At 61.9% G+C, this 52,754-nt stretch carries 65 protein-coding genes, 2 tRNA genes and 3 pseudogenes (1 of these 70 running past the window's edge); 43 read left to right on the forward strand and 27 right to left on the reverse strand.

All coding sequences use genetic code 11. The features are described 5' to 3' along the window. Positions 1-102 (forward strand): annotated as a pseudogene (locus BBX50_RS30840) (IS5/IS1182 family transposase); the annotation flags it as partial. A 6-nt stretch (positions 103-108) separates the two neighbouring features. Continuing rightward, positions 109-771: pseudogene (locus BBX50_RS19510) on the forward strand (DUF3095 family protein); the annotation flags it as partial. A 287-nt stretch (positions 772-1,058) separates the two neighbouring features. Here the strand turns inward: BBX50_RS19510 and BBX50_RS19515 are convergent. Next, positions 1,059-1,556, reverse strand: a complete 498-nt coding sequence (locus BBX50_RS19515) for a MarR family transcriptional regulator (RefSeq protein ID WP_065776987.1) — start codon at positions 1,554-1,556, stop codon at positions 1,059-1,061. A gap of 153 nt (positions 1,557-1,709) precedes the next feature. Here BBX50_RS19515 and BBX50_RS19520 point away from each other — a divergent pair, with 153 nt between their 5' ends. Together BBX50_RS19520 and BBX50_RS19525 are read left to right on the forward strand one after the other, a co-directional pair. Then, entirely contained in the window at positions 1,710-2,105 is a 396-nt protein-coding gene (locus tag BBX50_RS19520; RefSeq protein WP_065776988.1) for an Ohr family peroxiredoxin, read from the forward strand. 669 nt (positions 2,106-2,774) lie between these two features. Further along, positions 2,775-4,295 (forward strand): DUF1254 domain-containing protein, encoded by a 1,521-nt coding sequence (locus BBX50_RS19525; protein ID WP_201723499.1) that lies wholly within the window; start codon positions 2,775-2,777, stop codon positions 4,293-4,295. A gap of 184 nt (positions 4,296-4,479) precedes the next feature. Here the strand turns inward: BBX50_RS19525 and BBX50_RS19530 are convergent, their stop codons facing one another. Next, the gene (locus BBX50_RS19530) at positions 4,480-5,931 is read right to left on the reverse strand and encodes a CHAD domain-containing protein (RefSeq protein ID WP_065777071.1); all 1,452 of its coding nucleotides are present in this window, start codon (positions 5,929-5,931) and stop codon (positions 4,480-4,482) included. A 169-nt stretch (positions 5,932-6,100) separates the two neighbouring features. Then, positions 6,101-6,334, reverse strand: coding sequence for a hypothetical protein (locus tag BBX50_RS29985; RefSeq protein WP_139108843.1), 234 nt, complete (start codon positions 6,332-6,334; stop codon positions 6,101-6,103). A 142-nt stretch (positions 6,335-6,476) separates the two neighbouring features. On the opposite strand from BBX50_RS29985, the gene BBX50_RS19535 reads away from it, so the two are divergent. The 3 genes from BBX50_RS19535 to BBX50_RS19545 all read left to right on the forward strand — a co-directional run bounded on the left by BBX50_RS19535 (position 6,477) and on the right by BBX50_RS19545 (position 9,491). Further along, complete coding sequence (locus tag BBX50_RS19535; protein ID WP_065776989.1) at positions 6,477-7,583, forward strand: endonuclease/exonuclease/phosphatase family protein; 1,107 nt, start codon at positions 6,477-6,479, stop codon at positions 7,581-7,583. A 2-nt stretch (positions 7,584-7,585) separates the two neighbouring features. Then, positions 7,586-8,326: an NUDIX hydrolase gene (locus BBX50_RS19540; protein ID WP_083213742.1), complete on the forward strand. Its 741-nt coding sequence runs from the start codon at positions 7,586-7,588 to the stop codon at positions 8,324-8,326. A gap of 247 nt (positions 8,327-8,573) precedes the next feature. After that, the gene (locus BBX50_RS19545; RefSeq protein ID WP_065776991.1) at positions 8,574-9,491 is read left to right on the forward strand and encodes a PhzF family phenazine biosynthesis protein; all 918 of its coding nucleotides are present in this window, start codon (positions 8,574-8,576) and stop codon (positions 9,489-9,491) included. Between the two features lie 54 nt (positions 9,492-9,545). Here the strand turns inward: BBX50_RS19545 and BBX50_RS19550 are convergent. Next, a tRNA-Lys gene (locus BBX50_RS19550) sits at positions 9,546-9,621 on the reverse strand. 330 nt (positions 9,622-9,951) lie between these two features. Here BBX50_RS19550 and BBX50_RS19555 point away from each other — a divergent pair. Next, positions 9,952-10,027, forward strand: a tRNA-Lys gene (locus tag BBX50_RS19555). Positions 10,028-10,662: 635 nt separating this feature from the next. Here BBX50_RS19555 and BBX50_RS19565 read toward each other — a convergent pair. From BBX50_RS19565 to BBX50_RS19580, 4 genes are all read right to left on the reverse strand, one after another. Then, positions 10,663-11,067, reverse strand: coding sequence for a hypothetical protein (locus BBX50_RS19565; protein ID WP_065776993.1), 405 nt, complete (start codon positions 11,065-11,067; stop codon positions 10,663-10,665). 102 nt (positions 11,068-11,169) lie between these two features. Then, positions 11,170-11,382: a hypothetical protein gene (locus BBX50_RS19570; RefSeq protein ID WP_139108244.1), complete on the reverse strand. Its 213-nt coding sequence runs from the start codon at positions 11,380-11,382 to the stop codon at positions 11,170-11,172. Positions 11,383-11,393: 11 nt separating this feature from the next. Next, positions 11,394-11,729, reverse strand: a complete 336-nt coding sequence (locus tag BBX50_RS19575) for a hypothetical protein (RefSeq protein WP_139108243.1) — start codon at positions 11,727-11,729, stop codon at positions 11,394-11,396. A 230-nt stretch (positions 11,730-11,959) separates the two neighbouring features. Beyond that, the gene (locus BBX50_RS19580) at positions 11,960-12,550 is read right to left on the reverse strand and encodes a hypothetical protein (RefSeq protein ID WP_139108242.1); all 591 of its coding nucleotides are present in this window, start codon (positions 12,548-12,550) and stop codon (positions 11,960-11,962) included. A 692-nt stretch (positions 12,551-13,242) separates the two neighbouring features. On the opposite strand from BBX50_RS19580, the gene BBX50_RS19585 reads away from it, so the two are divergent. Continuing rightward, positions 13,243-13,503, forward strand: coding sequence for a DUF1127 domain-containing protein (locus tag BBX50_RS19585; RefSeq protein WP_065776997.1), 261 nt, complete (start codon positions 13,243-13,245; stop codon positions 13,501-13,503). Positions 13,504-13,697: 194 nt separating this feature from the next. Here the strand turns inward: BBX50_RS19585 and BBX50_RS19590 are convergent, their stop codons facing one another. Next, the gene (locus tag BBX50_RS19590; RefSeq protein WP_065776998.1) at positions 13,698-13,940 is read right to left on the reverse strand and encodes a hypothetical protein; all 243 of its coding nucleotides are present in this window, start codon (positions 13,938-13,940) and stop codon (positions 13,698-13,700) included. Between the two features lie 275 nt (positions 13,941-14,215). Here BBX50_RS19590 and BBX50_RS19595 point away from each other — a divergent pair, with 275 nt between their 5' ends. Continuing rightward, entirely contained in the window at positions 14,216-14,755 is a 540-nt protein-coding gene (locus BBX50_RS19595; RefSeq protein WP_065776999.1) for an acyltransferase, read from the forward strand. Positions 14,756-14,883: 128 nt separating this feature from the next. Here BBX50_RS19595 and BBX50_RS19600 read toward each other — a convergent pair whose 3' ends face one another. Continuing rightward, positions 14,884-15,897, reverse strand: coding sequence for a glycosyltransferase family 2 protein (locus tag BBX50_RS19600; RefSeq protein ID WP_065777072.1), 1,014 nt, complete (start codon positions 15,895-15,897; stop codon positions 14,884-14,886). 249 nt (positions 15,898-16,146) lie between these two features. Between BBX50_RS19600 and BBX50_RS19605 the strand changes: the two genes are divergently transcribed. Further along, positions 16,147-16,854 carry an FkbM family methyltransferase gene (locus tag BBX50_RS19605; RefSeq protein ID WP_065777000.1) on the forward strand — a complete coding sequence of 236 codons (708 nt, stop codon included), beginning with the start codon at positions 16,147-16,149 and terminating at the stop codon, positions 16,852-16,854. Positions 16,855-17,015: 161 nt separating this feature from the next. On the opposite strand, the gene BBX50_RS19610 is transcribed toward BBX50_RS19605, so the two are convergent. Beyond that, complete coding sequence (locus tag BBX50_RS19610; RefSeq protein ID WP_065777001.1) at positions 17,016-17,342, reverse strand: hypothetical protein; 327 nt, start codon at positions 17,340-17,342, stop codon at positions 17,016-17,018. A 433-nt stretch (positions 17,343-17,775) separates the two neighbouring features. On the opposite strand from BBX50_RS19610, the gene BBX50_RS19615 reads away from it, so the two are divergent. The 3 genes from BBX50_RS19615 to BBX50_RS19625 all read left to right on the forward strand — a co-directional run bounded on the left by BBX50_RS19615 (position 17,776) and on the right by BBX50_RS19625 (position 19,190). After that, positions 17,776-18,126, forward strand: a complete 351-nt coding sequence (locus tag BBX50_RS19615) for a hypothetical protein (RefSeq protein ID WP_065777002.1) — start codon at positions 17,776-17,778, stop codon at positions 18,124-18,126. Positions 18,127-18,306: 180 nt separating this feature from the next. Then, a complete protein-coding gene (locus BBX50_RS19620; protein ID WP_065777073.1) occupies positions 18,307-18,723 on the forward strand; it encodes a hypothetical protein in 417 nt (138 codons plus the stop codon). 314 nt (positions 18,724-19,037) lie between these two features. Continuing rightward, complete coding sequence (locus tag BBX50_RS19625) at positions 19,038-19,190, forward strand: entericidin (protein WP_065777074.1); 153 nt, start codon at positions 19,038-19,040, stop codon at positions 19,188-19,190. A 25-nt stretch (positions 19,191-19,215) separates the two neighbouring features. Here BBX50_RS19625 and BBX50_RS19630 read toward each other — a convergent pair whose 3' ends face one another. From BBX50_RS19630 to BBX50_RS19640, 3 genes are read right to left on the reverse strand one after another with little or no spacing between them, the layout of a single operon-like run. Then, positions 19,216-19,620, reverse strand: a complete 405-nt coding sequence (locus BBX50_RS19630) for a hypothetical protein (RefSeq protein WP_065777003.1) — start codon at positions 19,618-19,620, stop codon at positions 19,216-19,218. A 37-nt stretch (positions 19,621-19,657) separates the two neighbouring features. Next, positions 19,658-19,930 (reverse strand): hypothetical protein, encoded by a 273-nt coding sequence (locus BBX50_RS19635; RefSeq protein WP_065777004.1) that lies wholly within the window; start codon positions 19,928-19,930, stop codon positions 19,658-19,660. Then, on the reverse strand, positions 19,927-20,358 hold the full coding sequence (locus BBX50_RS19640; protein ID WP_065777005.1) for a hypothetical protein: 432 nt from the start codon (positions 20,356-20,358) through the stop codon (positions 19,927-19,929). Before BBX50_RS19640 ends, BBX50_RS19635 begins: the two co-directional genes overlap by 4 nt. Before the next feature lie 241 nt (positions 20,359-20,599). Between BBX50_RS19640 and BBX50_RS19645 the strand changes: the two genes are divergently transcribed. Next, the gene (locus BBX50_RS19645; protein ID WP_065777006.1) at positions 20,600-20,848 is read left to right on the forward strand and encodes a hypothetical protein; all 249 of its coding nucleotides are present in this window, start codon (positions 20,600-20,602) and stop codon (positions 20,846-20,848) included. Positions 20,849-21,215: 367 nt separating this feature from the next. Here the strand turns inward: BBX50_RS19645 and BBX50_RS19650 are convergent, their stop codons facing one another. Next, positions 21,216-21,710, reverse strand: coding sequence for an HIT family protein (locus BBX50_RS19650; protein ID WP_065777007.1), 495 nt, complete (start codon positions 21,708-21,710; stop codon positions 21,216-21,218). 303 nt (positions 21,711-22,013) lie between these two features. Continuing rightward, on the reverse strand, positions 22,014-22,664 hold the full coding sequence (locus BBX50_RS19655) for a S24 family peptidase (RefSeq protein ID WP_065777008.1): 651 nt from the start codon (positions 22,662-22,664) through the stop codon (positions 22,014-22,016). 933 nt (positions 22,665-23,597) lie between these two features. Between BBX50_RS19655 and BBX50_RS30540 the strand changes: the two genes are divergently transcribed. The 4 genes from BBX50_RS30540 to BBX50_RS19675 all read left to right on the forward strand — a co-directional run bounded on the left by BBX50_RS30540 (position 23,598) and on the right by BBX50_RS19675 (position 26,337). Further along, on the forward strand, positions 23,598-24,335 hold the full coding sequence (locus BBX50_RS30540; RefSeq protein ID WP_065777009.1) for a hypothetical protein: 738 nt from the start codon (positions 23,598-23,600) through the stop codon (positions 24,333-24,335). Beyond that, positions 24,307-24,831: a hypothetical protein gene (locus tag BBX50_RS19665; protein WP_065792100.1), complete on the forward strand. Its 525-nt coding sequence runs from the start codon at positions 24,307-24,309 to the stop codon at positions 24,829-24,831. The genes BBX50_RS30540 and BBX50_RS19665 overlap by 29 nt, the downstream gene beginning before the upstream one ends. Then, a complete protein-coding gene (locus tag BBX50_RS19670; RefSeq protein ID WP_065777011.1) occupies positions 24,821-25,615 on the forward strand; it encodes a helix-turn-helix domain-containing protein in 795 nt (264 codons plus the stop codon). The genes BBX50_RS19665 and BBX50_RS19670 overlap by 11 nt, the downstream gene beginning before the upstream one ends. Before the next feature lie 116 nt (positions 25,616-25,731). Further along, positions 25,732-26,337, forward strand: coding sequence for a hypothetical protein (locus BBX50_RS19675; RefSeq protein WP_065777012.1), 606 nt, complete (start codon positions 25,732-25,734; stop codon positions 26,335-26,337). A gap of 288 nt (positions 26,338-26,625) precedes the next feature. Here BBX50_RS19675 and BBX50_RS19680 read toward each other — a convergent pair whose 3' ends face one another. The 3 genes from BBX50_RS19680 to BBX50_RS19690 all read right to left on the reverse strand — a co-directional run bounded on the left by BBX50_RS19680 (position 26,626) and on the right by BBX50_RS19690 (position 28,445). Further along, on the reverse strand, positions 26,626-27,096 hold the full coding sequence (locus tag BBX50_RS19680) for a nucleoside deaminase (protein ID WP_065777013.1): 471 nt from the start codon (positions 27,094-27,096) through the stop codon (positions 26,626-26,628). A gap of 176 nt (positions 27,097-27,272) precedes the next feature. Further along, positions 27,273-27,923 carry a glutathione S-transferase family protein gene (locus tag BBX50_RS19685; protein ID WP_065777014.1) on the reverse strand — a complete coding sequence of 217 codons (651 nt, stop codon included), beginning with the start codon at positions 27,921-27,923 and terminating at the stop codon, positions 27,273-27,275. 129 nt (positions 27,924-28,052) lie between these two features. Then, positions 28,053-28,445 carry a DUF4440 domain-containing protein gene (locus tag BBX50_RS19690; protein ID WP_065777015.1) on the reverse strand — a complete coding sequence of 131 codons (393 nt, stop codon included), beginning with the start codon at positions 28,443-28,445 and terminating at the stop codon, positions 28,053-28,055. Between the two features lie 348 nt (positions 28,446-28,793). Here BBX50_RS19690 and BBX50_RS19695 point away from each other — a divergent pair, with 348 nt between their 5' ends. Genes BBX50_RS19695 through arsH form a run of 5 tightly spaced genes read left to right on the forward strand, consistent with a single transcriptional unit; the run spans position 28,794 to position 31,518 of the window. Then, entirely contained in the window at positions 28,794-29,153 is a 360-nt protein-coding gene (locus tag BBX50_RS19695; protein WP_065777016.1) for a metalloregulator ArsR/SmtB family transcription factor, read from the forward strand. Between the two features lie 19 nt (positions 29,154-29,172). Then, the gene (locus tag BBX50_RS19700) at positions 29,173-29,682 is read left to right on the forward strand and encodes an arsenate reductase ArsC (RefSeq protein WP_065777075.1); all 510 of its coding nucleotides are present in this window, start codon (positions 29,173-29,175) and stop codon (positions 29,680-29,682) included. 3 nt (positions 29,683-29,685) lie between these two features. Continuing rightward, complete coding sequence (locus tag BBX50_RS19705) at positions 29,686-30,384, forward strand: MIP/aquaporin family protein (RefSeq protein WP_065777017.1); 699 nt, start codon at positions 29,686-29,688, stop codon at positions 30,382-30,384. A 2-nt stretch (positions 30,385-30,386) separates the two neighbouring features. Then, the gene (arsC, locus tag BBX50_RS19710; protein ID WP_065777018.1) at positions 30,387-30,812 is read left to right on the forward strand and encodes an arsenate reductase (glutaredoxin); all 426 of its coding nucleotides are present in this window, start codon (positions 30,387-30,389) and stop codon (positions 30,810-30,812) included. Then, positions 30,787-31,518 carry an arsenical resistance protein ArsH gene (gene arsH, locus BBX50_RS19715; RefSeq protein WP_065777019.1) on the forward strand — a complete coding sequence of 244 codons (732 nt, stop codon included), beginning with the start codon at positions 30,787-30,789 and terminating at the stop codon, positions 31,516-31,518. Before arsC ends, arsH begins: the two co-directional genes overlap by 26 nt. Here arsH and arsK read toward each other — a convergent pair. Beyond that, positions 31,515-32,747 (reverse strand): arsenite efflux MFS transporter ArsK, encoded by a 1,233-nt coding sequence (gene arsK, locus BBX50_RS19720; RefSeq protein ID WP_065777020.1) that lies wholly within the window; start codon positions 32,745-32,747, stop codon positions 31,515-31,517. The two genes, arsH and arsK, sit on opposite strands and share 4 nt — an antisense overlap. Position 32,748: 1 nt before the next feature. Further along, positions 32,749-33,111: a metalloregulator ArsR/SmtB family transcription factor gene (locus BBX50_RS19725; RefSeq protein WP_065777021.1), complete on the reverse strand. Its 363-nt coding sequence runs from the start codon at positions 33,109-33,111 to the stop codon at positions 32,749-32,751. A 42-nt stretch (positions 33,112-33,153) separates the two neighbouring features. On the opposite strand from BBX50_RS19725, the gene BBX50_RS19730 reads away from it, so the two are divergent. Further along, positions 33,154-33,678, forward strand: coding sequence for a DUF6428 family protein (locus BBX50_RS19730; protein WP_065777022.1), 525 nt, complete (start codon positions 33,154-33,156; stop codon positions 33,676-33,678). A gap of 159 nt (positions 33,679-33,837) precedes the next feature. Here BBX50_RS19730 and BBX50_RS19735 read toward each other — a convergent pair whose 3' ends face one another. Beyond that, positions 33,838-34,788 (reverse strand): hypothetical protein, encoded by a 951-nt coding sequence (locus tag BBX50_RS19735; protein ID WP_065777023.1) that lies wholly within the window; start codon positions 34,786-34,788, stop codon positions 33,838-33,840. Positions 34,789-35,098: 310 nt separating this feature from the next. Between BBX50_RS19735 and BBX50_RS19740 the strand changes: the two genes are divergently transcribed. Together BBX50_RS19740 and BBX50_RS19745 are read left to right on the forward strand one after the other, a co-directional pair. After that, positions 35,099-36,037 (forward strand): hypothetical protein, encoded by a 939-nt coding sequence (locus BBX50_RS19740; RefSeq protein WP_065777024.1) that lies wholly within the window; start codon positions 35,099-35,101, stop codon positions 36,035-36,037. A 9-nt stretch (positions 36,038-36,046) separates the two neighbouring features. Then, positions 36,047-36,460 carry a hypothetical protein gene (locus BBX50_RS19745; RefSeq protein WP_065777025.1) on the forward strand — a complete coding sequence of 138 codons (414 nt, stop codon included), beginning with the start codon at positions 36,047-36,049 and terminating at the stop codon, positions 36,458-36,460. A 154-nt stretch (positions 36,461-36,614) separates the two neighbouring features. Here BBX50_RS19745 and BBX50_RS19750 read toward each other — a convergent pair whose 3' ends face one another. Then, positions 36,615-37,196, reverse strand: coding sequence for a dienelactone hydrolase family protein (locus tag BBX50_RS19750; RefSeq protein ID WP_065777026.1), 582 nt, complete (start codon positions 37,194-37,196; stop codon positions 36,615-36,617). Positions 37,197-37,392: 196 nt separating this feature from the next. On the opposite strand from BBX50_RS19750, the gene BBX50_RS19755 reads away from it, so the two are divergent. Together BBX50_RS19755 and BBX50_RS19760 are read left to right on the forward strand one after the other, a co-directional pair. After that, positions 37,393-38,463 carry a D-alanine--D-alanine ligase family protein gene (locus BBX50_RS19755; protein WP_065777027.1) on the forward strand — a complete coding sequence of 357 codons (1,071 nt, stop codon included), beginning with the start codon at positions 37,393-37,395 and terminating at the stop codon, positions 38,461-38,463. A gap of 160 nt (positions 38,464-38,623) precedes the next feature. Beyond that, complete coding sequence (locus BBX50_RS19760; protein WP_065777028.1) at positions 38,624-39,115, forward strand: BA14K family protein; 492 nt, start codon at positions 38,624-38,626, stop codon at positions 39,113-39,115. A gap of 318 nt (positions 39,116-39,433) precedes the next feature. Here BBX50_RS19760 and BBX50_RS30980 read toward each other — a convergent pair whose 3' ends face one another. From BBX50_RS30980 to BBX50_RS19770, 4 genes are all read right to left on the reverse strand, one after another. After that, entirely contained in the window at positions 39,434-39,565 is a 132-nt protein-coding gene (locus BBX50_RS30980) for a hypothetical protein (protein WP_274534032.1), read from the reverse strand. A gap of 147 nt (positions 39,566-39,712) precedes the next feature. Next, on the reverse strand, positions 39,713-39,886 hold the full coding sequence (locus tag BBX50_RS30300) for a hypothetical protein (protein WP_161490885.1): 174 nt from the start codon (positions 39,884-39,886) through the stop codon (positions 39,713-39,715). Between the two features lie 466 nt (positions 39,887-40,352). Beyond that, entirely contained in the window at positions 40,353-40,721 is a 369-nt protein-coding gene (locus BBX50_RS19765) for a tetratricopeptide repeat protein (RefSeq protein ID WP_065777029.1), read from the reverse strand. Between the two features lie 335 nt (positions 40,722-41,056). Further along, a complete protein-coding gene (locus tag BBX50_RS19770; protein WP_065777030.1) occupies positions 41,057-41,305 on the reverse strand; it encodes a hypothetical protein in 249 nt (82 codons plus the stop codon). A gap of 256 nt (positions 41,306-41,561) precedes the next feature. On the opposite strand from BBX50_RS19770, the gene BBX50_RS29435 reads away from it, so the two are divergent. The 14 genes and pseudogenes from BBX50_RS29435 to BBX50_RS19835 form a co-directional block, all read left to right on the forward strand. Then, positions 41,562-41,951 (forward strand): hypothetical protein, encoded by a 390-nt coding sequence (locus tag BBX50_RS29435; protein ID WP_139108529.1) that lies wholly within the window; start codon positions 41,562-41,564, stop codon positions 41,949-41,951. Further along, entirely contained in the window at positions 41,836-43,275 is a 1,440-nt protein-coding gene (locus BBX50_RS19775) for a terminase family protein (protein ID WP_065777031.1), read from the forward strand. The genes BBX50_RS29435 and BBX50_RS19775 overlap by 116 nt, the downstream gene beginning before the upstream one ends. A 127-nt stretch (positions 43,276-43,402) precedes the next feature. After that, on the forward strand, positions 43,403-44,575 hold the full coding sequence (locus tag BBX50_RS19780; RefSeq protein WP_139108530.1) for a hypothetical protein: 1,173 nt from the start codon (positions 43,403-43,405) through the stop codon (positions 44,573-44,575). Between the two features lie 123 nt (positions 44,576-44,698). Beyond that, on the forward strand, positions 44,699-46,756 hold the full coding sequence (locus tag BBX50_RS19785; protein ID WP_065777033.1) for a phage portal protein: 2,058 nt from the start codon (positions 44,699-44,701) through the stop codon (positions 46,754-46,756). Continuing rightward, a complete protein-coding gene (locus tag BBX50_RS19790) occupies positions 46,753-47,448 on the forward strand; it encodes a hypothetical protein (RefSeq protein ID WP_065777034.1) in 696 nt (231 codons plus the stop codon). Before BBX50_RS19785 ends, BBX50_RS19790 begins: the two co-directional genes overlap by 4 nt. Before the next feature lie 141 nt (positions 47,449-47,589). Then, complete coding sequence (locus tag BBX50_RS19795; protein WP_065777035.1) at positions 47,590-48,000, forward strand: hypothetical protein; 411 nt, start codon at positions 47,590-47,592, stop codon at positions 47,998-48,000. Positions 48,001-48,114: 114 nt separating this feature from the next. Further along, entirely contained in the window at positions 48,115-48,393 is a 279-nt protein-coding gene (locus tag BBX50_RS19800) for a hypothetical protein (RefSeq protein ID WP_065777036.1), read from the forward strand. Next, a complete protein-coding gene (locus BBX50_RS19805; RefSeq protein ID WP_065777037.1) occupies positions 48,390-49,046 on the forward strand; it encodes a hypothetical protein in 657 nt (218 codons plus the stop codon). Before BBX50_RS19800 ends, BBX50_RS19805 begins: the two co-directional genes overlap by 4 nt. A 1-nt stretch (position 49,047) precedes the next feature. Beyond that, the gene (locus tag BBX50_RS19810; RefSeq protein ID WP_065777038.1) at positions 49,048-49,446 is read left to right on the forward strand and encodes a DUF6258 family protein; all 399 of its coding nucleotides are present in this window, start codon (positions 49,048-49,050) and stop codon (positions 49,444-49,446) included. A gap of 399 nt (positions 49,447-49,845) precedes the next feature. Further along, complete coding sequence (locus BBX50_RS30845) at positions 49,846-49,935, forward strand: DUF6258 family protein (RefSeq protein WP_244513204.1); 90 nt, start codon at positions 49,846-49,848, stop codon at positions 49,933-49,935. 428 nt (positions 49,936-50,363) lie between these two features. Next, on the forward strand, positions 50,364-50,678 hold the full coding sequence (locus BBX50_RS29990; RefSeq protein WP_139108531.1) for a hypothetical protein: 315 nt from the start codon (positions 50,364-50,366) through the stop codon (positions 50,676-50,678). Positions 50,679-50,712: 34 nt separating this feature from the next. Beyond that, positions 50,713-51,082: pseudogene (locus tag BBX50_RS29995) on the forward strand (hypothetical protein); the annotation flags it as partial. Positions 51,083-51,359: 277 nt separating this feature from the next. Next, the gene (locus BBX50_RS19830) at positions 51,360-52,514 is read left to right on the forward strand and encodes an amidohydrolase (protein WP_065777042.1); all 1,155 of its coding nucleotides are present in this window, start codon (positions 51,360-51,362) and stop codon (positions 52,512-52,514) included. A 115-nt stretch (positions 52,515-52,629) separates the two neighbouring features. Continuing rightward, a protein-coding gene (locus BBX50_RS19835; protein ID WP_065777043.1) for a hypothetical protein crosses the window boundary here: on the forward strand, positions 52,630-52,754 show its start. It continues 157 nt past the right edge of the window; only the first 125 of its 282 coding nucleotides appear in the window; the start codon lies at positions 52,630-52,632; its stop codon lies beyond the right edge, outside the window.

Consider the following 52,754-nt stretch of genomic DNA (forward strand, 5'->3'; position numbering starts at 1 on the left):
CGAATGAAGCACTTCCGACGCTTCGCCACCCGATACGACCGCAGAACAATCCACTTCGAAGGCTTCGTCTATCTCCTCGCCGCAATGATCTGGCTGCGATGAATGTCGATTCGTCCTAGTGGACAGGATGTGAAAATCGCCCGCTATGCCGCCTCCAAGGACGCCACCTATGCGATGTTTGCCGGCGGCGGGCTCAAATGGGCGGAGCGGCAGATCAAGAACGGGCGCTACCTGGTCGCACCCGGAACGGACGAGGCGGCACCTGATCTCACGGGGCTTGCGTGCGAATGGCGGCCTTTTGCGAGCCGTCAGGGGCAGATCCTGTCGCTGCTGGTCGAGCCCACGGACGCGGTGAGCCCGGAACGCTTCGCCGCCCTTACGCGGGAGGTGATTGCCGTTTTCGACGCGGGGCCGCGCCAGTCGCATCCGCTGCCCAATGAAATGGGCGTGCCGAAGGATGCGCGCGTGCACATCGAGCCCGAGCGCTGGGCGGGCGTCGCCGCCAACTCGGATTTCCGCAAATACGACGACGGCCTGCGCCTGACGGTGGATTGCGCCGTCGAGCAGATCGATCGGGTCGAAGCGGTCCTCGCTCAGGCGAAGATGCTCGGCGAAGTCAACTTCGGCCTGCACCGGCAGTCGCATGCGCTGATGACCTGCCTTGTGCCATCGGCCAGCCCGGACGCGCACTTGCATTTTCTCGACGGCATGGACGGCGGCTATGCCAAGGCGGCCGAGATGATGGAGCCGGGCAAGCGCCTGGGCGGCTAAAGCGCGTCGTGTTTTCCCTCATCCCGGTGCTCGTCACAGGGATCCAGCAGCGCCGCGTCTGCGGCGTCAAAAAGTCTTTTCAGCCCAAGGACTTGGGCTGGGCTGGATTCCTGTGACAGGCACAGGAATGAGGATTCGAGGAATAGCCGGGCCCTGCCGCAACCGACGAAGCGCAGTCGGACTGCTGTCGTGTGCCGGGAAATCCCGGGTAAAACAGAACGGGGCGGCAACCAGCCGCCCCGTATTCCTGCGGCCATTGCCAGGATTCCGCGCTGGGAAGACCGCCGTCAGTCCTTCGTGGACTTGGGCGATCCGGCCTGTGTTGCGCGCAGCAGGTTGTCGCGCAAGTTTGCGACCGACTGCTGCACGACCGGAAAATCGTCTCCCAATCCCGTGGCGTCGAGCAGGGCCGAGCCCGGTTCCGTATCGACCAGCGCGCGGCCCGCCGTTGTCAGCGTGAGGCGCACCTGGCGTTCATCGGCCGGGTCGCGCCGGCGTTGCAGGTAACCGTCGGCTTCCAGCTTCTTCAGGATCGGCGTCAGCGTGTTCGATTCCAGGAACAGCTTTTCGCCGAGCAGGCCGACCGTCTGGTCGTCTTCCTCCGACAGCGCCACCAGGGTCACGTATTGGGTATAGGTGAGGCCGAGCTTGTCGAGCAGCGGCTTATAGGCGCGGCCGAAGGCGAGGTTTGCGGAGTAGATCGCAAAGCAGAGGAAGTTCGAGAGCTTCTTGTCGCCCTTTGCCGGCGCGGCCTGCGGACCATTCACTGTCTTGGACGTGGGCATAGGATATCCTTTTTTCCTTTTGTCTCGCTGGGTTTAGTATAGATCGGATCCGATTAAATCGCAATGTTGTTGACAGGGGTATTTCGATCATCTATAAACATCGCATCCGCTTAAATCGGATCCGATTAAAAAATCAAACAGAGAGGAAATGACATGACCGCGAAGCTCGTTTTCACAGGCAAGACCCACAACACCGGCGGCCGCAACGGCGGCACCCGCAGCAATGACGGAACGCTTGAGCTGAAGCTCTCGCAGCCGCATCCGGCCGCCGAAAATCTTTTCGGTGCCGCCTGGTCGGCCTGTTACATCGGCGCGATCGAACTCGCCGCGCTGCAGCGCAAGGTGAAGCTCCCGGCCGGCCCCGAGGTCGAGACCGATATCAATCTGAGCGTCGACGAAGGTTCCTACTTCCTCAGCGCACGCCTCAATGTCAGCCTGCCGGGCCTCGACCGCGACGTCGCCCATGAGCTGATCCACGCCGCCCACGACATCTGCCCTTACTCCAAGGCGACGCGCGGCAACATCGACGTCGAGACCAATCTCGTCTGAGACCCTTAAGAAAAGCTTTTGATATCATCGGGATGTGCCGGCCTGGAGAACCAGCCGCGGCGCATCCCGATAGCGTTTTCAGGCTCAGTGTTCGATCGTCCGACACGCCGGCCGGTGGCTGGCGAGGGATGATTGAAGTTCGCGTCCGGCGTGGCCTCACGGGAATGTAATTTGGCCGATCGTCCCCCTTGTTGGTATTTTCGCACCTTCGCATGTACGGGGGACGGCTGCGGCCGATGATGGCATGCCTCACAATCAAGTTCGGCTGCGGCATCGCCCTGTGCGGCGCCTGCGCGGTGGATGGCGGCGGGCTGCCCGTCTGCTCCTGCGTCAGGCCGGTTGCTGCACCATTCATTCGACACACTTCGCGAAGCGCGGGGACCGCAGCCGTGGACCTTCGACCACGCTTTTAACAGTTACGCACTTTACCGGACCACGAGCGTCATGTTTCCTTGATGGACAAGGGAAGACCGGTTGACGGAGTGATCCAAGGCAGATTGGCGACATCGCGCCCTGGCGGCGCGCACATACGACTTCAGGGAGCGAGAATGACAAAGCAGTCCGACAATCCCTTGATAACGACTGGGCCCTTGATAGTGACTGGGCCCTCGAAAACGACCGGGCCCATGGAAAAGGCCGGGCCCTTGGAAAAGACCAGGGCCCCTGGAGATGAGCCGGCGCGACATGATGAAGGGCGGGATCGGCGCGGCATCGCTTGCGGCGATCGGTGCCGGTGCGGCGTTGCCCGCGGCCGTAACGGCCGCCTCGCTCGCTGCCTCGGCCGATCCGGCGCTCGCGCAGCAGGCCCTGGGGCCGGGCGCACCGACCCTGCCGGTCACCGGAGTCCACATGCATCCGGGCTATGCCCGCACGATTGCGCAAATGGCCTATGTCTGGGGCTGGCCGATCGTCAACATGCTGAACCGCAAGGCCAGGATCACCCAGGCGCCGAGCCCGGGGCTGCTCGGCGGCATTCTGCCCGTGGCGCCACGCGGCCAGGTGGGCATGCTGCACGACTATATCGAGCCTTCGCAAACCTTCGTCACATGCCCCAACCAGGACGTCATCTATGGCCTTGGTTTCTTTGAGCTGGACGATGAGCCGGTGGTGGCGCAGGTGCCCGACTTCGGCGACCGGTTCTGGATCTATGCGCTTTACGATGCGCGCACCGACCAGTTCGGCCAACTTGGCAAGCCCTATGACACCAAGCCCGGTTTCTACCTGCTCGTCGGGCCTGATTGGGACGGCCTGAAGCCCGCCGGTATCAGCGAGGTCATCCGCTCACCGACGTCGCTCGCCAACGCCATCCCCCGCATCTTCCAGGACGATACGGGGGAGGACAATCGCGAGCTGCAGCCATTGATCAACCAGGTGGTCTTCTATCCGCTCAGGGACTTCACCGGCGAGATGAAGACGATTGAATGGGCCAAGCTTGCGGACATTCGCGTGCCGCCATCGGACGACGATGCCGGCGGAGGCGAAACGAAGTGGGTGGTGCCGGAGACATTCTTCAAACAGTTCGCCGATGCAGTGGCTGCGGCCGATCCGTTGCCGGGCGAGGAGGCGCTTTATGCGCAGTTCCGCCTGCTCATCGATGCGGCGGCCAGGGATCCGGAGCTGGAGCAGATGCTGGTCGATACCGCGATCGAGACGGAGGAAAAGGTGATCGCGCCCTTCTTCGATTGGCAACGCAACGGGCTTCCCGCCGGCAATGGCTGGAACCGCTCAGTCAACAATGCGCAATGGGGGATCGACTACTTCAACCGGACCGGAACGGCCAAGTCGAACATGTTCGACAACCGCCCCAACGAGACGCAGTATTTCTACACCGACTTCGACGGTGCAGGCGACCAGCTGACCGGCGTCAAGCTCTACGAAGTGACCTTCGCAGCCGGCGAGGATCCGCCCGTCAACGGCTTCTGGTCGCTGACCCTCTACAACGACAAGCACCTGTTTCACGCCAATGAGATCGAGCGCTATTCGATCGGCACCAAGAACAGGAAGCTGAAGCGCAACGCCGACGGCTCGCTGACGATCTATGTGAGCGCCGAGCGACCCGGCGGCGACAAGGACAGCAACTGGCTGCCGGCTCCCCACGGCATCTTCTCGCTCTATATCCGCGCCTATTGGGGCAAGGAGGGCATTCTCGACGGGTCCTGGCAGCCGCCGAAGATCACGGTGGCGCAGTGACTGTCGGGCAAGTGGCTCCGTCGCACCGACCGGGCCAGCTGTTCGCTTGTCGAAAGCTTCGGCGCAGGCCGGCACGTCGCGGTTTCCTTTTCGCGCGCCTTAGATCATTGAAATTACGCAATTCCGGACGGAAAACCGTTTCACACTTTTCCTGGAATTGCTCACTGAATGGCGGTCTTGCCTGTCAACGCCAGAAGCGTTTGACGTCGATCACGTCGTCCAGGGCGCCTTGTGCGCGGTCGATCAGTTTGCCCTTGTCGGCGTGCACGGTCAGCGTTTCAGCGTCCGGGTGATCTTCCAGACCCATTTCGCCGAGCACGAGAGGTCCGGAGACGAGGTCGTTGAGGGTGCCGAGCTGGTCCTGCAGCGCGGTCATGGCGCTGATGAAGCGCTTGTGGCGCCGTACGCCGCGTTTGTCGTCGAACAGCGCGGCGAAGAACTCGGCCGCATAGCGCAGCTTCTTGGCATCCTTGCGAGCCTCGTGCCGCTCCTCATCGCTGACCTTGGCGAGTGCGCGGCCATGTTTCTTGAGCTTCCTGCGCTCGCGGTCGAGCACCGCTTCGGCGAAGTCGACCGCCGAGCGATCGCGCAGCTCGGCCGGTGGCGTCGATTGATACGCGCCGCAATGCAGCCACTCGTGAAGATCGAGCAGGAGGGCGCGACCGCGAGCGCCGTCGAGAGCCGAAAAGACGTCGACATAGCGGGCGGCGCGCGCCGTCTGCAGGCGCTCGAACAGTTCCGGTTCCGGCTCACGCGTCAGAAGAACATCGACATCGCGGGCCTTGCCGAACTCGCCGGCCAGCCATTTCAGCTCGCCCTTGATGCGCTGGCTTTCGTCGTCCTGCAGGATGTCCCTGTAGAGCGAGACGGCCGAGCGCAGGCGGCGAAGGGCAACGCGCGCCTGATGCAGCGCCTCCGGGTTCTGGCGCATGCGCAGCACGTCCTCGTTCAGACGGAAGTGGCGCAGGCAGGCAAGCGCGATCGTCCGGAAGCTCGTCGTCACCCGCATCTCGCGATCAAGCTCGACCGGCTCGGCCTTGAAGACGGTCTGCTGCGCATCGATCAGGCGAAAGCCGCGCTCGGCCTTGGACATGACGCCGAAGCGGATGGGGACGACGGCTTCGATCCGGCGTGCCAGCGTGAAGAGCGCCTGCGGGTCGCCGCCCTTCAGCTCGAGCTCGATTTCGCCGATCGCCGTCCGGCGGCTGCCTGATGTGATCGCGCCGCGGTCGAGCACGGCCTCGATCCTTGTGCCGTCCTGGTCCATGTCCCAGGTGGTCCGCTCGACCTCGACGGTGAACTGCGGTTCCAGGTCGCCCGGTCTGAGGTCGAACTCGGCGGCAAGCGGGGTGGTGTGGCCGACGACCGGTTCGTCGGCGACAAGCGGCTGCTCCCATTCGGGCCGCGCGTATACCGACGCGCTCGGGCCGGTCGCCTTTATCGTTTGGGTGCGCGCCGCGCCAACCGTGCGGATGCGCAGGGTGAAACCCGATTGAAAGAGGTCACGGCCGCGCGTGTCGAAATAGACGGATCGCTGCTGTTCGACGCTTGCCGGTTCGCCAAGGAGGCCGGACGCTTCGAAGCGGTCAAGATCGTCGGGGGAGAGCTCAAGCTTGAGTTCTATTTCGGTGTTCAAACCATCCTCCATGAGCGCAAGGGCAATGTCATAACGCCATATGAGCACATTGGTTCATGGTTTGAATGACATAGATCACGCTCTGAGCGATGGAAGGCCAAGCCTTGACGAGCCGCGCGGTGGCACGCTTGCGACGCCTGGCTGCACACCCCCCGCACACTCAAGGAAATCAGGCTCGGCATCTGCGGCTCAATGTCCAGGTGATTTCGCCGAAACGACCTAACTCTTTGTAACGGCGCAATTCCATACGGAAAACCGCTTCACACTTTTCCTGGAATTGCTTTTTCAATGGCCGCAATTCCGGACGGAAAACCGCTTCGCACTTTTCCTGGAATTGCTTTTTTAAGGGACGCAATTCCGGACGGAAAACCGCTTCGCACTTTTCCTGGAATTGCTTTTTCAATGGCCGCAATTCCGGACGGAAAACCGCTTCGCACTTTTCCTGGAATTGCTTTTTAAGGGCCGCAATTTCGGACGGAAAACCGTTTCACACTTTTCCTGAAATTGCTCTAAGCTCCCGGCATTTCATGCCACGGAATTGATAAATGTCGCTTCGTCTTGCCACCTTCAATATCGAAAACCTTCTGAGCCGCTTCGACTTCTCCGGCTTTCGCAACCAGCTGAAGCAGGATCGGGTGCTCCGGCTCTTCGACGTGAAGACGGAAGCCGAGTATCAGCGGCTGGAGGAAGCGCGCACCATCGCGCATACGGATGATACCAGGCAGATGTCGGCGCTTGCCATTGCCGATTGCGACGCGGATATCCTGTGCCTTCAGGAAGCCGACAACATGGCCTCATTGCAGGCCTTCGAATACAACTATCTCTTCCGCATGGTCGGCAACGGCTACCGCCAGAAATACTTGATCGAGGGCAATGATTCGCGCGGGATCGATGTCGCCGTGCTGATGCGCGAGGAGACGCGCGACGGCCAGCCGATCGAGTGCCTGGAGGTCAAGAGCCATGCGGGGCTGACCTATGAGGACCTCGACCTCTTCAACGACCAGATCGCGCTCACCAACCGGCCGGCCGACCGGATCTTCAAGCGCGACTGCCTGGAGCTGGATTTGAGGATCGGCGGGCGGCCGCTGACGCTCTATGTCGTTCACTTCAAGTCCATGGGCCCGGCGCGCGAAGGGCTCGACGGACGGCAGGCGACGATGCCGCTGCGCGTGGCAGAAGCGAGCGCCGTGCGCCACATCATCGAAAGCCGCTTCGGCCGCGGAAAGACCGCCGACAAGATGTTTGCGATCTGCGGCGACATGAACGACTACCAGGAGAAGGTGAACATCCTCGGAGACCGGCGCAACGGCTACCAGTTCGTGCCGCACGAGGAAGCGTCGAGCTCGCTCGACGTCTTCAGCCATGACGGCTTTGCCGAAAACCCGATGCTGCGCCGGCCCGTGCTTGACCGCTGGACGCTGTTTCACAGCCGCGGGCCGCAGGAGCGGCATCTCTGCCAGCTCGACTATATCTGGCTGTCGCCCGCCCTTGCCGAGCGCAACGCAACCCAGGTGCCGGAGGTCATCCGCGGCGGGCAACCGTTCCGCACGATCTTTCCGCCGGAACTGGAGGTGGAGCGCTACCCGCGCACCGGCTGGGATCGGCCGAAGGCGTCGGACCATTGCCCCGTGGCGATTACCCTGGACGTATGATGATGAGCGCTCTTCAAAGCAACACGGGGGAGTGGCCGGCCGAGGGCGAGATCATTCCGATTTCGGATGTCGATATCCGCGTCAATGGTGCGGCGCATCCGTTTCATCTGGAAGAGGCGGGACGGGCGCAGGAGAACTGGGAAAAGGAGATCGCCGCCAATCCGCATCTCTTCGATGGCCGCATGGTGCTGCAGCGGGCGCTTCGGATCGAGGACGGCCAGATCCGCGGCGAGGGGCATGTGGTGCCCTATTCGACCTTTCTCTGGTGGCGCAAGACCAGGGAGGAGGGCGCCTTCCACCTCTTCGCCATGCCGGCGATCCTTTCGTCCGACGGCGCGCTGATACTCGTGCGCATGGGGGCGCACACCGCCAATCCGGGGCGCGTCTACAGCCCCTCAGGCTCGCTCGAGCCTGACGACGTGATCGAAGGGCGCTGCGACATCGCGGGCAATATCCGCCGCGAGGCGCTGGAAGAAACCGGGATCGATCTTGCGCTTGGCGTCGCCGAGCCCGGCTATCATCTCTTGCACATGGCGCGGGCGGTGACGGTTATTCGCATCTACCATTGCCCGGAAACGGCTGAGGCACTGGTGGCGCGCGTGGCGGCGCATATCGCGGCCGATCCCGAGCCGGAGATCGATGAGGCGATCGCGGTCTTCGGGCCGGACCCCGCAGCGTACAACTATCCGCCGTTCATACCGCCGATCCTCACATGGCTGTTTGGCGAGCGCCGGCTGCGCTGATCTTCAAAAAAGTGCTGTATGTCGTTGTTTTTGCCGAAGATTTGGCGCGTTCGCTACGGCAAAAGCCGTCGCACGGGGCAGTCGGTTGCGGTTTGGATGATCCGCACGCGCCACCCCGTGGGCGCTGACCGCCGGTGAGCAGGTCGCGAGAAATCGTGACTGTGCGTAACCGCGTGTCGGCGCTTTTGCCCTTGCCGCCCGCGCCCCGGCATTGCAAAGTTTGGCGCATATTCGCAAGGGGACATGAATGGCGCTGAGTTACGCGATCTACGACGTCTTTACCGACAGGCAACTCGAAGGCAATCCTCTGGCTGTGGTCTTTGGCGCCGATTGGCTCGAGGACGAGGCGATGCAGGCGATCGCGCAGGAGTTCAACCTGTCGGAGACGGTGTTCATCCGCAGGCCCGGCGGCGCTGCCCATACGGCAAAGCTCAGGATTTTCACCCCCAGCCAGGAACTGCCTTTTGCCGGTCATCCGACAGTTGGTGCGGCGATCGCGATCGCCGAGGTCCAGCATGGCGCGGTCGAGGAGGGAATCGACCTCGTGCAGGTGCTGGAGGAACGGGTGGGGCCGGTGCGCTGCGCCGTCAGGCTGAAGCCGGGGCAGGCGAGCTTTGCCGAATTCGATCTGCCGCGCAAATCGCAAAGGCTCGACGCTCGCTTCGACCGGCAGGCGATTGCCGATGCACTGAGCCTCAAGCTCTCGCAGATCGGCTTTGAGAACCACGTGCCGTCGTTCTGGAGTGCCGGCGCGCCCTTCGTCCTGGTGCCGGTCCACGACGTCGCGGCGGCCGCCGCGATCGAGTTCGATCCGTTGCGCTGGGAGCAGCTGACGCCGATTGCCGAGGGGCGGCTGGCATCAGCCTATGTCTATTGCCGCGGCGGCGTGAACCACACGGCACGTTTTCACGCCCGCAAGTTCGGCCCGGGCGCGGGTCATCTCGAAGATCCGGCGACCGGCTCGGCCGTAGCGGCTCTTTCCGGCGCCATCCATTTCTTCGACCAGTTCGTCGACGGCCATCATCCGGTGCTCGTCGAGCAGGGCGTGGAGATGGGAAGGCCGTCCTTTATCCACCTGCATCTCGATATCGCAGGCGGCGAGATCAGCAATGCCCGCATCGGCGGCAGTGCCGTGAAGATCGCAGCCGGCGAACTCTATGTCTGACGCACGCGTCATGCTTGGAGAAGTTCAGCTTAATCAGCGTTTTAGGAAAAGTTTTGGTGGGTGATCACGGGCTCGAACCGTGGACCCGCTGATTAAGAGTCAGCTGCTCTACCAACTGAGCTAATCACCCATCCGTGCGCTCGCTTTAGCGTACAGCTCTTCCGCACTCAAGAGGAAATCGTATCGCGCGCTCGGTAAATCACAGGCGGCCTTTCACGATCGAAACCGTCCGTCTTTCCAATGCATTCGGTCACGAATTGCCAATCCCGAGGGCGTTGCTTATCGCTCTGAATCTTCCATCTGCTACAGAGAGAAGACGCAAGGGACGTTCTCCACAGGGGCAGATGCCAGCCTCGTGCGTTTTTCAAAAATTTTTCACAAAGGCGCTGGACAACCCAGCTGAACGCCTTTATACGCCCCCTCACGACAGCAGCGGGACTTGACCGCAGCGGTCGCGGATGGGTGATTAGCTCAGTTGGTAGAGCAGCTGACTCTTAATCAGCGGGTCCACGGTTCGAGCCCGTGATCACCCACCAAAACTTCTCCTAAAGCGTTGATTAGAAATCAAATTTCGTAATTCGAGACCTGTCGGTGTCGTCGGCGAACCGATTGGCGTGCGTCTTCGGTATCGCGCGCTCGCACTTGGCGCGGGGCAAAGTTGTAGCGCGCCCCTGCGCAGAGCATCAGGCCGCCTGCGGGACCGGCTAGTCGAGATGTGGAAACGTCTGGTCGCAGAGCTATCTGAAGTCCGCGACAATTTTGGTCCATCGGCGTCTGACGTCCGTGCGCCCTCATCGCGGCAACGCTTCAACGTTGAAGTAGGATGGGATTGGCGCTCTGCTCGGCTGACCCGCGATGACGCTTGCGCAGAGACTGGCGTAACAGACAAGAAGCGACATCCGCACAATCGTCCGCTGTGTTTTGTGCGCTTCGCCGTGCAAGAGCGCTTGGCGGAATCTTTCCTCCCATCCTTCATCGCCACCTGCGGCAACGATTGCCCGGATGATCGACCAGGCCATCGTGACGAACCCGGTTGCGAAGCTGGTGAGGAAAATGACGACGCAGAACCCGGAGAACCATGCGTGGGCAGTCGACGGTGCGCCCAGGCGATGGGATGCCCAGGCGGCGGTTGCGAGGCAGGTTAGTCCCGCTACGACAAGACGAAGCGGGGTCATGGCACTGCTTGCCGCTCGTGCCCGGCCGGCGGGAGGCTGGACGGGATTGGGGCCGTGCTCGGCGTGCTGGCTATGGCACCCACGCATAGGGCTGCGAAGTACACCACAAGCGAGACCATGAAGATCGTTCGTTCTGTTTTGAACTCTTCCCCGTGGAGCAGCAGCCGATGGTTCTGGCGGTATCTTTCACTCCAGCCTACGCCGGGTCCTCCTCCTACCATAATTATCGACCAGGCAAGCGTGATGAAAAATGTCGCGAAACTCGTTAAAACAACGATCGCGTCGAGCACGGTAAACCATTCGTACGCTGTCGACGGTGTTCCCACGCGGTACAGCACAAATGCGGTGACCGCTGAGCCGGCCAGAAGAACAATTGCAGAAGCACGGCGGAGCGCGGTCATGGCTGCCTATCTTCGATTGCGGCGGACCAATGTGGAGCGAGCTGCGGGTAGCCAGGTTCAGTCCAACGAAGGCAGCGGTGCACAACAACATGCATGCTCTTATTATCCAACGCTCTCTTCTGAATTCCTGCCCATGCCAAAACGCCCATGTGTCCCGCCGTCCACCTGCAATGCGGATGGCTGGTTGACATCTGTCCATACGCCAAAGTGGATCTGCACCCGTAGCATTGTGGCAAATCCGACTAAGAGACCGGCATTAAAGACAAGCGTGCAGGCAAGCTGAAACCAGGACAGTTCCAGACCAGCTTCGCCCATCGCCATCATCCCTACGGTTGTGAGGTTGCAGCGTCCGCGCAGAACTTCGTCCGGTTCGCTTCGTCGCCGAGCTTCGGGCGCATCTCGTCGAAGCCCATCGTGCCCATGCTGACCACCTGGTTGCGCGAATAGCCGTCATGTTCGGCGTCCTTCAGCAACTCCGCTTTCCACTCGGTGAAATAGCGGGCGCCGACCTTCTGCACGAGCTCGGGGCAGGCGGTTTCTTGCAGGAGGAAGGTCGAGTAGGCCGCCCAGTACATTGTAAAATGTCGTTTCCCCCGATGGTCGGCATCTGCCGGAATCGCGCAGGCGAAAACAATTGAAACGGCTAGGATCATGCGCTTCATGGATGCTGTCTCCCCCTCTGTCTGGCCGTGCTTTCTACTAGAAGTATATGTGTGGTCTGATTAAATACAAGATTATGCTAATTTAATACGTGGTGGATTTGCCAGGCGGTGCATCGATACGCGGTGGCTTAACAATGAAGGACTGCTCGCAGCGCGGCCGGCGAAGGCTGCAACGCCCACGCGTGTGCGTGCCAGCGGCAATCCCTTCGGCATGAGCGGCGCGCTTGCGATCACCCTTCGATTCTTCTCAGGAGGGTGATGAGGTAAAGCCCATCGTCGAGTTTGCCGTAGCTCGATACGTCCCGCGAAAGCGGAAACGCCTCGCTCGACAGGGCTACCCGCCCGTGTTGTTCGGCGACATCATGCTTTCCCTTCGCGATCATAGCCAGCATCATGCCGAAATGCGCCGGGCGAAAGCTCTTATCCAGATCCAGCGCTCTCTGGAAATACGCCATAGCCCTGTCGATCTCTCCGCGGTGCTGCAGGATGCGGCCGTGGTCGGCAAGCATGTCGGGGTCATCCGGCTTCATGCTCTCTGCCTTGGCGAAGAAGCGTTCGACGGTTGATAAGGGCGCACCCTTTTCGTCCATCGCCACGGCGAAGCCCCAATAGATGTCGGGATAGTCAGGATCGAGCAACCAGGCCTGGTTGAACCTGTGTATCGCCATGCCCGGGTCCTTTATCGCGACAAATTTCCAGCCCAACTGCATTGCGCGCTTGGCCCCCAGCTCCAGGTTTCCGTGGGTCGATTTGCGAACTTTTTCGACGAAAACGCGGTCGCCCTGCAGTTGCTTCTTGGTCTTGGTGACCCCTTCCCACATCGGAACATTCTGGCTCTCGGCCCTGGCATTTGCCGGTGGCGTCAGCAGCCAGGTCGTGATGGCCAGGAGCGCTACGAGAAAGCTTATCCAGACCGGCACCCTCGTCTCAGTGATCCCTGCAACTCTGCTGCTTGCGGCAACGATACTCGACCTCATGACGCGTACTCCGGGTAACTAATTTAGTTTCGCCTACAACGTGCAGTATGATCGCTATGCGGGAAACTGCAATTAATCCGATAGGGTAGGGTACAGCCGCTGAGATTGGTCCGTGCCGCAGCGCCGTGAAGTTCGTGAAATTTGCGCAGGAGGGCGCGATCGGCCGATCCGTTTGCGCGCAACCGCCAGCTGTTGCCTTGATGCAACAGGGGGCAGCTTCAATACTGCAGTCTGCGATTGTCCTCTTGCCGCGACAGTAAACTCGTGTAATTTTCGAAAAATCGGAGCTCAAACTAGAGGAGGCATACGATGATTCATAATCTTGTGCAGATGCGCGCCTCTGGTGGAGTGGTACCTTCGTCACGACGAGTGTGCCATAATTTTACGGGTTACTTTGGCGCATAAGCGCACCCTGAGTTCCGCCTTTTCTTAACTTCCATTTTGACTTGATGTGACCGGTTTTCGGAACGTGTTTCCGTGTCCGCGCGCATCCATAATCTAGAGGACCCGTCCGTTCTGATCGGCGGGGATTAAACATGCGCGAATTACAGCTTACGTCCGCTGGCGGTCTGCCGGCGCTCATGGACGACCTTTATCGAACCTTCGGCTTCTGGCGCACGGCCGGCGCCTTCCTTCTCGCTGCCTGGAGGGGGCGCCGGACGGTCAACACGCTTAGCCATCTTTCCGACCGGATGCGCCGTGACATCGGCGTGGAGGAGAGCGCGAAGGCATCAGAACAGGCTGTGATATCCCTTTGGGCGATGCCCGTCGGATATCCGGCTCTCCGCCGCAACTGAGGCCCGCCCCAAGCGGGCCTCTTCACTCTGCAGAGATGGATGCGCCGTCTGAAACGGTTGAGGAGCAGCTCGATCCTCGTCTCTACTATCCGCCAACGGGCACAAACGACGCTGCGACGTGGCAGCGCCGTCCCTTGGTCGGGACGACCAGCCCGCCTACCGTCGACCGGGCAAGGTGGTCGTGTTTGCGGCCGTTACTGGCTGGTAGACGGCTGTGTCGTGGACGGCTGGGTGGTCGACGGTTGTGTCGTCGACTGGTCAGTCGTTGCCGGCTGCTGGGGCGTCGTTGCTGGCTGCTCAGTCGTCGCGGGCTGTGTCGTTGTCGTTGACGGCGCGGTCTCGGTTGCTTGCTGGTTGGCTCCCGGTTGGAGGAACATGACCGCAAGAACAATGAGCACGACCACAACCACGATACCGATGACGGTGTTTCGATTCATGCAGGTTTCTCCTCAGGTTAAGTGCCTTCATGCAGTAAATGGAGCGGTCGGTCGAATAATCAACGGGTTCTCTTCGCCGTTCGGTTGAAATTGATCCGCGCACCCGTCGCAAGTCAGGGCAGCGAGACTTCTTCGGCGGCGACAGGGATGTTCTGGCCACGCCCCTTGGAACAGGCCGACACCTTTCCTGTCGGTTGCCGCCGGCAAGCGGGTCTTCAAGAAGTGGTTCGCAGAAAGTAGACTCCGAGAACCGGCGACTGGAAGGTGAAAGCGGCATGACGCTGAGCGAACTGACAGCGATTTGGCTTCGGCTGCGCTATCGCAACCGAGTGACCATTGGACAGCGGTGCCGGATCCTGGGCGCGATCATCGACCCCGGCAAAGGGCGGATTGCCATTGGCAAGCGTGCGGAGATCAAGCAGGGGGCGATCATTCAGGCGATCGACGGCTCCGTGACGATCGGAGACCATTTCAGCCTCAACCCCTATTCGATCCTCTACGGATCCGGCGGCCTGACGATCGGTGATTGGGTGCGCATCGCCGCCCACGTCGTCGTCATCCCGGCCAACCACGGTTTCGACAATCCCGATGTGCCGATCAAGATGCAGCCGGAAACGCGCCTTGGCGTCGTCATCGAGGATGATGTCTGGATCGGTGCAGGTGCGATCGTGCTGGATGGCGCGCATATTTCGCGCGGATGCGTGATCGGCGCTGGGAGCGTGGTCAGGGGACGCACCGATCCGCTTGGGATCTATGTCGGCTCGCCGGCGCGAAAGGTCGCGGTTCGCGGTGAGAAGAAGGACCCCGCAATCTGACGAGCGCCCGTGCGCTCCTCCCCCTGCGCTTCTCCCGTGCGCTCGGGATGAGCGCACGAAAGACGCTATAGCACTTTGATTCGAGAGCATTTTTCTGCCTCAAGTGATTTCACTTGAGGCAGAAGGCGTTAGTGGCGTGCGGACCCGTCCCTGGGCACAGGGGTGATGAAGCCAAGGCGCAGCAATTGCCTGGAGCCGTCGAACTTCACCGACGATTCGGAAAAAAGCTGCAGCGCGCCGGTGCTGGCAAGCGTCTCGGTCATCTTTGCATAGGCGGCCGAACCATCGAAATATTGCCCATCGGCAACGGCGTCGTTGATGACTTTCTGGTAGTCGGCGAAGAACTTGAAATGCAGGAGTGCGCCTACGATCGACGAAAAGTTGCGTTGATAGGGGAGCGGCTGGTGGATGCTCGGGCCGAAGAGACAGTTCTCATCCCAGCGGATCAGCGGATATTTGATCATTTCCAGGTCCGAGTCGAACTCGCGCAGGCGGGCGCCGCCCTTGACGGAGATGGCGCGCTTCGTCGTTGTCATAGCGTAGCCGCGGCTGTCGAAGTGGTCGGCGACCTCCCAGGGCGCATGCGTCTTCAACTGGTTGATGTCGGCGGTACCAAGATCAACCGGGTACATGTCCAGCATCGGGGCCGGCAGGCGCGAGATCTCGCGCTCCTCGAGCGCGTGGATCAGCGACCAGAGCGTTCGGCTCTCGCAATCGTCGTAGATCAGGAATTCATCGGAATCGACGTTGACGTACCAGCGGTCGCTTCCATAGAGCGCGAACAGCGCCTCCCTCCAGAGCCGGCCGCGCCTGGCCTCCTTGTAGCGCTGCTGCGAGGCCCACAGGTCAACATCGGCGTGTTCAAGCAGATATTCGCGCGTCCCATCGCTCGAGGCGTCATCGACGCAGATGAAGCGCGTGACGCCCAGCGATCGGTAATGGGCGAGAAAGCCAGGCATGAGCTTGGCGTCGTTGTGCGTGAGGAAGATCAGCGGGAGATCATCCGGATAGAGCGACGTCTGGCCTTTCGGGCTGATGCAGCGCAGGTTGACCTCGCGGCTCCTGGTGCGCTCGCGACGCTCGACCTTCGCCGACTCGTACCAGCTGGCGAAGCGGTCAAGCAGGTTTCGCTGCGCAATCATTGCGGCGTCGGATCCATTCTTGAATGGATAGGTAATGTCAGTCATTGCCATTCCTACAAACATTTCTCTTGCATAATGTAGGAAGAGCTGAATTTAAGGCGTCGGTGAGGCAGCCACGTCAAGGCTGCCTTGCGATGGTTGACCGATGGTTAACGCTGTGAGCGGCACTTCTCGCCAAGATTGTGCACAGCCTCTTACGTCGGCTGCAGAATCGTACTAATGGGCGGGGATAGATCTTTGGGGCAGAGCATGAAGCGCCTTTTTCGTTCGATTCGAAAGACATTCCGTCACCTCACCAATGCACGCACGGTGACGATCGACGGCGTCAGGCTGGTGTCCGATCAGGCGCGTATTCCCAAGGCCGTGCGCGATATGATGTTTCGCGAGGTCTACGAGGATGCGGAACGCAACATCCTGCTGCGGCTCCTGAAGCCGGGATCGAAAGTGCTGGAAATCGGCACCGGCGTCGGCTTCATCGCGCTTCTCGCCTCCAAAAGATGCGGGGCGTCCAACGTGCTGACCTATGAGGCCAATGCCACGCTGGAGCCGCTGATCCGCGAGAATTTCCGGCTGAACGGCATCGAGCCGACCCTGCGGCTGAAAGCGATGACGGTCGACGGCCGGCCGATCTCCTTCTTCCGCAGCGAGAACATCATCTCGTCCAGCGCCTATGACCGCAAGCTTCCGGGCGCGAAGGTGGAGATCGAAAGCGACGTCTTTTCCGAGGTTCTTGAGCGCTACCAGCCGGATGTTCTCATCATGGACGTCGAGGGGACTGAGGACGAACTTCTGCGCATTGCGGACTTCGGGTCGGTCAAGGATATCCTCGTCGAGCTTCATCCGCACATCATTGGCCAGGCGAAGGTCGATGAACTGAAGAAAGCGCTGGCGGACAAGGGATTCCGACAGGGCGAAAACGACCGCAAGACCTTTCACTTCCATCGCGACAGAGCGTGAACACAAGGGCCTCCGCCGCTTCTGTTGCCCAAGGCGCAACTTTTGGCGTTAGGTAGCAAAAACCACCAGACCGACCGTAGCAATCATAGTCGACACGGCAAGGCTTGCTTTTGGCCCCATTGCTGCGCCTCTTCTGCAAGCTATTGCAGCCAGTTCGGCATCTAGGTTTTCACCCAATTCAGATGGGCGTTCGTGCACTGCCGCCGCGCTGTCAAACGCCTGAGGTTTGTGACCATGCACCAACCTCTGATCGGCTCAATAACCGCGCCCGCTTCAATATCGCGCATCATGCCGGCTTCCAAGGCTTCAGGGTCGATGGCTGAAGCGATGCCCCGGTCGAGGATTTCGGGCAGCATCGTCACCACAATCTCGCTGATCTGATGGGCCCAGTCGCGTCCGCCGACATGCCCGCCAATGATCGCCTCCGCATGCATGGTAGGAGCAGCGAGTCCAGCGGCGCGGAAAGACGCATTGAGTTTGGCACCCATGCTATTGGTGGTTCAGGCGGCGGATTTCTCGATCAGAATGAACTAAGATGTAAGGAACTTTATCTTCGCTATTGCTGTCTTCGACCGTCATGACGCCGCCGCCCCCCCCTAGCGATTGCGTTCAATGTCCAGACGTATTTCACAATCCAAGAATATTCGCGTCCACCCGAAAACACTAGTTTAAGGAACATCGATATTCGTTCGTAACGGACACGATCCCCCTCTCGGCGCGGAAGAAGGCCGGTGGATTTCAAAACCCCCGCCCGAGGCGCTGACGTCCAACACCTTTTTTATTTCAAACACGTAAGTCGCTTTTGGTGGTCTTTGCTACTAACGCTGCAACTTTTTGGGGGGTCGTTTGTTACTCTTGCATTCATGTTCGCTGCGCTAGCTTTAGGAACTGATGTGAAGCTAGCCAGTGCAGGAGGCTGACATGCTACAAACGATGAGCAAGGTTTTGGTCGCGACCATGATAGCGGCAAGCGCGCTGACGGCGCTGCCATCGGTTTCGACGGCGCAATCGCTGGATCTCTATATCGGACCGGGCCAGGGCTACGAAGGCGACTATCGCAGAGAACGTCGATACGACGACGATGACTACTATCAGGAGCGGCGTGGTTGCAGCCCGCGGCAGGCCATCCGGCGCGCCTATCGCTACGGCATGCGTGATCCGGCGATTGCAGCCATGACCCGCAACCGCGTCATCGTCGAAGGCATTGGCCGGCGCGGAGAATACACCCGGCTCTATCTCGCCAACCGGAACGGTTGCCCGCGCATCGGCTGATAGTCGCCCGATTGCTGCGGCGCTGCCCCCTGGTCCGGCGTGGGTGGCGAGGTCATGTAAGCGCGTCCAAGACCGCGACCTGGCCTTTGCAGGCGCGCTTTGCGTAAATCGGCGGGCGGCCATTCAGGCGCCCGCTGCGCGCGTTTTCCTCTGCGCTGCGAAGATGGTATGGCTGCGCGCATGACTGCCTCGTCCCACATCGCCCCCACGCCGCTTGCCGAGCGCAGCTGCGGCACGTGCACGCTCTGTTGCCGGCTTCCCGATATCGACGCGTTGGCCAAACCGGCCAATGCCTGGTGCCAGCATTGCACGCAAGGACAGGGGTGCCGGATCTACGATGCCCGGCCGCAGCTTTGCCGCGACTTCTTGTGTCTCTGGCGCACGGACGCGGCACTGGACGATGCATGGGAGCCTGCGCGCGCGCGCATGATGATCTATCGCCAGGGGCCGCAGATCACGGTTCTCGTTGATCCTGATGTCCCCGAAATCTGGCGGCAGGCGCCCTATCTCTCGACGCTTCAAGGCTTTGCGCGGGAGGGCGACGATGGCCAGTACGTCATCGTCTTTGCCGGTGATGCGGTGTTTAGGGTTGAATGAGCGCTGAGCCGCAGGCCCTATAAGAAAGAGCCCCGCACGAGGGCGGGGCAAAGCAGGCACCCAAAATGGCTCGGGGTGCGGGGAAGCGCAGTCCAGAAAGAACGTACTGCGCGGTACGGAAGCTAACGTGCATCTGGCGGGCTGGGGAAGGCCGGATTCGGCGATTCTGGTACGGTTGCCAAAATAATTTGGGCGAATGGAAGCCAAGCGGATGGGGGTGCCGGGTGGCGTTTTCCTTCCGCTTCCGCTGCTTCCAATTGACTTTGGCGCGCCGTGCCGCATTTCCGATCGGAGGGAAACCGACGGAGATGACGATGTCAAAGGCGATGCTTTCGGTTCTGTTCCTGGCGCTGCTTGTGCTTTCCGCCTGCGGCAACACGGCGCGCGGCTTTCGGCAGGACAGCACCGAGACCGGGCACGCGCTCGACGATGCGACGCATCGCGTGCTGAAGTCGACGTCGAAGTAGCGCTGAGCTGATCCGGCTTTGATGTCTACCGCAACGGAGCGGTGCGCGGCTGCCCGACGGTTTCGGCGCTCCTGAAGATGACGACGGCGAACAGAAGCACGCCGAGGAAGGCGACGATCGAGGCGGCGGCGACAATCGGCTCGATCGCCGGGTTGCCGGTGACCATCAGATAGAGTGACGGCACCAGCACGGCGACGCCTGAGGTGTAGACGTAATATTGCACGAGTGCGAGCCGGCCCTCGGCCTTGGCCGGGTTAAGCGCATAGTAGATGCCGAAGATCGCCATTGTCACCCAGCCGAGAAGGTTGGTGTGGGCGTGTGCCGGCGTTGCTGCGTGGTCCTGGCTGATTGCCATGTGAAGGCCGATGACGAGGCCAATGATCAGAAAGATGATTGCGGTCTTGAAGTAGAGCTGGGCAAGGCGCGGCATCGGCTGTCTCCTCCTCTAGGGGCGTCTGACTATTTTATTAGCACTTTCGTAAATTAATCGAGATTGCCAAAATTGGGTGATCGGCGGAGGGCGGATCCGGTTGGACGGGGCCATCGGACCTCGCGGGCCTGGCGGTCGCGGCCGCAAGCGCTGCGCGCTTACGGGTGGCCATGTCGTTGAAGGCAGCGAGCTCCTGGCGGTGCAGATAGGCCGATATCGCCGCCTCCACGCCGCGATCGTTGCCGCCTTCGGCTTCCCAGAAGGCTTCCATGGCAGCAAAAAGGGCGGATTTGTCGAGCGTGACGGTCATCGCAGGCACGTGCCGAACTGCTGGCGGTGGTTGAGGGTGCCGTGGGCTGCCTGGCTATAGGACGCGCGCTGGGCGTCGAAGTCGGCGCACCAGCGCTCCCAGGCGTTGGAGGTGCGCACGAAGGCCGGCAGCTTGTGCTCTGCCTCAGGGCTCTCGTCGTAAGCGTTCAGCCAGGCGTCCGCCACGGTTTCGGTGACATCCTCGCCATGAAGCGCGTCGAGGTCGAAACGGATCAGGCGTTCGGCATGCTCGCCGTCGTGCGCCTTGAGCCAGTCGGCTGCGGTTTTGTAGGTGGTGCCGACGGTGTCGGTTTCGTCGCAAAAGTGGCCGGCGCCCAGCGTCATCAAGGCGAGGATGATCTCGCGCCGCTGAAGGAAGGGGGCGGCGCTCATCGCCGCCGCGGCGCTTTCTCGGATCACATCGGGCATCGTTCACCTCGGTCTGTTCGAGGCCGTACGTGGTGTTCCCTTTCGGGTTTCCTGTTGGCCCCTCCGGTTCTGCTTTGAATGCAACTATAGGAAAAATCCTATCACGGCGTCAATAGGAAAAACGCTGCCGGCAGGAAACTTCTCGCGCAAACTGTCGATGAGCTGTTATTTGTTCTTGTTTTGTTCCGTGGATTGCGCCACCTTGGCGCTGCCATTTCAGGTGGCGGAAAGGGAGCATGGAATGATCACCTACTTCGTCGTTCAGAGCTTCACGCTGGGCAGCCGCGGCGCGTTCATCGCCGATGACCCGGTGCCGGCAACCGGAGCCGAACACGCCCGGCGGCTGGCTGAAAAGCTGGCGGCAAACAAGGCGGGCGTCATCGCCTTCAGTCGGTCAGGAGACCAGGCGACCGGCGAGTTTGAGGATGCAACGGTGCTGTTCATTTCCGGCGATCTGCCGACGGAGGTCGAGGAGGCGATCGCGGCCTGAGAATGCCAGAATTTGAGAGTGGGTGCGGGTACGTGGGGCCGGTGATGTCAATGGCCCGAGATTCGGGCGGCTGCTTTCCCGAGACCATTCGTCGTTGCCGATCGAAGGGCGGACCTGTGGCTCACCAAACGGCTAGAGCATGTCGCGCAAAAGTGCGCAGCGGTTTTGCGATAACGATATGCGATAAATCAAAGACTTAAAGCGCGAAGAGCGAATCTGAAAGATCGCGACGCGCTCTAGATGCGGCTTGGGAGGCCCTTGCCTATCTTTGCAAGGCGGGTGGCGCCGCGCCGGGGCGGCACATCAGCAAGGTGGATGGCCGGAAGTGCCGCATCCCCGCCAAAGCGTCGGAGGCGGGCGTCCAGTGTCACGAAAACTGGATGGCCTGACGCAGGATTGTTATCGTTTCCGACACTGACGGCCCCTTGATCGGCGGCGGATCAACGCGTTCGCAGAATTCCCGCCAGACGAACAATGTCAGCTCAGCGCCGTCAGTCGGCGTCTCTCCTGGTCCGTCTGCGAACTGTCCGAGTACCCGGTAGCGATCATCCTTCCAGAAAAGGTCCTCAACCCACGCATAGATCGGGATCGCGTGAAAATGGATCGGATAACCTGGGGAGTGCCCGTAGCGGCCGATGTAGACGCGCCGGGCACCGAGCGCGTTCAGCGCGCGCTGAACCTTTGCGAACACCGTCCCCATCGAACCTAGTGTTTCGGCAGACAGATCGCTCAGATCATTCGTGGCCTTGGTCGAAGCAATCATGAGGTAGCCGGGGAGCGCCGAATTGATGCGGTGGTTCACGGACCAGCCAGATGTCCGGGCGACATGATACTGCGGAGGAATGCCATGGTCGTTGCGCATGACTGCACCTTATCAGGCATCATTGCCGTCGCAATGACTGGTTTTGGCGCAGTCCAGCCGCAATCACTGATCGATGGGAGCGGTCGTCGGTCATCCTGCGTTCGGCGTTTTATGGGGCAGCCTCGCAGATCAGCTTCCGCATCATGGCATCGCCGATTGGCGCATCTATGGCAAGCCCGCCCCGGGTCGTGCGGGGGTGCGCGCCGCCATTTCTTCTCGGCGCGAGCGGTGATCTGCCGGGATCAATAAATAAGCTAACAAAACCAGCGTCTTGCTGCGACTTCCTGTGGGCGCGGCTCGATCCTAGCGCGCGCTGTATTTGCCGACGACCCGGTGGCAGAAGGACCACTCGACCCGGCTCTCGGTGAACTCCAGGAAGGGGTTGTACTGCCGCAGCGTCCATTCGCGATCGTTGAAGGAGATCAGGCGCTTGATGATCGCTTCGGCGTCGTTGGCCGGGGGCACGTGATAGAGCACCACGTCCTTGTCGCGCGCCGGCGGCAGATGCGGGTGGACGAGCGCCATGTCGCCCGGCTCATAGGCCGGGATCATCGAGCTGCCCGTCAGATAGATGCCATAGGCGCCTTTGACGCCTTCGAGCACCGAGGGGCGCTTGACGTATTCGACCGCATCGAAAGTGACGATCACGTGGCCGTCGCCGCCTTGCGCGGCGGCGAAGATCGGCAGGTCGCGATGGCCGACGAGCTGCTCGCCGGGCACGATCTGCGGCGCGAAGCCGGGCGCGCGCCTTGGTGTTGCTTCACCGGCGGCAACGGTGCCCTGAATGAGGTCGAGGATCGTGCGGGCGTCGCGCTCGCGCAGCTCCCGCGGCGTCTCTCGCTCGAGGAACTGCTGGATATAGGCGTGGTTCTTCCCGATCGCGATCGACAGATCCTTGTAGGTCGTCTTCTTCGCGTCGACAGCTTCCCGGATGAGGTGGCGCAATTCGTCCATGGCACTGGCATCCCAGATTCCGTTTCTGACGTCCAATAGGATTTTTCCTCTTGATGGCAATAAGAAATCCTACTATGAATAGGATGTCAACGGAAATTGGCGGTGCAAAGCCACCACGGTCTTTCGTTGCGCGACGCCAGCGTGACCGGCGTGTTGGCTTGGAAGCGGACCCTGTTCCGGTTCCAGTTGCATCGGTCAGGCGGCTCAAGGGATCGATCGCCGCATCTCTGCGGCGATCCAGGCGAGGGGTCGTTGTTGCCTCCCCGGCGATCTCTCGCCTTCAAACTTACGCCGGCAACCGCGCCGGCGCATGCCTTGGCGCGGCCGGTGGCGGTCTGCGGCCGGCGTTGTGCGCGGGGCTGGGGCTGGGGCCGGCGGCAGGCGTTCTGATCGAGCGTTGCCTGCCTCAGGCTGCTGCATGTTTCCTTTGATCGCAGGCGATTGAGGGGAAAAACATGCAGCAAACCAAAACGTTACGGCGACCTTTGCGCGTCTGACAGGACGCGCGGCGCTGCAGAGAATCGTCCTTGCACCTGCGGGTGCGTGGCGCCGGGACTGGGAAGGCTGACCGGTCCGCCCGCAGAAGGGCGAGCGGTTTGCCGGCGAGGGACAATCGGAAACGGGCGCGCGACAGGCGCGAAGGAATGGCCGCGCCAGATGGTGCGGCCAAACGGGAACGCACGGAAAGACCAGGTTGGAAAAACAGGTTGGAAAAACAGGTTGGAAAAACAGGTTGAAAGAAGCGAGTTGGGAAAGAAGCATGGCTGACGACGATCTGACAGGAAAGGCGCCGGCGCAGGGCGCGCGGTGGGGGCGGAGCACGGCTGTCGCTGCACAGTTGTCTGCGGCTCGCCAATCGTGCGGCATGGCCTTCGCCTGCCGTTCAGCAAAGGCAAGCGGCCATGCCTGCCGGCGGACGCGGGAGGCTTAGCGATGCGCATCACCGCCATCGTCGAAGCCCTGGTTCAATCGGGCGCGTCGCCGGAGATGATCCTTTCTGCCGTGCGGGCCGCGGAGGCAGAGCACGTGTCGGAAGCCGAGCGGCGGCGGGCAAGCGACCGGGAACGGCAGCGGCGTTACCGGGCACGCGTGACGTCACGCGATGTCACGGTGACAGCGGCGGCTGCCCTCTCTGATAAAGAAAGCTCCCCCGCACCCCCTAAAGAAACTAACTCTCCCGACCCGACTCCCGACCCGCCCCTGGGGCTGGTTCGGAACGGCGACAGCTTGCTGCCCGATGGTGGCTGCGAAGCGCGTCCCCGGCAGGGCGGGCGCCGGGCGAACCGGCTCCCCGAGCGTTACGAGCCGGACTGGGGCTTTGCCGCCGGGCTCGGCTTTTCCCGGGCCGAGGCGGCAGCCGAGTTCGACAAGTTTCGCGACTACTGGGCCGCCAAGTCTGGGCGCAACGCCACCAAGCTCGACTGGGCCGCCACCTGGCGCAACTGGATGCGCAATGCCGGCAGGCCAAGCCGTGCGACCCGGCCGCATCGGGCGCATCGCCACCCGGCACCGCCGCGAGAGACCGCCTTTGCCCGCCACCAGCGGGAATGCAGGCAAGCGATTGAACAGGAACTCAATGGAAACCAGGACAATGACCTTTTCAGAGATAATGACGTTGCCGGCGCAGGCCCGGCTTTCGACCTTGAGCCGGGAGATTACCGCGCTCACTGAGCGGCTGACCGGCGTCGGCGAGACAGCAGTGCTGCGCAGCCTCGATGCGATGCAGACGGCGGGCATGACGATGCCGCAGGCGATCGAGCCGAAAAAAATCCTTGCGGTCTATCTGTACGCGCTTTCCGGCGTGCCGGGCTTCGGGCTTTCGACGGCGACGATGAAACTCATCCGCGGCGACTATGCCGCCAACCCGAACGTGCTTCTCGGCGCGATCCCCAAGCCGCCGGTGCTGGCAGCGCTGGCGAAGGCAGAAGCGCTGAACCTCAGGGCCGAGCTTGCCCGCAAGCGAGAGATGGTGGCCGTGCTGACAACGGTTGGGGCCGACAATCGCCGATCGGCGGCGAGCCGCAGCCGGGTCCGGGCGCTGCTCGAACGTTTCCGCAAGGCCCATGCGGCGGAAAAGCAGGAGGAATCCGGCCTTCGCCCCGACAGCAACACCAGTGCCGCCAAGTTCACACCATGCATCTGTGAGGAGGGTTTCCATGCAGCCTGAAGCGACTGATTTCACGAGGAAGACAACAGGGACCCGCGCAACAGGGGGCCGTTCGAAAGCGGGCCGCTCGGCAAAGGTGGGGGCGGCTTCCGGCCCGAGCGGCGACGGCAGCGGTTGCGGACAGAAGGGCCTAAGGCGCGCCGGCACACCCGAGCCGCAGGCGGCCGGAGACCCGATCGGCGCGCAGCGGCAAACACGCACTCGATCTGGTGAAGAGAGGCGCGCTGGTGAGGAGACCTGCGCTGGCGAAGAGGCGCGCGCCGGGCAAGAGGCGCCGCCGGCGACGCTCGATGATCTCGCCGGCATCGTGGCGGCTCAGGTGCGGGCGCAGACGCGCCGGATCGCGGAGCTGGAGCTGGCGCTCGCCGATGCGCAGGCGCGCATCCTGTCGCAGGCGCGGCTGATCTGCACTGCCACGCTTGCCGCTGATGGTGATCTCTTCAGCCGCCGGCCGGTGCGCGAGATCGTCGAGGACGTGCTGGCGGGCTATCCCGGCATCCGCTGGGAGGAGATCATCGGCGTCGGCCGCGAGCGGCGGCTGGTCGAGCCGCGGCACCGATGCATGAGCGCCGTCTATCAGGAGCGCCCGGATCTTTCGCTGCCGGCGCTCGGTCGCATCTTCCACCGCGACCACACCTCGGTGCTGCACGCCGTCAACAAACGGGAGCCGGGCGAGGAACCGCACGAGAATCCGCACGAGACCCAGCACCGGGCACGGACCCGCCGGCCCGACGGACCGCTTGCGGCGGCCAGCGACAGCGGGATCGGCGTGCGGACACTTTGATATCGGGCACTTTGATATCTGGCACTTTGATTTCCCGATGATTTTGGTTCCCGCCTCGCGCCGGCCCATGGCCGCGCCGAGGGTGCCGCTGACGAATAAAACAAGGAGTGATAATCATGACATCCAAGGCAGAGCGCATCCGCATCAAGCGCACCAGCCGGGCCGGCCGGCCGCCAAAGGCCAATGTGGCGCGCTATCCAGGCGGCCAGATCAAGCATGGCGAAACGGAGCGCGAGGTTCGCGCGATCGCGCTCGATGCGCGCCAGCGCATGCATTTTGCCGGCAAGCGCGACGTCGACGTGTCGAGCCCCTTTGCCGGCTACACGCTCGGCCGCATGTTTCTCGACGGCAAGCTGACGGCGCATGAGCGCGCGGCCGGCGACGAATATGCAAGGCAGATGGCCCGCTATTACAGCCTTACCGGCATTCCCGTTCCGAGCGTGCGGGCGCAGTCACTCTTCGAGGTCAAGGGCTTTGCCGGCGAAACGAGCGCCGAGCGTGCCCGCGGCGCCCGGCAGGCCGCCAATCGGATGATGGAACTCGAAGGTGCGCTTTTGAGGCTGCCTGACGGGCCGCAGGTGAAGACGACGGTCTTCAACGTCTGCATCATGGACTACGAGATGCTGCGCACCATGCCCGAGCCGCAGCTTGCCTGGCTGAAGCGCGGGCTCAAGGAGTTGCACTGGCACCTGGGGCTGTCGCGGGAGAAGGAGGCGGGGTGAGGCACGAAGCGGGCGGCTCTGCGGTCGCAAGCCGATGACCGGACCGCCGCCAGCCTCGATGCGGCATAGGGTGGCCTGGCGGCCAGATGGTTGCACCGCTCGGCTCCTGAGGCAACGCTTGCAAGCCGTTGGGGTTGCTCGAAGGCAACTCCACGCTTGCCGCGCTTCCTGGCGCTCTTGCGCTCTTGCGATCTGCGGTTTCCGGTCGCGAGAGTTTTTCGGGCCCAGACCTCTGGCGTGAGCCTTGCCCGGGGCCAAGCCTTCGCATGAATTGCGGGAGGCGCCTCGTCAGCGTCGCCAGAAGGTCCGGTGCGGGGCGAGCAGTTCGTCCTCGATCTCGGGGAAGGGGCCAGCGACCTCGATTGGCTTCTGGCCTGAGGCAAGGACGGTGCGCGACGAAAGGTTCATGGTCGGGTTGTCGGGGTGGTCGCCGGTTTCGCCGAGCAGCTTTTCCTCCTCGAAACCGTAGACCAGGCGGCCGATATTGGCCCAATAGAGCGTGCCCGTGCACATGGCGCAGGGCTCGCCGGTCGAAACCAGCGTGCAGCTCCACAGGAATTTAGCCGGATAGGCGGCTGCGGCGCGTCGGCTAAGCTCGGTCTCGGCGTGACGCACGGTGTCGAGGTTGCCCTGGCGCATCAGGATGCGATCGTCGGGGCCGACGAGGACTGCGCCGAAAGGATGATGGCCATGCACCGTGGCCTCACGCGCGACTTCGTCGGCGGCGCGAAGGTGGGCGAGCATCTGATCACGGGTCATGGTCGATCGCTCCTGAATGTCGTGGACGACACCGATTAAAAAACGGCCCTCGTCAGACAATCATAACCCGGAAATCGCATGATCGGTATTGGCGCTGTGCGGCATGTCCCGGTCCACTACGTCAGCGGGCACGCGACCTGTCGGGCAGTGTGGGTGCGTGCCATCCAACCTTGGGCTCACCCCGCCGAGGCGGCGGCAAAGACGGCGCGCTGCGCGTCGAATGCGCGCTTGAACGCAGGACGCGCCTCGCCGCGGGCGACATAGGCGGCGAGGTTCGGGTATTCCTCAAGAATGCCGGACCCATGCAGCCGGCGCAGCACCGTAACCATCAGGAGATCGCCGGCGCTGAACGCGCCATCGAGCCAGTCGGCATCGCCAAGGCGGGCGGAAAGGGCGGCCAGTCGCTTCCGGATCGTGTCTTCGAGGGACCGCAGGCGCTTTTCGTACCAGGGTTCGTCGCGCTCGAGGATCATGACGAGGCTGCGGTCGAAGATCGGCGGCTCCACCGTGTCGAGGCTCGCAAACATCCATCCGATCGCGCGGGCCCGGGCATTCGTGTCCGTTGGCAGCAGGCCCGTATGTTCTTCGGCGATATGCAGCACGATGGCACCGGACTCAAAGAGCGCGAGGTCGCCTTCCTCATAGGTCGGGATCTGGCCGAAGGGCTGGATCGCCAGATGCGGCGGCTCTTTCATCGTCTTGAACGTAACGAGGCGAACGTCATAGGGCTCGCCGACCTCTTCGAGCGCCCAGCGCACGCGCATGTCGCGCGCAAGACCCCTGCCGCGATCGGGAGAGCGTTCAAAGGCGGTGATCGTAATCGTCATCATGTCCTCCATCGCTTGGTCTGTCCTAAAGACGATGGGCCATCAGTGAATCCGACACCCGAGGCAGCAATTTGTCCGATCAGGGCCGAAACGCGCGCACATCGCGCTCCCGTCAATGGGGCGGTAGCATCAGTCGTACGCGAAAGGTTTCGTGATCGTACCCTGATGAAACAACATCTGCCATCTCGTGCCGCTCCATTTCCAGATCGAGCTTCTAAGCGCATGCCGCTCCGATCCGTCGGTTTCGATGCGGTGTGTTCGATAGGTCAACGACACTGCATCGGACGAAATGGGCGTCAGCCGGTAGTCGCCGGTGCGCAGTTCGGCGTCGTCCGCGTCGTCCTCCTGCACGAGAAGGTCGATGATTTCGGCGCGGTGATAGACGGTGTCGGATGCGCCGAACTCGACAAAACCCTCGGCAAGCAGGTCCTCAAGCGCGGCACGCGAGCCGCGCACCTCGGGGCGGTGGAGCGCTTCTTCGAGCGCGCGGATGTCGGCGAGATCGGGCAGGGTGTTCGTCATCGCCTGTAGGGTCCTTGGCCTTCGCCGTGGTTGTGCGGCGTGTTCTGTCAGGCACGATGGTTAGCCGAAGGGCCACTTAAGCCGTCAGGCCGGCCGCTCGTCGAGATCCCTTGCGAAGCTCGAAAGATACTTCATGTCGGTATCGCACATGACGGTGACGACGGCCGCGGCGTGTGCGAACTGCGCGCGGAGATGTAGGCGCAGGCGTCGCGGGTTTTTTAGCCGGGAAAGGGCATTGAGTTCCGTTGCGTGCGGACATCATTGAACGCGGTGCGGTGGTCAAATCGCACGATCTCTGACGCTCGCTCAGCATGTTGACTTCATCCATATATCCGTTATTCTGGATATATGGATGAACAACAAACGATTGCCGCCTTGGCCGCGCTTGCGCAGCCGACGCGCCTGAAGACTTTCAAGCTGCTGGTCGAGCGCGAGCCGGAAGGCATCGCCGCCGGCGAGCTGGCGAGATTGGCCGAGGTGCCGCAGAACACCATGTCGGCCCATCTGTCGACCCTTTCGCAGGCCGGTCTGGTCCAGGGCGAGCGGCAAAGCCGCTCGATCCTCTATCGCGCCGATCTCGATCGCTTCCGCGCCGTCGTTCTCTATCTGCTGCAGGACTGCTGCGGCGGCAATGCCAGCCTCTGCGCACCCTTGATCAGCGATCTCACGCCATGCTGCCCCCCAAAGGAGGCGGCGCAAACTCGATGAGAAAATGTGGGAGAACCTCATGAGCGATAGACCCTACAACGTCCTCTTTCTCTGCACGGCAAATTCTGCCCGTTCGATCATTGCCGAAGCCATCCTCAATCGGCTCGGGGTCGGCAAGTTCAGGGCCTATTCCGCAGGCTCGCAGCCAAAGGGCGAGGTGCATCCGTTTGCGCTGCAACTCCTCAGGGGGCTGAACTACAACACATCCTTCGCCCGTTCGAAACCGTGGGACGAGTTCGCCGATCCCGGCGCGCCGGAAATGGATTTCGTCTTCACCGTCTGCGACGACGCGGCCGCCGAAGTCTGTCCGGTCTGGCCGGGCCAGCCGATGACGGCGCATTGGGGCGTGCCCGATCCGGCCATGGCCGAAGGCAGTGAGGCCGAGCGGCACTTCGCCTTTGCCGAAGCCTACCGGATGCTCAACAACCGCATCTCGATCTTCGTCAACCTGCCGATGACGAGCCTCGACAAGCTCGCCCTGCAAAGAAGGCTTGACGAGGTCGGTCAGAACGTTCCCACGGCTGGCTGACGCATGACATTCGATCTCAAGCGCCGCCTTGCCGCGGAAGCCCTTGGCACGGCCCTGCTGGTTGCGACCGTCGTCGGCTCCGGCATCATGGCCGACCGCCTTTCCGACGACGTTGCGGTTTCGCTGCTGGGTAACACGATACCGACCGGCGCGATCCTGGTCGTTCTGATCACCATCCTCGGCCCGGTCTCCGGGGCGCACTTCAATCCGGTCGTGACGATGGTGTTTGCGGCACGGCGCGAGATCGAGACAAGGGCGGCGGCGCTCTACGTCGCCGCGCAGGTTGCCGGAGGCGTGGCGGGTACCCTGATGGCCCATGCGATGTTCGACCTGCCGCTCTTGCAGGTGTCTGAGACGGTGCGGACAGGCACAGGTCAATGGATGGCCGAGGCGGTGGCCGCGTTTGGTCTGGTGTCAACGATTCTCGCCGGGTTACGCTTCCGCGCCGAGGCCATTCCTTCGCTCGTCGGGCTCTACATCACGGCCGCCTATTGGTTTACCGCTTCGACATCCTTCGCGAACCCCGCCGTTGCCATCGCCCGCGCCCTCTCAAATACCTTCTCGGGCATCCGGCCTGCTGATGTGCCGGGCTTCATCGCCGCCGAAGTGATCGGCGCGCTCGTTGCCACAGCCGTTGTCGGATGGTTGCTGGGCGGACGGAACACCTCAACGTCGACAACAACGGCCAAGGGAGCCGAATAACCATGGACGTCACCATCTACCACAATTCCGCATGCGGGACCTCGCGCAACACGCTGGCGCTCATCCGCCACGCCGGGATCGAACCGACCGTCGTCGAGTACCTGAAGGCGCCGCCGAGCCGGGATGAGCTTGCCCGGATGATCCGCGACGCCGGACTTTCGGTCCGTCAGGCGATCCGCGAAAAGGGAACGCCCTATGCCGATCTCGGCCTCGACGACCCCGCGCTTTCGGACGACGCACTTCTGACGGCGATGCTCGAGCACCCCATCCTCATCAACCGTCCGTTCGTGATCACCCCGATGGGCACGCGGCTGGTCCGGCCATCGGAGGCGGTTCTCGACATCCTGCCTGCCGAAGCCTTCAAGAGCGCGTTCGTCAAGGAAGACGGCGAGAAGGTTCTCGATGACGAGGGGCGCCGCATTGTCTGATCTTCCCGCCGCCGATCCGCGCCATCTCCGCAAGCCCGATCTCGACGCGCTCAGGCCGCCGTTCTCGACGCACCCGCCACGTATCCTGATCCTCTATGGCTCGCTGCGCCAAGTGTCCTATTCCCGGCTTCTGGCCGAGGAGGCTGGACGTCTGCTGGAACACTTCGGCGCCGAGGTGCGCTTCTTTGACCCTTCGGGGCTGCCGCTTCCGGATGACGCGCCCGTCAGCCATCCGAAAGTCCAGGAACTGCGCGCGCTTTCGGCCTGGTCGGAAGGTCAGGTCTGGGTGAGCCCGGAACGGCACGGGGCGATTACAGGGATCATGAAAGCACAGATCGACTGGATACCACTGTCGATCGGCTCGATCCGGCCGACGCAGGGAAAGACGCTTGCTGTCTGCCAAGTCTCGGGTGGCTCGCAGTCCTTCAACGCCGTCAACACGCTTCGTCTGCTCGGGCGCTGGATGCGCATGATCACCATTCCGAACCAGTCGTCGGTCGCCAGGGCATACCAGGAATTCGACGCGAACGGCCGGATGAAACCATCGCCCTACTACGACCGCGTCGTCGACTGCTGCGAGGAACTCGTGAAATTCACGCTGCTGACCCGGGACGTGTCCGAGCATCTCGTCGATCGCTACAGCGAGCGGAAGGAAGACGCCGAAAAGCTTGAAAAGCGGGTAAACCTCAAGGCGATCTCAACCTAACCGTCCTTCCTGGATACCTGTTCTTTAAGAGGCCTTGTTGACGCCGTCACCGCAACGAACGCCGCCATGCCGACCGCACCAAGCAAGGCATTGGCCAGCAACGCGACATTGATCCCGAAGCGCTCCATGAGCACGGAGAAGATGAAGGGAGCCGTCGCGCCCGCCGCCAGCCGGGTGGCGGCCATGCGGCCGGTGATTGCGCCATAGCCCAACGATCCGAAAAGCCAGAGCGGCAGCGAGCCCTGGGCAATGCTGTTGATGCCCGATCCGAGACCAAGGCAGATCGCGAAGGCCGCAGCGCCGGGCAGCCAGGTTCCGGATAGGCCGAGGATGACGACTGCCGCGACGATCAAGGCTGCCGACAGGGTCGCGAGCGCCGGCGGCGACAGATTTTTGCCGAAAGCCATGTTGATAAGCCTGCTTAAGACCTGTGAGGGGCCGAACAGCGAGCCGATCACCACGGCTGCCGCCCCGAAGCCGATCGTCCCCAGCATCGGAACCATATGTGTCAGCATCGCCGAAAGCGTGAAGCCCTGCAGGGCAAAGGCCAGGGAAACAAGGCGCATTCCGCGCCGCCTGACCTCCGCCGGCAGCGCGCCGACAACGGCCTCCCGATCCTCAGGCGCAAACACGCGCGCTTCAGAGCGTCTGCTGCGCATGATCCAATAGTGAAGTGGTAAACAGACGAGCAGGTTCAGGGCCGCGTAGGCGACATAGATTTCGCGCCAGCTGAGATGCTCGCGAAGGCCTGCGGCGATCGGCCAGAAGATTGTCGACGCGAAGCCGGCGATCAAGGTGAGATAGGTGATGCTGCGTGAGGCCGCCTTGGGACGACTTTCGACGAGCGCTGCGAACGCTGCCTGGTATTGCACCATGCCGGAGGCGACCTCAAGCAGGACGATCGAAGTGGCAAACACCGCTATCGAAGGAGACCAGGCGCACAGCAGCAGGGCAAGGGCCGAGAGGATCGAGCCGACAGTCATGACCATCGCCGCGCCGAAGCGATCCATCCACCGTCCGATGTATGCGGCCGAAAGGCCGCCGACGAACAGCGAAGCGGAGAAGACGCCGAACACCTGCGCGACGGAGAGGCCGAGATCTGTTGCCATTCCCGGCGCGAGGATGCTGAAGCTGTAATAGAGCGTGCCATAGCCGATGATCTGGGTGAGGCCGAGTGCGGCGACGATGCCCGAGGGAATGCCGGGGGGGACGGAAATGCCGGGCGTCATCTCAGGCAGACTCGTCTTCGGTCGCGGAAGAAGACGGGCAGCAACCGTCGTCCTCATTCAGGAGTGCGCGCAGGCTGGGATGCCCGGCGCAGCAGTCCTCCATCAAGAATTTTACGAGACCGGACAGCGTATCGTAGTTCGCGCTGTAGACGATCGAGCGGGATTCACGCCTCTGTGCGATCAATCCGGCCCGCTCCAGTTCCTTCAGGTGGAAGGAGACATTCGACGGTGAAACGGCCATCGCTTCTGCGATGGAACCGGCCGCCATGCCCTTGGGGCCGGCCACGACGAGCGTTCTGATGATCCCGAGACGGGTCTCCTGGGACAGGGCCGCAAAGGACAGGAGGGCTTGACGTTCTTCCACGATTCAATAATCCTTGAAATATTGAATCGAGGAGTAACGCAGATGACGCTCATAGGCAATACCCGGCACGCGGCTGCGGACATCACACTTGGCGCCCTGTTGGAAAAACTGAGGGAAGCGGCCGCCATGCCGCTCGTCTTCGAGTATGACGGAAATGAGGTCCGCCCCGGCTACCATGTTACCGAAGTCAAAGCCGGTCAGTTTTCTGCCTTGGACTGCGGGGCCAACGCCGAAGCGTGGTCGGAAATCTTCGTTCAGCTCTGGGACGTCGATGATGGCGACCGCACGCACATGACGGCGGGCAAGTTCTCGGCGATCGTCAGGAAGGTTTGCGAGCACGTCGCCCTCGACGGATCGGCGAAACTGACCTTCGAGGTCAGTGATGGTATAAAGCCGATGCAGCTCTACTGCGCCGACGAACCCGTCGAGCGCGGCGACGCCATCTTCATCCACCTGTCACCGCGGCCTTCGAGCTGCAAGCCTCGCGACCGGTGGCTCGCCAACGAGGGCAAGCTTTCACAATCGAGCTGCTGTGGTCCCTCGACCGCTTCGAGCTGCTGCAGCTAGAGTGCCGTTAGTTCATACCAACGCAGCAAGGACGCTCTAGCACTTTGATTCTAGGCCATCTTTCCGCCTCACGCGGATCCACTTGAGAGCGGGATGCTCTCGGTGTGGACACGTTCTGCAATGAGCAAGATCGGTTATGGCCGCAAAAGCCCTGAAACTTCATAGGGCGCTCGCCACCTTCCGTTCGCGAAGGATGCGGGCGTCGAGTTCCCTCAGGCGGTACTTGAGGCCGGGATCGCCGGGAAGCAGCGAGAGGGCGGTTTCAAGCAGGTCGCGGGCCGAAAGGATATCGTCGTCGCGGATGTGGCGGTTGGCGCGGTGGTAGAGGAAGTTGACCCGCTCCCTCAGGGCGAAGCGATCACCGAAGCGGGCGTGGAGGCGATCCGCCCAGGCGGGATGGCGGGCCGTGGCGGCAACGGCGATCTGGTAGGGCCGCATCGGCGCATCGATGCGGGCGGCGCGGGCAAGGGTGCTGAGGCGGGCGCGATCGTTGCTGCGACACGCCTCGATGAGGGAGAGGGCGCGTTCGGTGCCGGTGAAGGCCCGCACGGTGCCATGGCCGGTCATGTACACGGGCACGAGGTGGGTTTCGGCCTGCAGCGCGGCGATGCGTTCGGCGTGGCGGCGGTCAATCGCGTGGTACGGATCGTAGAAGATATAGGCGTGGCCGGCGGCCTGGTCGGGCGAAATGCCCATGTTGGCGTGCAGCTCGGGCGAGAAGTGCCGGTGAAAACGGTTGTCATAGGGCACCGAGCGCGGATCGATCGAGACCTGCGGGCAGAAGGCAATCGCGGTGGTGGCGTTGAAACGCCGGCGGTAGCGGAGCGCGGCGTAACCGCCCTGCGAGTGGCCGTAGAGGATGCGCTCAGGTGCCGCCTTCAGGATGGGCGACGCGGCCTCGACTGCCTTGACAACACTTGCCGCCGGAAACCAGTTTGGACGGCGGCTGATGAAGCCGAGGGCCGAGATATCGGCCTTCTCGCAGAAGCGCTGTCCCCAGTAGCGGCTGCCGTTTGCCTGGATCTCCATCTCGTTGAAGGTGACCAGCAGATAGGGGGATGAGCCCGGGCGATGGATGACCTCAAGATTTTCGTCCGAATAGATAAGCACGGTATCTCCAAATATATTTCAAGTTTTGTAGCGGTATAATTTCAAATCAAGCAAATCGTTCTGCCGGATCGCTTGCGATTTATACTACTGCAAAATTGCGCCGGATTTCCAGTGGCGCGCTTGGGAGCAGGCTATTCCGGTCGGTGGGCCGGCGCTGGGCGGGCCGGCGACTTTGCGACCGGCGCCCGTCGGTCCGGACACTGACTAGCTACAACTGATTAGGTTGGTGGTTCGACTTACGATTGCAGAGAATATCAGCATCAGATAATCTTCACCAACGTTTCAAACTGTTGCAGGACTGGAGGGCGGCATGCGGCTCATCCTTGGCTCAGTCGTCGTTGCTGCGGCAATGGCCTATGCGGCACCCGGCCTGGCGCAGCAATGCGCGCCGAACTACCTGCAAAGCGGGACCTTATTCGCTGCTTGCCGCGGGATCGTTCATCAACCCCACAACAAAGGCGGCTTTTCCTTTACGACGACCTCCGCGCGCAGAATGGACGGCGCCGGAAATGTGGATGTTTACGAAAGTTGCGTCAAGAATACGTCCGGCAAGCTGCTTTCGATTGACTGGCCTGCCGCCGGCATGAGGGATATCCCCATTCCGAATGGTTGCGCTTACAGGCAGCCGCGAAACTCAAACTACCCAAAACCCGGCGCAAACAGACCAGATTTTATGGTCACTTGCATCAGGTTCGGAAACAGGTGGCAACATAAAGATGATGCCAACTACCTGCCAACGCCACAGCAAGTGAAGAGTGGCTTTCGGGAGCCCAATTGCGATGGTCAGGTTGTATCAAGCGATGAGCCCCCGCCACCGGAAGAAGGTGGCAAGCACTTCGAGTTTCTCCGGCAGCTAAAGGAGTTCGTCGGGAAAAGCCTGACCATCTTCGATACCGATGCTTCCGAGGACAGTGCAAAACTGGGCGCGTTTATTGTCGACACCCGTTTCACCCTGACTTCGGAGACGACGTATACCTACAAAATAGACTTCTATCTCAAAGAGATTGATCCCGACGCTTTCGAGCACTTCAGCGGATTTGTGGTTTCGCCACCGGCGCTACTCTCCGGTCCATTCCTGGACAAGGGGTGGAGTGACGAACAGGCGACGATCCGCCCCAAGGAACACAAGTCGTTCGAGTTGACACTTCCCTACCAGGCTGAACTGGACCTCGGAGAGGAAACCATGGCACTGAAGAGCCTTGCAGAGGGTGTGGGCAATCGGTCTCTGCTCGTTCCTGTCCTGGAGTAGGGCGCGTTCATGGAGAAGCGATTGCATTTCCTAACGATCGCGCCGGGCCCTCTCGCTGTGTGGCTTTCATCCTACAGCGAGCTATTAAGGTCCTTGTTGTTTCCAGGTTGGAGCGACCAGGCCATTGCGGGATCCTGTGCGGTCGGCTTCGGTCTTATCCTGATCTACTGTTTTTGGCTGGGTCTCCCGCCGAGCACGAAAAAGGCCCAGACTTCCGCGCAGGTGCTTAGCATTCTGTTCGTCATCGCTCTTGTGGTGCTCTGGGCGGTAAGCGAGATGGTTGACGTGCAGACGGGCGATGTCGGTCATCGGGTGTGGAGGGATCGCTATCTCTATTGGAGCAGCATGGCTCTGCTTTTGATCTTTCAGCTGATGGCTGCAGCGATCTTGACGGCGCGTTTTGCGCGGACGGTCGATTCATGAGCCTTGCCGATCCTTCGGTTCGCCGTCGGCCGTGCCCCGCTTTTGCCAGAACGCCATACTGCCGCCAAGGCCGGCACCGAGACAAGGCTCCGCTCAAGCAGCGGCGAACCTGCGGCGCGAGTTGGGACGCGAGCGGCGCCGCAAGGGCTGCAGCTCAGGCCGGCGCGAGAAAGGCAAGCACCCGTTGGGTCAGCAGCGCGGTGGCCGCGGCATCGTAGGAGGGCAGGGAGCTGTCGGCGAAATAATGCTGGTCGCCGGGATAGAGGAACAGTTCTGCGTCTTCGGCCTTCTCGACGATCTCGCGGGCAGCGTCGATGTCGCCTTCGCCGACGAAGATCGGGTCGTTGTCCATGCCGTGGATCTGGACGGGCACGCCATCCGGCCAGGGGCCGAAGGCCCACTCACCGCTGATCGGGAGGCACGAGTAAAACAAGAGGGCGCCGCGGGCGCCCGGCCGGGTCTGCGCGAGCTTTTGCGCCGGCAGGACGCCGAACGAGAAGCCGGCATAGACGAGGGCCTCTGGCAGCGTGTCGGCAAGGCGCACGCCGTGTTCACGCATTTCGTTGAAGCCGACCCCCTCGATATAGGCGAGACCCGCTTCGATGCTCTCGAAGGTGCGCCCTTCGAAAAGATCGGGCATGTGCACCGTATGCCCGGCGGCCCGAAGCGCGCCGGCGAAAGCGTGCATGCCGGGCGTCAGGCCTTGTGCGTGGTGGAACAGCAGGATCTCGGCCATGGTTTGCCTCCGGGGTGGGTGCGGTTCGCGCATTAATGGTGGTTGCCGCGCTGAAATATCAAGCGAATATGGCCAGCGGTTGCGGGATTTCCACCGGATGGCGCACCTTGGCGCCTTGGTCACCTCGCTCTTGCCATGATCCGCCGCTTCTTTGGCCGGTATGTGATGGTCACGACCGATTCTGGAGGTGGTTGTAATGACAGACAAGATGCGCGTTGCCGTATTGTTCGGCGGCCGTTCGGCAGAGCACGAGGTCTCGCTGATGTCGGCGCGCAACGTCATCGGCGCGCTCGACCGCAGCCGCTTCGAGATCGTGCCGATCGGCATCGCCAAGGACGGACGCTGGCTGCTGCTCGATCTGGTCGACGGCGAAGTGCCTGGCGCGATCCCGGCGGCGGGCACGGAGGTCGCCCTGATCCCCGGAGGGCGCGGGCGGGCCGTCACCATCGCGGCCGATGGCACCCAGGGGCTGCTGCCGCCGATCGACCTGATCTTTCCGGTGCTGCATGGGCCGTTCGGCGAGGACGGCACGGTGCAGGGCTATGCCGAAACCGCCGACATCGCCTATGTCGGCTGCGGTGTTGCGGCCTCGGCGGTGGCAATGGACAAGGCGCTTGCCAAGCGCCTGCTGGTGGCCGAGGGCATTGCCGTCGCCCGGGCGATCGCGCTTCACAAGGGCGACGCCTATACGGGCGAGACCATCCTTGAAACCTTGGGATTGCCGGTTTTCGTCAAGCCGGCGCGGCAGGGATCTTCCGTCGGCGTCAGCCGCGTCGACGCCCTCGAAGGGCTTCAGGCCGCGCTCGACGAGGCATTCCGTCACGACGACAAGGTGCTGATCGAGGAGTTCGTTCAGGCGCGGGAGATCGAATGTTCAGTGCTGGAGGACGCAGAAGGACGGCTTATCGTGTCGCGGCCGGGCGAGATCATTCCGGCCGCAAGCCATGGCTTCTACAGCTATGACGCCAAATATGTCGATGCGGGCGGCGCGGTCGTCGAGGCGCCCGCCAAGCTCTCGGACGAGGTGATCACGCAAGCCAGGGAGACGGCCGCGCGGGCGTTTCGGGCGCTTGCCTGCGCCGGGATGGCGCGGGTGGACTTCTTCCTGCGCGCCGACGGCAGCCTTGTCGTCAACGAGATCAACACCATTCCCGGCTTCACCAATATCAGCATGTATGCCAAGGCGTTGGCGGCGGAGGGCATTGCCTATGCACAGGTGGTTGAGACGTTGATTGCCCATGCGCTGCGTGTGCGCGGGAAGGGATAGAGAGCGTTTGAAGGCGCAGAACGGTACAGCGACCCTCGCGTGCCTGATCGGATGCGCGACGCCGTAGGCGCTGCGTGGAATATTAGGACTATCGCATTCATTGTGGGTTCACCTCGTCTTGCCAAACTGGAGCCATGTTTCCACATGGACAGGTGATGAGATGAAGAAGATTGGCATCGCCGTACTGGCGGCGATTACGGCTCTTTCGGGCATCACGCCGGCGAATGCCGTGCCGGCCGTTGCCATAGAGCGGGTGCAGAAAAGTGATGTCGTGCAGGTTCAGGACTGGCGGGACTACCGCCGGCCGCCTGCCTGGAACAACGGCGGCTATCGCCCGCGCTACCGCCCTGGATATCGGCCAGGCTGGAATGGCGGCTATCGCTACGGCCGCTACAACGGCTACCGCGGCTACCGCTACGAGCGCTACGGCTATCGTCGCCACAATGACGGCTGGTGGTATCCGCTGGCTGCATTCGGCACGGGCGTGATCATCGGCGGCGCCATTGCCGCTCCGCCGCGGCGCTACGAGACGGGCGTCAGCGCGCGCCATGCCGACTGGTGCTACGCCCGCTATCGCTCCTATCGTGCCTGGGACAATTCGTTCCAGCCCTATGGCGGCCCGCGCCAGCAGTGCTACTCGCCCTATTATTGAGGCAAATTTCCAAGCCTTCAGAAGGCCCGCCGGTCACCGACCGACGGGCCTTCTGCCTGGGATGACCCCGCCCGCCAGCGCCGGAGCGGCGATGAAGCGGTGAGGCAGCGACCATCAAGCAGGGAAGGCGCGTTCTGGAGGAGGCTGGCGAGTGCATCGCTTGCGGCGTTCCGGCGCATCTTGCCGGTGATGCAAATGTCAACTCGTGGCGGCTGCCGGTAGACAGCCATGATCGATAGGGAAGGACGGGCGCGAGCGCCTGACCGGATGGAGATCCGTTTGCTGCGAAACCCCAGGGGCGAAAGATCCGGGGGGCGCCTAGAATTTCAACCGGGCATCGTCGTGATCAGGGCGCCGGTGTGCGTCCTTGCGGCGAAATCCGTAAGCCAGCGCCAGCCCCAGTATGGCCGAGCCGATGACGATGGCGGCGAGTGCGAAGAAATTCTCCATGGCATTTTCCTCCCGACGGGAAGCTTAACACAGAATGCGCGCAAACAAATGGCGTGGCACCGAGATTGCGCGTCATGGTTACTCAACGCGCTTCGGCGCCGGAGGTTCAATCATAAGTCCCAGTGCGCGGGCAAACGCGCGGCATGTTCAGTAGCCGGAGCTACCGCCGCCCGTGTTGCCCTGCATACCCTGCATGTTCTGCATCCCTTGCGTGCCCTGGCTTGGGCTGGGTGCGGTGGTGCGGCTGGCCTGGTCGGTGGTGCAGCCGGCGAGGACAAGGAGCGCCACGGAAATCGCGACGATCAGGTAACGCGTTATCATGGGATCCTCCCGTGATTGCGAGGGCGGCTCGGCCGTCCCGCGATCGAAACGGACAAGGCACGCGCCGGCCTGGCAGGAGGTTCGTTCCCGAGGGACGTCGGGCACAGGCCGCACGGCATGCCGGTCGCAAGTATATCATCAAACGATGGGAGCGTGCCGCCGCAGCGGGACAACCGGGCGGGCGAGTGCCGCCTGTGATAGAAATCGAACAAAACAGAAACAAATTTAGGCGGAAGGGCTTGCCAAGGACCGGGAAGCGGGCTAAGGATATTCCAGGCTGGCCGTTTCGTCATTGAAGCGGCCTTTTTGATTCTTGCCTGGCTTGATTCCTGGTGCTTGATCCGAGTGCTTGAGTTCGGCGGCGGGCCAAGGCGCCCGATCGACCTCATGCCACCGCCACGCGCTTGATCTCGCACCGGCCGCACATGGCGAAGTGAGGCGCCTTCAACCCAAGGGTTGGGTTACCTTATGCTTCCTGTTTGGCGATCTTGCCGGAAACGGCGTGCCCAGGTTCGTGCCGGGGACGGGGTTGACCGATGCTGCGAAGCCAGCGTGACGCCTCCTGCGGGTCGCGCTCAACGCCAAGGCCCCTTTGATAGATCGTGACGAGACGGGCCTGGGCGGCGGGATGCCCCTGGCGGGCCGCCTGTCTGTTCCAATGAAGAGATGCGGCGTAGTGTTCCTCGCCGCCGTCATTGAAATAGATTTCGGCCAGCTTTGCCTGGGCGTCAACGTTTCCTGATGTGGCCAGCTCAAGCAACCTGGGCGAGATATTCGTTGCGGACGGCCGCGGGGTGAGAATGGTCTTCAACTTGCCAATCGTGTTGCGGATCATCTGACACCTGTTGCATCCATCGCATGGTTCCCGTGGCTGGACTGCTAGACTGGGAAATTAATTAAAATATTGAACTAATTCGGCTTTTCCCTTGCCGCTGCCTGGGAGACAGGGGCCGTTGCGAGGCATTTCTCCAAGAGCATCCGATGTGGGGCAACCCGGTGAGCGGTATTGATGACCGGATGCAACCTGAAGTCAAGGATGCAAGCGTGACATCAGGCGTGACATCAGCAATTTTCTGTGACCGGCTGTCACGCTTGCCGCGTCCGGGGCGGGGACACGGGATGCCGAAGTGCCGTTCCGTGGTCGCGGACGAACAGCACTTTTGCCGCCCCTCAATCCTGCCTCACCTGACGCTCGAGCCGTTCTACAAGCTGCAATTTTTGTTCGTAGGTCAACTTGTTCAGAACCGACCGGTAATAGGGATCTACGATCTTCAGGTTCTCCGGATCGTCTCGGGTATTGAGGTAGGAGAGCGACGCCCAATAGGCCGCTTCCGGCAGATCAGCCTTCACGACGACGCCGAGTCGTCGCCCGGCAAGCTCGAACAGTCGCGGCGACGCGACGGTGTCTCCCGCAGGCATTGGAGCTCCCGGCTGCGGTGACGCGACCTTCGGAGATGACGGCTCGTTGACTTCGGCCAAGGGCGGGGCCGGTCTCGCGAATATGCCACACAGTTTCGTCCACAAACTCCGGATCACCGGCGATCGCCTCCGACAGAATCCTGCCGCAACCGGAGCGGCGACCGGTATTGATCGCGGAATGCAACTTTTGGCCAAGCGGCGACCGATCCAACTTGCGCAGGAGGAGCATTTTCCTCGTGCCCAGGAGCAAATCCCCATGACAGGCAAACCCGCCAAGGACCCGAAGACCGGGCGCTTTCTGCCGCGCAGCGACCGGGCAGGGGCGAGCATCCGGCCACGCGCTCGCAAGGCGGTGCGCACCAAGCTCGGCGAACTCTTTCTCGAAGACATGCTTTCGGCCTGGGAAGCCAGAGGGGCGGCGGCGATCCACGCGCTGATCGAGAAGAACCCGCATGATTTCCTCAAAGCCGTGGCGGCACTGATGCCGAAGGACGTGACCATCAATGCCAACCAGATCGGCGAGATGACGGATGAACAACTCCTTCAGCGGATCCGCAAGCTCGACCAGACCATCCGGCCTTTCCTCAATGCTCAGGGAGCGGATGGAGCTGGCGATGGAGATCGGGCGGCGGCAGAACACCAATAGGCTGCGCTACTACCAGCCCTATGCGAAGCAGACGGCATTCCACGCGGCAGGAGCGACCTTTCGCGAGCGGCTGTTCATGGCCGGCAACCAGCTTGGCAAGACGCTGGCAGGGGCGGCGGAAGCGGCGATGCACCTGACCGGAGACTATCCTCATTGGTGGGCGGGCCGACGGTTCGACCGGCCGATCACGATGATCGGCGGCTCGGAATCGCACGAGCTGACACGCGATGGCGTGCAGCGGCTGCTCGTCGGCCCGCCAATGAGCGAGGAGGACTGGGGCACCGGCTATCTGCCGAAGCAGGCGATTTCAGGCTGGACGCGCAGGTCAAGTGCTTCCGGCGCGCTTGACAGCGTGACGGTGCGCCACGCTTCGGGCGGCATCTCGACGCTGCTTCTGAAGGCCTACGAGCAGGGCCGTGCGAAATGGCAGGCCAACACGGTGGATTATGTCTGGTTCGACGAGGAGCCCCCGGAAGACGTCTATTTCGAGGGCATCACCCGCACCAATGCTACGGGTGGGTCGGTCGCCGTGACCTTTACGCCGCTGAAAGGCATGAGCTCGGTCGTCAGCCGCTACCTGCTGGAACCTTCAGAGGATCGGACCGTGGTGACCATGACGATCGACGATGCCGAACACTATTCGCCGGAAGAGCGCGCGAAGATCGTCGCCAGCTATCCGGCGCATGAGAAGGAAGCGCGCACCAAGGGCGTGCCGACACTGGGCTCCGGTCGCATCTTCCCGGTGACCGAGGAGCAGATCCGCGTCGAGCCCTTCGAGATACCCCGGCACTGGGTGCAGATCGGCGGGCTCGACTTCGGCTGGGACCACCCCTTTGCCGCCGCGCTCTGCGCCTGGGACCGCGACGCCGACGTCTTCTATGTGACCCGCTGTTACCGCGAGCGCGAGGCGACACCGATCATCCATGCGGCGAGCTTGAAACCCTGGGGCGCCTGGCTGCCATGGGCCTGGCCGCATGACGGGCTGCAGCACGACAAGGGCTCGGGCGAGCAGCTGGCGGCGCAGTATCGCGGGCAGGGGCTTGCGATGCTTTCCGACAGAGCGACCTTCGACGACGGCACCAACGGTGTCGAGGCGGGGATCTCCGACATGCTGCAGCGCATGCAGACTGGGCGCTTCAAGGTGTTTTCCACCTGTGGCGACTGGTTCGAAGAATTCAGGCTCTACCACCGCAAGGACGGCCGGATCGTCAAAGAACGCGACGACGTTCTTTCGGCCAGCCGCTACGCGCTGATGATGAAACGCTTTGCCCGGGTGAAGGCTGATAACGCCGCCTGGGCCTTTACCGATCGGAAGGTTCTCTGATCGGCCGATCGCGATCCCGTTCCAAGACAACGGCCCGCTCCGGCGCGCGCCGGGGCCGATTACCTGTAGCGCCAGAGCCCGGCTCCGGTGGACAGACCACTGCAGTATTCAACGGTAGGAGAAATCAATGGTTACCAGCGTCGTTACCACGTCAGGAAACACGACATGCATGGATTTCAGCACCAATCAGTGGCACGGCTATGTGGGCGGAAGCACGCCCTATGGTCTGTGGGTGGACGGTCCCCTGCATCCGTGGCGCGATGCCAACGGGACGCCGACCTTTATCACCGGTCATTCTGAAGGATACCGTTACAACGTCGTCCATGACTGGCACAACGGCCACACCTGGACCAATTGGAACGCGGGCCGGCATTGGAATTCGCCCCGCGACACCGTTGAGGGGCACTATGCCAACCGTCACTGGATCATGTCGCCATACGCTCGCGGCTCCCTGGTCGTTGGCCTGACGCACCACGAATTCTATCAGTCGTCGACGACGATCGGCGGAGTCCCGGGCTTCAATTCCCACGCCCATGGGTTCAACACGCGCTGGGTCAACGGCATCGGTTATGTGCGCTCGACCAATGACGGTCAGGCCTGGACCGTCCCGAATCCCGGAGATTTCGGCCAGAACCATCACAATGTCCGCTGCGTGCTGATCCCGGAGCCGTGGTCCTACCAGTCCATCAACACGGCCTATGGGTTCCTGCATCCGTCGAATATCGTGAAGGAAGGCAATTATTATTATGCCTTCGTCGAAGTTCGGAACCTGCCGGGGAACACGACGCTGCTCGACAACGGCTTTGCGATAATCCGCACGTCGAACCTCGACGCTTCGGTCGGCTGGCAGTTCTATAACAACGCCAACCAGTGGGAGACGGTGAACCACCAGTACTACCAGGGCAACATCGCGCCCCAGCAGCCGAAGATCTTCTTCAAGGTGGCGGGCTATAACCCGTACACCATGTACGACCAGAACGGGCGCATGGCGCAGAGCATCCGCTATCACGTTCCCACGCAGAAATGGGTTCTGTTCGGTTATACCGGTCTGCAGGGGACCGGCTTCTGCTACTGCGTGTCGGATACGCTGGCCAATCCGCAATTCGAGGCGAACGGGCGCCGCCTGGTGAGCCTCGCCGGCGGTGGCGCAGCGAACGAATATCACAGCAACCATTACATCAGCGTGTTCGATCCGAATTCGCAGGATCAGAACTATCAGACGATCCTTAGCAACAGCGCGGTCGTCATCACGGCCGATGAAGGCGTGCGGTACAAGATCGGCACGATCCAGATCAGCTGATTTCACAAGCAAAAACAACGTGACGACGTTCTTCGGTCAGCCGCCAGGCGCTGATGATGAAACGCCATGCCCGGGTCAAGGCTGAGAATGCTGCCCGGGCCTTACCGATCGGAAGGTTCTCTGATGGCAGCGATGACGAAAACGGAACTGACGGAGCTCGTGGGCCAGCTCGTCAGGGATTGCGAGGACTATCGCGACCAGCTCTCGGCGGCGCGTGTCAGGGCTATGGAATATTATGACGGCGTGATGGCCGATGTGCCGGCGGAAGCGAACCGTTCCAAGGTGGTTTCGCGCGATGTGCGGGCGGCGGTGAAGAAGGTGCTGCCTTCTCTCATCCGCACCGTTCTCGGCAACGACAAGGTGGTGGAATACCAGCCGGTCAACCAGGGCGACGAGGCGGGGGCCGAGCAGGCGACCGACTATATCAACTACATCGTCTTTCCCGAAAGCGACGGCTATGACGCGGTGCAGGATGCCGCGCACGACGCGCTGAAGCTCGGCAACGGCGTGATCCGCTGGTGGTACGAGAAGAAGAAAAGCGTTCAGGTCTCGACCCATAGCGGGCTCGACGAGGCAGCGCTAGTGCAACTGATTGCCGACGACACGGTGGAGGTGCTGGAACAGGCGCAATCGGTCGAAAAGATCGAGCTTCCGACGGGGCCGGTGGAACAGCCGGTTTTCACCGTGAAGATCCGCCGCACGGCCGAGCGCGGGGCGACGCGGCTTGCGGCGGTGCCACTCGAAGAGTTTCTCGTGCATCCGGATGCGATCTCGATCGACGACAGCCCGATTGCCGGGATCAAGCGGCGGATGCGGCGCTCCGATCTGATCGCCATGGGCTATGACCGTGATCTCGTCGAAGGCTTTGCCATCGCCGGCGATGCCGACGGCGAGGACGAAGAGTTTGCTCGCCGGCGTGGCGTCTTTGGCGACGGTGAGGAGACCGCGACGGCGCTGCAGGAGGTGGACTACTACGAGCTCTATGTGAAGGTCGATGCCGACGACGACGGCATTGCCGAGCTGCGCCGCCTGGTCTTTGCCGGCGGCACCGGGGCCGACAATCTGCTTGAGGATGCGGAGTGGGACGAGGTGCCCTTTGCCGATCTCATCACCGAGCGGCGGCCGCACCAGCGCGAGGGCAACGCGATTACCGACGACATGGCGGAGATCCAGCGTGTAAAGACGGTGCTCCTGCGCCAGACGCTCGACAATCTCTACTGGCAGAACAACCAGCAGCCGATCGTGCAGGAAGGGGTGATCCAGAACCCGGAATCGGTGCTGAACCCGAAGTTCGGCCAGCCAATCCGCGTCGGCCAGGGCGTCGATGTGCGCGGCGCTGTTGGCTATACGGCGGTGCCGTTCGTGGCGCGCGAATCCTTTTCCATGCTCGGCTATCTCGACCAGGAGGCGACCGACCGCACCGGCATTTCGGATGCCTCAAGCGGCATGGCGCCGGATGCGCTGCAGAACATGACGGCGAAGGCGACGGCACTCGTCGAGCAGGCGGGCATCGGCCAGACGGAGCTGATGGTGCGAACCTTCGCGCAAGGGCTGCGACGGGTGTTCAAGGGACTGCTTGGGCTGACCATCAAGCACCAGGACCGGCCGCGGGCAGTAAGGCTTCGCGGGAAGTGGGTGAGCTTCGACCCGCGCCACTGGAACGCCGGCATGGACGCGACCGTCAATACCGGGCTCGGCGCCGGCACCCGCGAGCGCGACATGCTGATGATCCAGATGATCCAGCAGTTGCAGGAAAAGCTGCTGACGACGCTCGGGCCTGACAACCCTTACGTCTCGCCCGACAACCTTTACAACGGCATTGCCAAGACCGTAGAGGCGGCGGGGCTGAAATCGCCCGACCTCTATTTCAGCAAGCCGACGCCGGAGGACATCCAGAAGCGGATGCAGGCAGCCCAGCCGCAGCAACAACCGGACGTCGGTATGCAGCGGCTGCAGATGGAAGCGCAGCTTGCCACCGAAAAGGCGCGCATGGAGAGCGAGACCGCGCGGCGGAAGCTCGAGATGGAACGCGAGCTGAAGCTTGCGGAGATCCAGCAGAACGGCGCGCTGAAGCGCTACCAGATCGACGCGGAACTCAACCTCAAACGCGAGCAGAACCTGGCCGAAATGGCTGGTGGCACGGCGCTGACGACGGCGCATATTGGAGGGATGCCGGGATGATTAGAAACAGCAAGCGGGGGCGTGGCGCTTACGGGGCTAGGTACGACGATGATCTTTACGCGACTGACCCGCGGTCGACGACGGCACTGGAACTGCGTGACTTCGGCGAGGAGGCCAACAGCCGACTGCCGAGCTGGGGCAAGGAGCGCGAGAGTGACAAGGGCGTGGAGGTGGCGGACACGTACATCATGTCCAATACGAATCCGACGGGATATCCGCTGATAGGAAATAATTCTCACACTGGTCTCTTCATCGTGCCCGATAATGGCGACCCCGAAGGACGGCTGCTCTATGATCCCTCCGGTCATTACAAGCCCAGAGAGATGGGCAGCGGGGATGCTCTTTATGGAGAGGAAGTGTCTCCCGAGGATTACTTGCGATATCACCTTGCCGGCGGGCCCAACGCAACTGTGCGCAAATTCAACACAACGCCCGACCAGGAAGCCGAAATTCAGGAGAGGATCGACCGCCTTGGCGGTGGAGGAGCTTTTGATTGTACGACCAATGTAACCGAGGTGATACGGGGTATCGGACCATTTGGTAAGGTCGAGAAGACAATGTGGCCAGTTTCGCTCGACAATCAGTTGCGGGAACTGGGTAAACATGTGGGCGAAGCCAATGATGTCCAGAGCCTTCGTCGCCTGATGGCAAAGAAAGGTCGTATGGGCGCGGACAAACAGATCGCGCGATAGCTTTGCGCAATCAGAGGAAGCTTTTTTTGTCGCCATTGCGCGTTAAGGGCGTATATAAGCCACAGTTAGCTTTCAGGCAAAGCCAATAGGCCTGCCAAAATTTAGGCTGGCAAGATCGACACTTCATGCGTCAGGTATCCCATGCGCTACATGGTTCTCAATACGATCCGGGTACTGTCGAGTTACATTGCCATGCTGACAGCTGTGGCTTGGTTCTTCGGTCGCTATGTGGACTTCACCACAGCCCTGTTGTTTTCGTCGCTTTATCTGTTCGCTTTCGTGCCACTTCCGGCCCGACGTTTGTGGAAACGGGTTCTGTATATCTGCTTGGCAGCAGTCGTTTTGAGCATCGTGCCGTTCACATACTTCTTCGTTGCCAACAGAATCGACAGCGTCAATTTTCTTCTAGAAACGATCGCAATTGTGGTCATCTTTGGCCTACTTGGCCCCCAGACCTTCGTGTTTCTGTTGACCTATATCGCCCTAGATCTTCCCATCAGACGAATTGCCAAGCTACAGATAGCAGAGTCTGGCCGCGAAGATACGATCTAGCGGCAGCCAACGCGGTAGTACGCTCACCGGCATCGCCAAGACGGTGGAAGCGGCGGGCTGAAATCGCCCGACCTCTATTTCACCAAGCCGACGCCGGAGGACATCCAGAAGCGGATGCAGGCAGCCCAGCCGCAGCAACAGCCCGATGTGGGCATGCAGCGGCTGCAGATGGAAGCGCAGCTTGCCACCGAAAAGGCGCGCATGGAGAGCGAGACGGCGCGGCGGAAGCTCGAGATGGAACGCGAGCTGAAGCTTGCGGAGATCCAGCAGAACGGCGCGCTGAAGCGCTACCAGATCGATGCCGAACTGAACCTCAAACGAGAGCAGAACCTGGCCGAAATGGCCGGTGGCACGGCGCTGACGACAGCGCATATTGGAGGGATGCCGGGATGAGACGCATCAGCGACTATGACGACTTCTACGAAGCGCCGATCGGACTTGGTGGCGCGCTGGAGCTTCGCGATTTCGGCGAGGAGGCGAGCAGTTGGGGGGGCAAATCGGGGCCAGCGCGCCGGGGCGGAGCAGAATATGCCCAGGCTCGGCCGCCGACGCGGCGCGGGCTCCCGGCGAGAAGCCCCGCTCAGGAGGTGATCGCGGACCAAATCGTGCGGCTGGAGCAGGCGATACGTCGCTTCAATCCCAATGAGGCGTTTCTGAACCCTCCAGGAGGCTCTCATTCGCCACAGACCCTGCAGGCTTTGCAACGGCGGCTGGACGAGCTTCAAAGAGCTACCGTTTATGACCGCAATACCGGTTGGCCCGTCCAGCGTTTCATCGGCGACGGACTAGGCAACAACATGATCGAGCCGTTGGGAGGCAGCACAGTGCCGGGGAAAAGCCCGGTTGATACTCACACGCGCTACCCCAATGGATCGAACTATCAAAGATTGAATCCCGAGGGACACGGTGCCAGAAAGACGCCGCACGGGCATGGGCACCTTGAGGGCGCCGGTCCAGGTAAGTCCGGACAGGGAGCGTCGATTGATGTTTGGGGCAATGTGGTGCCATACAATAGCCCCGATGCCCATTGGTCATTGAGGAAATGAAATGAAACCCGACGATTTCTTGAACTCGATTTATCTCGGCGATCGTGCATGCAAGGCCATCTTGCTAGACGGATGGCAGAAAGAGGTGAAGATCCAGATTGATGCCATATCGCGGGTCCGTGGCGAGGCCTGGGATTTCTACTCTGCCGAGGATGTAGTGGATGGCTTCCTGGTGTTCGAGGGTGTTGATCACGTATCCTTCGATCCGCCCGGCAACATGCCAAATGATGATTTCGGAGACATCGAGTTTCTGGGGTTCGAAAGCGGCCGGTTCACTGTGGTGCTCGATATGGGTTTCTGTGACGAGGCTGGGACGTATAGTTCGGTGAAAGCAACCATTCGGGCGAAAGCTGTAGCGATTGAGAAGCCGGGCGAGGAAAACGCGCGGATCAGAGAGTAGGTGGTCTTACAAAATGCGGCGGGGGATTTCTCTCGTGTACTTCGGCGCTTGCTGTGCAAGAAAAACCGCTTGGGTTGCAACGGCGGCTGGACGAGCTTCAAAGAGCTTCCGTTTATGACCGCAACGCCGGTTGGCCCGTCCAGCGTTTCATCGGCGACGGGCTAGGCAACAACATGATCGAGCCGTTGGGAGGCAGCACCGTCCCAGGGAAAAATCCAGTTGACAGGCATACGCTCTATCCGAACGGATCAAACTATCAGAGACTGAATCCGGAGGGGCATGGTCCTAGAAAAACACCGCACGCGCATCGCCATCTCGAGGGAGGGTCCCTCGCTCGATGTCCTCGGGAACATCGTGACCTGGCAGTCCTGATGCACATTGGCCGATGAGATAAAAATGATGAAACCGGATGAGTTCTTGAGCAGCATTTACTTGGATGACCGCGCCTGTAAGGCAGTCGTCCTTGACGGCTGGATGCAGCGTGCTTGACATTCCATAGCAACATAGGAGTATATTCCTCATCGCTTGGATTGGCCGGGAGGGTGTATAGAGTGAAGCAGCCGGCGCCTTCAGCGAATGGTGAGAGTTCGGCCGTTGGCCATCGTCCCCCGCGCAGGGACTCTGTCGTGATCGAGGACGGCCCCCACAATCCCTGGCCAAAGTGGGCTTGGAAACCGGAGAGAAGCAAGGAGATCGCGTCCTTCATGCGCCAGTGTGCTGCGCTTCAGGAGGTCGATCCTGAGGGGGATGAACGTTGGCACGCCCAATCCGAGCATTTTGCATCGTGGCGCACCGCATTTGAGCGCCAGGAACGATGGTGGGACGCGGACCTGCGGCTTCGTGACAAGATGTACGCGCGAAGGCCCGCTATCGGGGAGGGGGGCGCTCCCAGATGGGACAGGTGGTTACGTCTCGGCATGAAGCTCGACGAGGCAACGCGTGGTCAGTATTGGCTCTGCCGTATAAAGGCGGAGTTGGCGCGGGCGGAATTGCGCGCCACCGATCCTGACGCGAGCGACCGGGAGGCGGCGCGCATTTGGCTTGCACAATGCCAATGGTTTGAAAAGTTCCTCACCGAATGCTGGAGCGCAGAATGCGAACGGGCCGAGCTTGAAGGAGGGGATAGCCGCAGACAGCCGGATAGCTCCGATCTTCGTCGGTGGAATGCAGAACGGCGGCTGCAAAGAATAATGGAGCTGCGCTGGCGCAATCCGAAAAATAAGCAGCAATAGAGCACGGTGGGGATTGGCTCAAGTCGCTCGACGCCAGGAGCCGATCATCTTGCAGGGAGGGTGATCCAGAACCCGAATTCGGCCAGCCGATCCGCGTTGGCTAGGGCGTCGATGCGCGGTGCCGTCGGTTATACGGCAGTGCCGTTTGCCGCGCGCGAATCCTTCTCCATGCTCGGCTATCCGCTTTTTGAGATGCGCAATCTCGAACGAAAAACCGCTCCACACTTTTCCTGAAATTGCTTCGGGAGGCGACCGACCGCACCGGCATTTCGGACGCTTCGAGCGGCCTGGCGCCCGACGCGCTGCAGAACATGACGGCGAAGGCGAGCGCACGCGTCGAACAGGCGGGCATCGGCCAGACGGAGCTGATGGTGCGCACCTTTGCGCAAGGGCTGCGGCGGGTAAATTATACAATTCAATGGCCTGGGGGCAGCTGCGATCTTGGGTGAGCGGGCTTCCGGCACGGATGAACACGTTCCTGCACAGCCATCGCGTGAACGTGGCTGGTATTGAAGCTTTCGCTTGCAGTCTTTATCTGTTCATGAAATGTTCTGGCGGGGCAAGGCGATCGCGTTCGCTAGACCCTGGCCCTTCGGCCTGAGAGAAGCGAGACGGCGCGATTGGCGGCACCCTCCGAGACCTGCTAAGAGCAAGGAAACTGGATAGCGGAGGGGGCACCGAATGTTTCTGATCGACCGTGAACTGGAGGCGCTCACAGCCTTTCGGCGCGACCTGCACCGTAGGCCGGAGGTTTCGGGCGAGGAGCGGCAGACGGCGGAAACGATCGTTGCGGCCCTGGCGGAGACGAAGCCCGATGCGGTGATGACGGGTCTTGGCGGGCATGGGGTGGCGGCAATCTTTGAGGGCAGAGAGCCGGGGCCGACGGTGATGGTGCGGGCCGAGCTTGACGGGCTGCCGATCGAGGAGATTTCTCAGATCGCGCACCGCTCTGAGATCGATGGCCGCGGGCATCTCTGCGGCCATGACGGGCACATGACCATCCTGATGGCGCTGGCCAAGGGGCTCGGGCGCGAGCGGCCGGTAAAGGGCCGTGCGATCCTGATGTTCCAGCCGGCGGAGGAAAACGGTGCGGGTGCCGCGGCCGTTCTTGCCGATCCGAAATTTGCCGACATCAAGCCGGATCTCGTCTTCTCGCTGCACAATTTTCCCGGCATCGGGTTCGGCCATGCCGCGCTTCGCTCCGGGCCGGTCAATTGCGCCTCGCGCGGAATGCGGATTTCGCTTTCCGGCAAGACGGCGCATGCCTCGACGCCCGAGGACGGCATCGCGCCGACCTTCGCCGTTGCCGCGCTGCTCTCCGGGCTGACGGCGCTCGGCAACAACGGGCCGCTCGACGAGAATTATACGCTTGTAACGGTGACACATGCCCGCCTCGGCGAGGCGGCCTTCGGCATCAGCCCGGGCTATGCCGAGATCTGGGCGACGCTGCGGACGCTGACCGATGAGCGCATGGCCGATCTCGTTGCCCGCGCCGAGGCGTTGGTTGCCGAGCAGGCGGGTGCCGCGGGGCTGAAGGTCGCGATCGGCTATGAGGACGTGTTCCACCAGTGCAGCAATGCCCAAGTCGCCGTGACCGCGCTCGAGCGCGCCATGGACGAGGAGGGCATCAGCCATGACAAGGGCGAGGGCGTGCTGCCGATGAAGGGATCGGAAGATTTCGGCCTCTTCGGCCGGGTGGCGCCCTCGGCGATGTTTTTCCTCGGGGCCGGCGAAAACCACGCGCGGCTGCACAATCCGGACTATGACTTTCCCGACGACCTGATCGGCATCGGCGCGCGCGTCTTCATGCGGGCGATCCGCAACGAGCTGGGGTGAGGGCGGGTCGCCGCTTGCGCTGCGGCCGCTGTGACGGCACTCTTTGAAATTGTGCAGTTCTGGACGGAGAACCGTTTCACGTCTCCTCCGGTACTGCCTCTTGAGGGAGCAGGGGATGAGGCATTTTAGCTTTCGTGTCGCGCTTTGCCTGGCGATGGCGATGGCGGAACTGGCGACCGCTCACGCGGCGGATAAGCCCGGTGCCGATGCCGTTCCCGAACCGAGACAGACCGCGAATGC

This window comes from Ensifer sp. LC11 (assembly GCF_001695835.1).
Lineage (GTDB): Bacteria > Pseudomonadota > Alphaproteobacteria > Rhizobiales > Rhizobiaceae > Ensifer.

Bases quoted from the DNA above. Each gene is read 5' to 3' on its own strand.
- BBX50_RS19740 (WP_065777024.1), top strand. From the start codon at position 35,099: ATGCGGCTCATCCTTGGCTCAGTCGTCGTTGCTGCGGCAATGGCCTAT.
- BBX50_RS19705 (WP_065777017.1), top strand. From the start codon at position 29,686: ATGACATTCGATCTCAAGCGCCGCCTTGCCGCGGAAGCCCTTGGCACG.
- BBX50_RS19535 (WP_065776989.1), top strand. From the start codon at position 6,477: ATGTCGCTTCGTCTTGCCACCTTCAATATCGAAAACCTTCTGAGCCGC.
- BBX50_RS30540 (WP_065777009.1), top strand. From the start codon at position 23,598: ATGCGCATCACCGCCATCGTCGAAGCCCTGGTTCAATCGGGCGCGTCG.
- BBX50_RS19775 (WP_065777031.1), top strand. From the start codon at position 41,836: ATGAACAACTCCTTCAGCGGATCCGCAAGCTCGACCAGACCATCCGGC.
- arsK (WP_065777020.1), bottom strand. From the start codon at position 32,747: ATGACGCCCGGCATTTCCGTCCCCCCCGGCATTCCCTCGGGCATCGTC.
- BBX50_RS19520 (WP_065776988.1), top strand. From the start codon at position 1,710: ATGACCGCGAAGCTCGTTTTCACAGGCAAGACCCACAACACCGGCGGC.
- BBX50_RS19615 (WP_065777002.1), top strand. From the start codon at position 17,776: ATGCTACAAACGATGAGCAAGGTTTTGGTCGCGACCATGATAGCGGCA.
- BBX50_RS19645 (WP_065777006.1), top strand. From the start codon at position 20,600: ATGATCACCTACTTCGTCGTTCAGAGCTTCACGCTGGGCAGCCGCGGC.
- BBX50_RS19765 (WP_065777029.1), bottom strand. From the start codon at position 40,721: ATGATCCGCAACACGATTGGCAAGTTGAAGACCATTCTCACCCCGCGG.
- BBX50_RS19750 (WP_065777026.1), bottom strand. From the start codon at position 37,196: ATGGCCGAGATCCTGCTGTTCCACCACGCACAAGGCCTGACGCCCGGC.
- BBX50_RS19670 (WP_065777011.1), top strand. From the start codon at position 24,821: ATGCAGCCTGAAGCGACTGATTTCACGAGGAAGACAACAGGGACCCGC.
- BBX50_RS19545 (WP_065776991.1), top strand. From the start codon at position 8,574: ATGGCGCTGAGTTACGCGATCTACGACGTCTTTACCGACAGGCAACTC.
- BBX50_RS19755 (WP_065777027.1), top strand. From the start codon at position 37,393: ATGACAGACAAGATGCGCGTTGCCGTATTGTTCGGCGGCCGTTCGGCA.
- BBX50_RS19685 (WP_065777014.1), bottom strand. From the start codon at position 27,923: ATGACGATTACGATCACCGCCTTTGAACGCTCTCCCGATCGCGGCAGG.
- BBX50_RS30980 (WP_274534032.1), bottom strand. From the start codon at position 39,565: ATGGAGAATTTCTTCGCACTCGCCGCCATCGTCATCGGCTCGGCCATA.
- BBX50_RS19625 (WP_065777074.1), top strand. From the start codon at position 19,038: ATGTCAAAGGCGATGCTTTCGGTTCTGTTCCTGGCGCTGCTTGTGCTT.
- BBX50_RS19620 (WP_065777073.1), top strand. From the start codon at position 18,307: ATGACTGCCTCGTCCCACATCGCCCCCACGCCGCTTGCCGAGCGCAGC.
- BBX50_RS19795 (WP_065777035.1), top strand. From the start codon at position 47,590: ATGCGCTACATGGTTCTCAATACGATCCGGGTACTGTCGAGTTACATT.
- BBX50_RS19605 (WP_065777000.1), top strand. From the start codon at position 16,147: ATGAAGCGCCTTTTTCGTTCGATTCGAAAGACATTCCGTCACCTCACC.
- BBX50_RS30845 (WP_244513204.1), top strand. From the start codon at position 49,846: ATGAAACCGGATGAGTTCTTGAGCAGCATTTACTTGGATGACCGCGCC.
- BBX50_RS19680 (WP_065777013.1), bottom strand. From the start codon at position 27,096: ATGACCCGTGATCAGATGCTCGCCCACCTTCGCGCCGCCGACGAAGTC.
- BBX50_RS19565 (WP_065776993.1), bottom strand. From the start codon at position 11,067: ATGACCGCGCTCCGCCGTGCTTCTGCAATTGTTCTTCTGGCCGGCTCA.
- BBX50_RS19730 (WP_065777022.1), top strand. From the start codon at position 33,154: ATGACGCTCATAGGCAATACCCGGCACGCGGCTGCGGACATCACACTT.
- BBX50_RS30300 (WP_161490885.1), bottom strand. From the start codon at position 39,886: ATGATAACGCGTTACCTGATCGTCGCGATTTCCGTGGCGCTCCTTGTC.
- BBX50_RS19580 (WP_139108242.1), bottom strand. From the start codon at position 12,550: ATGTGGGAAGGGGTCACCAAGACCAAGAAGCAACTGCAGGGCGACCGC.
- BBX50_RS19830 (WP_065777042.1), top strand. From the start codon at position 51,360: ATGTTTCTGATCGACCGTGAACTGGAGGCGCTCACAGCCTTTCGGCGC.
- BBX50_RS19700 (WP_065777075.1), top strand. From the start codon at position 29,173: ATGAGCGATAGACCCTACAACGTCCTCTTTCTCTGCACGGCAAATTCT.
- BBX50_RS19650 (WP_065777007.1), bottom strand. From the start codon at position 21,710: ATGCGCAACGACCATGGCATTCCTCCGCAGTATCATGTCGCCCGGACA.
- BBX50_RS19800 (WP_065777036.1), top strand. From the start codon at position 48,115: ATGCAGGCAGCCCAGCCGCAGCAACAGCCCGATGTGGGCATGCAGCGG.
- BBX50_RS19745 (WP_065777025.1), top strand. From the start codon at position 36,047: ATGGAGAAGCGATTGCATTTCCTAACGATCGCGCCGGGCCCTCTCGCT.
- BBX50_RS29435 (WP_139108529.1), top strand. From the start codon at position 41,562: ATGACAGGCAAACCCGCCAAGGACCCGAAGACCGGGCGCTTTCTGCCG.
- BBX50_RS29990 (WP_139108531.1), top strand. From the start codon at position 50,364: ATGAAGCTCGACGAGGCAACGCGTGGTCAGTATTGGCTCTGCCGTATA.
- arsH (WP_065777019.1), top strand. From the start codon at position 30,787: ATGACGAGGGGCGCCGCATTGTCTGATCTTCCCGCCGCCGATCCGCGC.
- BBX50_RS19515 (WP_065776987.1), bottom strand. From the start codon at position 1,556: ATGCCCACGTCCAAGACAGTGAATGGTCCGCAGGCCGCGCCGGCAAAG.
- BBX50_RS19590 (WP_065776998.1), bottom strand. From the start codon at position 13,940: ATGAATCGAAACACCGTCATCGGTATCGTGGTTGTGGTCGTGCTCATT.
- BBX50_RS19655 (WP_065777008.1), bottom strand. From the start codon at position 22,664: ATGGACGAATTGCGCCACCTCATCCGGGAAGCTGTCGACGCGAAGAAG.
- BBX50_RS19540 (WP_083213742.1), top strand. From the start codon at position 7,586: ATGAGCGCTCTTCAAAGCAACACGGGGGAGTGGCCGGCCGAGGGCGAG.
- BBX50_RS19780 (WP_139108530.1), top strand. From the start codon at position 43,403: ATGGTTACCAGCGTCGTTACCACGTCAGGAAACACGACATGCATGGAT.
- BBX50_RS19760 (WP_065777028.1), top strand. From the start codon at position 38,624: ATGAAGAAGATTGGCATCGCCGTACTGGCGGCGATTACGGCTCTTTCG.
- BBX50_RS19570 (WP_139108244.1), bottom strand. From the start codon at position 11,382: ATGGGCGAAGCTGGTCTGGAACTGTCCTGGTTTCAGCTTGCCTGCACG.
- BBX50_RS19635 (WP_065777004.1), bottom strand. From the start codon at position 19,930: ATGACCGTCACGCTCGACAAATCCGCCCTTTTTGCTGCCATGGAAGCC.
- BBX50_RS19690 (WP_065777015.1), bottom strand. From the start codon at position 28,445: ATGACGAACACCCTGCCCGATCTCGCCGACATCCGCGCGCTCGAAGAA.
- BBX50_RS19640 (WP_065777005.1), bottom strand. From the start codon at position 20,358: ATGCCCGATGTGATCCGAGAAAGCGCCGCGGCGGCGATGAGCGCCGCC.
- BBX50_RS19600 (WP_065777072.1), bottom strand. From the start codon at position 15,897: ATGATTGCGCAGCGAAACCTGCTTGACCGCTTCGCCAGCTGGTACGAG.
- BBX50_RS19785 (WP_065777033.1), top strand. From the start codon at position 44,699: ATGGCAGCGATGACGAAAACGGAACTGACGGAGCTCGTGGGCCAGCTC.
- BBX50_RS19675 (WP_065777012.1), top strand. From the start codon at position 25,732: ATGACATCCAAGGCAGAGCGCATCCGCATCAAGCGCACCAGCCGGGCC.
- BBX50_RS19805 (WP_065777037.1), top strand. From the start codon at position 48,390: ATGAGACGCATCAGCGACTATGACGACTTCTACGAAGCGCCGATCGGA.
- BBX50_RS19610 (WP_065777001.1), bottom strand. From the start codon at position 17,342: ATGGGTGCCAAACTCAATGCGTCTTTCCGCGCCGCTGGACTCGCTGCT.
- BBX50_RS19630 (WP_065777003.1), bottom strand. From the start codon at position 19,620: ATGCCGCGCCTTGCCCAGCTCTACTTCAAGACCGCAATCATCTTTCTG.
- arsC (WP_065777018.1), top strand. From the start codon at position 30,387: ATGGACGTCACCATCTACCACAATTCCGCATGCGGGACCTCGCGCAAC.
- BBX50_RS19585 (WP_065776997.1), top strand. From the start codon at position 13,243: ATGCGCGAATTACAGCTTACGTCCGCTGGCGGTCTGCCGGCGCTCATG.
- BBX50_RS19810 (WP_065777038.1), top strand. From the start codon at position 49,048: ATGAAACCCGACGATTTCTTGAACTCGATTTATCTCGGCGATCGTGCA.
- BBX50_RS19525 (WP_201723499.1), top strand. From the start codon at position 2,775: ATGAGCCGGCGCGACATGATGAAGGGCGGGATCGGCGCGGCATCGCTT.
- BBX50_RS19575 (WP_139108243.1), bottom strand. From the start codon at position 11,729: ATGAAGCGCATGATCCTAGCCGTTTCAATTGTTTTCGCCTGCGCGATT.
- BBX50_RS19790 (WP_065777034.1), top strand. From the start codon at position 46,753: ATGATTAGAAACAGCAAGCGGGGGCGTGGCGCTTACGGGGCTAGGTAC.
- BBX50_RS19595 (WP_065776999.1), top strand. From the start codon at position 14,216: ATGACGCTGAGCGAACTGACAGCGATTTGGCTTCGGCTGCGCTATCGC.
- BBX50_RS19695 (WP_065777016.1), top strand. From the start codon at position 28,794: ATGGATGAACAACAAACGATTGCCGCCTTGGCCGCGCTTGCGCAGCCG.
- BBX50_RS19770 (WP_065777030.1), bottom strand. From the start codon at position 41,305: ATGCCTGCGGGAGACACCGTCGCGTCGCCGCGACTGTTCGAGCTTGCC.